Genomic DNA, 57,061 nt, shown 5'->3' with positions numbered 1-57,061 from the left:
CCGGGCGGTCGGGGTGCGCGACCGGGACGAGTACTGGCTGCTCACCGCCCGGGTGGCCGGCGAGGTCACCGGGATGGTGACGTACCGGATCGACGACCACGGCGGCACGCTGGCCGGCAACGAGCTGTTGTACGCGGATCCGCTCACCCGAGCGCTGCTGTTGCAGTTCTTCGCCCGGCACGTCGACCAGGTCGAGCGGGTCACCCTCCAGGTCACCCCGGACGAGTTGCCGGAGCTGTGGCTGACCGATCTGGACGTCCACGTCGAGGCGCGGATCGCCCGGCCTGGCTCCTCCGCCCCGATGGCCCGGCTGCTGTCGCTGGACGCGCTGAACGGGCTGCCCGCGGGGCCGGGCCGGGTCCGGATCGAGCTGACCGGTGACCGGTGGCTGGCCGGCAGCCACCTGCTGGACGGCACGAGCGGGTCGCTGGAGCTGTCCGCCGGCGCGAGCGGCCGGGCCCCGACCGCCACGCTCACCGCCGCCGGTCTCTCCGCCCTGGCGTACGGGGTGCTGGATCCGGCCGAGCTGCCGTTGCGCGGGCTGGGCGAGGTGCCGGCGGACGCCGCCGCCGAGCTGCGCGGGATCTTCCCGCGGCAGGTGCCGTACCTCCTCGCCGACTTCTGACCGCCGACCCAGCCTTAGGCGCGGGTTAAACCGGCATGGCAGATTCGCTCCGGCGCCTACGCGGCTCCTAGCATCACGGGGTGCGCATGACGTCGCTTGTCGCCCTGCTCGTCCTCGGTGTCGCCACCGCGACCCTGCCCGCCTGCGCGCCCGACGACCCGGCCCCGGCCGCCTCGCAGCCCGGCCCGCCGGCCGAGCCGGAGGCGCTGGCGACCGGCGACCAGGGCGTGGCGCCGGCGGCCCGGGACGGCCTCGGCGGCCCGGGGGCCAGCGCGAGCCCGAAGCCGGCCGGCAAGGCGCTCGCGGCCGGCAACCCGAACGGCAACGCCACCGTGCCGGCCGAGGCGCGGGCGGTGGACACCTCCAGGCCGACCCGCACCATCGGCACCGGCACCCCGGCGAGCTGCACGTCGGCGGCGGTGGTGAAGGCCGTCGCCGCCGGGGGCGTCATCACCTTCAACTGCGGGCCGGCTCCGGTGACGATCAAGATGACCGCCACGGCGAAGGTCCGCAACGCCAACGGGCCGAAGGTGGTGCTGGACGGCGGCGGCAAGGTGACGCTCAGCGGCCAGGGGCAGCGCCGCATCCTCTACATGAACACCTGCGACGAGGCCCAGGGCTGGACCACCTCGCACTGCCAGAACCAGGACCACCCGCAGCTCACCGTGCAGAACCTGACCTTCGCCGACGGCAACTCGACCGGCGACAAGGCCGAGGGCGGCGGCGGTGGGGCGATCTTCGTGCGCGGCGGCCGGTTCAAGGTGTTCAACTCGCGGTTCGTCCGCAACCGCTGCGACCGGACCGGCCCCGACCTGGGCGGCGCGGCCATCCGGGTGCTCAGCCAGTACGAGAACAAGCCGGTGTACGTGGTGGGCAGCACCTTCGGCGGCGCCGCCGGCCAGGGCGGCTCCTGCTCGAACGGGGGCGCGCTGAGCAGCATCGGCGTCTCCTGGGTGGTGCTGAACAGCGTGCTCAGCCACAACGAGGCGATCGGCAGCGGCGCCAACCCGGCCAAGTCCGGCACGCCCGGCGGCGGCAGCGGCGGCGCCATCTACTGCGACGGCAACGAGTTCACCGTACGGATCGCCGGCACCATCATCGAGAACAACAAGGCCAACGAGGGCGGCGGCGCGATCTTCTTCGTCAGCAACAACCGCACCGGCACGATGACGATCGAGAAGTCCACCCTGCGCCGCAACCCGAGTGCCAAGTTCGAGACCCGGGGCTTCCCCGGCATCTTCTTCCTCGGCGCCCGCAACCCCACCGTCAGCGGCTCCAAACTGAGCTGACCAGCGCGTACCTCAGTAGGGGTTGCCCTGGCCGGCGGCGCGGGCGCGGAGCAGGCCGCCCGGCCGGCCGGGCAGGTCCGACGCGGCGGACAGCGGCGGGCTGTCGGTGTGGCCGCTGTCGGCCATCCCGGCGAAGAGTTCCTTGAGCGCGGTGAGCGCGGTGATCTTCGGCTGCCAGTCGAGCTCGGTCTCCGCCCGCTCGCTGGACATCAGCGGCGCGTTCAGGGCCAGCTCGACCCAGCCCCTGTCGACCGGTTGCAGCCGCGCCCACCAGGTCAGCGCCGCCGCCACCCGCAGCACCGGCCCGGCGACGGGCACCGTCCAGCCGTGGAAGTGCCGGGCCACCAGCTCCGGCGTCAGCACCGGGTCCGCGGCGACGTTGAAGGCGCCCCGCGCGTCACCCAACACCGCCCGGGCGTACGCGTCGGCCACGTCGTCGGCGTGCACCGCCTGCATCCGCAGCCGGCGGTTGGTGGGCACCAGCGGGATCCGGCCGAAGCGCAGCAGCCGCACCGGCGCCAGCGGGCCGAGGAAGTACCGGGTGATCTCCACGCCGGCATCGCGCTGGAAGATCAGCCCGGGTCGCAGCCGCACCACCCGGAGCGCCGGGTGGTCCCGCTCGAACCCGTCCAGCAGCGCCTCGACCTCGGCCTTGTTCTCGCTGTACGACGAGCCGGGCACCCCGGTCGCCGGCCAGCGCTCGCTCACCGGATGGTCCTTCGGCCCGGGCGCGTACGCCCCGACCGAGGAGGCGTACACCAGCGCCGGCACGCCCGCCCGCACCAGCGCGTCGAACACGGCCCGGCTGCCGTCGACGTTGGTCCGGCGCAGCACCCGCTGGTCGTGGCTGGGCTGGATCTGCCAGGCCAGGTGCACCACCGCGTCCGCGCCGGAGAACACCCCGGCGAGCTTCCCGGCCGCATCCGGCGCGCCGATGTCGCACGAGTGCCACTCCACCTGGTCGTACGGCTCGCCAGCCTCCGGGCCGGGCAACCGCCGGGCCACCCCGACCAGCTCCACGCCCCGTTCCCGGCGCAGCCGCCGCAGCAGCGCCGTACCGACGTTGCCGCTCGCCCCCACCACCACGATCCGCATGTCCGACCCCGTACCCGCCCAGTCGCCCGCCAACCGCCACTGTCAGCCTGGCACCCGACCCGGCGCTTGGCCCGGCGCTTGGCCCGGCGCTTGGCCCGGCGCTTGGCCCGGCGCTTGGCCCGGCGCTTGGCCCGGCGCTTGATCGACTCGGTTTCCTGGAAGTCTGGCTGTCACGGCCGTCCGGACAGCGCGACTTCCCCGATGTCGAGTGGGTCAGGGGCGGGGCGACTGCCGGACCCAGCCGTGCTTCTCCTTCCCCCGCCGCCCGGCCGTGGCGGCCAGGCAACGCGGGCAGATCCAGCCGACCGGGTCGGCCTCGGTGAGCACGTCGGTGCCCGAGTAGTCGAAGCGCACGTGCGGAAAGCGGCGCAGCCGGGTCCGGCTGAGCGCCAGGCCGCACACCGTCTGGTTCTGGCCGGGCAGCCAGGCGTGCACCTCCCCGCCCGGCTCGCGTACGCCGTCCGGCCCGATCTCCTCCCCGGACGCCGCCACCGCCGGGGTGCTGCTCGGCTTCATGCCCGCTCTGGTTCCCCACCCGCCCGAACCCATGCACGGCACCGAAACCCCACGTGATCCACTCCCCATCGCCGACATGGGTGTAACCAGCGCGTCAGACACCGCCAGCTCGCCGATCTGGTGTTGATCAGGGGCGGTGGGTGCCGGTGGGCCCAGGCATCGACGGTCGGCCGGAAGCCGAGAGTCGTCGGCGGGCACCGTCCGGTAACCTGAGCGCGCGGGCCGCTAGCTCAATGGCAGAGCTGTGGACTTTTAATTCTCACCAGCGCTTTTTGTCTCCGCTACTTACCGTAGCCTCTTTCAGTCCGAACTCTTGCGCCTGTTTCCAGGAAAGTGCCGCCGGATATCAGCAGGTCAGCGTGGTCGTTACCCATTGTGTTCGCCAGGGGCGCGATTGCTCGTGGTCGAAATCCAGATTTTAGGCTTGTAATCCCTCCCGGCCGCTGGCATCCGATCACCCATGGAACACCCACGGCCCCCAGCCACCATGCTTGATTGCTGTGCGCGCCAGCTACGTCAAACGTGGCCGATCTTTCGTCGGGTCGGATTTCTCCGTAACCGCAAGCAAGCTTCTGTAGCCGAGACGCGACTGCGGGCTGCGCGGTGGGTCGGCTTCACACCGGACGAGGCCAAAGGGGCCCGTCACTGTTCGGCGCGACCAATCAACCGTACATCGGATTGAATCCCTTGATCCACTTCTGTTGAGCGTGGTCGTATGCGTACATCTCGTCAGCGCTTGGCTCAGGAGAACCACCATCCCCGATCCAGCGGTATGGCACTTGTGTTCGCTACGGATCACGATCAGCGAAGGCAAGCCTCGGTTCCCCGTCCACGCTCAACCACCGCAAACCACGCGACGGAGGGCCACCAACGCGGGACGCACCACCTCAACGCGGTGTTGTCGACGATCAGCAAACCGGCCGGGTCTCCGAGGTGGTCGACCACGTAGTCCCGCACGTCGTCACGGACCGCACCGACGTCCCAGTCCGCCCAACGCAGCAGCCGCTGCATACCGTCCGGCGACACATCCCCGGCCTGCTCAGCCAGGGTCCACCCGCTCTTCCGGCTCAGGCCCGAGATCAGCCCGCAAAGGTGTTGTCGCCCACGTCGCCGCGGCTCAGAGCGACGAAACCGAGGCCCGATACGGGCATGCAGCCGGTCCAACTCTCCATGCCAACGATCGACATCAACATCCGTCACATTCGGACCAACGAACGCGAACCGAACTCCATTCGCCTACTGGCGTTGCAGCACTAGCCCTTCGACAATCCAGGAGCCGGGGCAACGCCCAGAGTCACCCCGGGCCCACTAGCCCACCGGCGGGCACGGGCGCGCCCCGGCTCCCCTTCCAACACCAGTTCAGTCGCCCAGATAGGCGATCGCTGCCCAAAGCAACTGACCGAGGGCGCCGCTAACCGCGGATCGGTGCGTCCGTCGTCGGTCGTCAACCCGCCTGCTGAGCGCGGCCGCAGCATTTATGAACGTCGCCGACGCGGGCGCCGCAGCCTGGGGGCGTGGACGACGGTGCTTGGGATGGTGGCGCGCCGGTTGGGTTGGACGGCTGGTTGCGGGGTTTGAACCTTGCCAAGCCTGCACCCTACAGCCACACAGATCTGGACCCGCTCGGCCGCAACGCCGACCTGACGGACGCACCCCGTTCGGAAAACGGCTATCCAAGTTCATCTCTCAATGCCGCGAGTTCCGCATGGTGAGGAAAGTCAGAGAGTACCGTGCCGAGCAGTGTCTGAACCTTAATGTCTTGCCCGCCTCCGCCAAGCCGAAGAGTACGCAGGGCAGCGAACCAGTTCGCCCTGCCAGTTCCGCTCAGCTTTAGGCGCGAAACGTCGCCGCCGGCGCGGGCCCAGATATCCTGATCGGTGGGGCCGGCCGGGTAGAGGTCTGACATGAGTTCCTCGATCTCGCGCCAACGCTCGGGGGCGGCTGGCTGGACGACGGACGCTGCCTTCGCTCCGCCGCGGTCGAGCGCGACTGGGAAGTTGTCTTCGAGGTCCGATGCCTTGAAGATTGGATGCTGTCGGCCAGGAACGGTGCGCCGGACCTGCTCGCTGACGTAGTTGAAGACGTCGAAGACGCGGATTAGTCCGTCGCCCGTCGTTCGGGCCTTCCCCTTGAACGCCTCGAGTAGTCGCTCCGTGAAAACGCTATTACGTGCGTCCCGAAGCACGAGTGACGTCTCGTTCGCCCGGGAGGAGGCAATGATCACGCGGCCGGCGCCTTGCGCAAGCCTTCCGAGGGACTTCTCGTCAAACCCGAGCCGGACTTCCTCATTCTCGTTTCTCTTCAAGGTGCCCGCCCCGCCGGCCTGGCAGGCGTCAATAAGCACGAGCAGTCGCCTCGCCTTTATGCCAGCGAGGGCGGCCGAAAATTCCGGCTCCCCGAGCACGGTGTCCCGCATGTTGGTAGTCTGGCAATCGACCGGGACTAGCGCGCTCGTTTCGGTAGGTCCCGAGCCGATCCGCGCGCCGTGTCCCGAGAAGAAGATGACGACGCTGTCGTCCGGATCGGCCGACGACGCCAACTCTGCCAGCTCGGCGCGAATGGCGTCCAGCGTAGCCTCCCCGTCGAGAAGCTGCCGAATGTTACCAGGCAGGAAACCACAATAGTCGGTCGATTGAAGAACTGACGCGATGTCGCGGGCATCGTTTAGCACGGCCTCAGGAAGGCCGCTGATCTCGTTATAGTTGGCAATGCCAATTACCAGCGCGCGACCTTTGGCAAATGTCACGGGTTCACATCTCACTCTCTAAGCGCGCCGTCGCACTCAATCTGGCGCTCACAGGCGGCCTCCGAATTCCTTGTCGTCAGCCATGAAACGCAGCGAGGCATTTGAGGGAAATTCCGTCAGCATCTCACGCAGGAGCTTGTCCACCCGAGGGCCTTTACCCCCGCGACGGATCCTGCTGAGCGCGTCCCGCCACCTCGCGCGGCCGTTTCCAAATTGTTGAAGGTCGGCGTTGTGGCCGCCGGCTCGTTCCCACAGATTGTCATGGTCTGGGCCGGTTTCGAAGAGTTCCGCTGCCAGACTCTCTAGCGATTCCCATTTCTCCGCAGGGCTGATCGGGGACAGCTTGTGCCACCAGCGGTCCAGCGGACCAAGCATCGACACGCAGGCGCGCAGGGCGGGCCGGATGTCTTCGCGCCTGTTCCGCAGCATTCGTAGGAGTTCGTCCGTAGCATGCCGCCACCGTCGCTCCTGCGTCAGACGCCCGATCGCCTCGGCGTCGGTAGGAGGGATGGGGCGGGAATGGTTTGCCACGAGGCGGAGCCAGGCGCAGAAACGGTGTTCGTCGAAGGCCGGCAGAGCCAGCATGATCTGGATGGCCGCACCGACTCGGCCGTCCGCGAACTGATCGAGTAGCGCGTCGAGCTTGTGATCGCTAAGGATCGCGGCTTGGATTTCTGGTTCCAGGCCGGGAGTGGCCCTATTGGCGGCGACGTTGTCGAGCCATCCTCGCGCCGTCGCACGGATCAAGGCGTCCCGGGTTGTGCCCGTCATCGTTGACCACAGCTCGGGGCGACGCGCGAAGCCCGTCAGATCGGCGAGCGGTGTGCGCGACAGGCGCTCGACGAGTTGGGGCGGGACTGGTCGACTGTCAAGCACGTCCACGAGGACGGCGTCGAAGGCTGAGCGCGGGTCTGCCGGGCCACGCCAGGCGTCCATGTTGAGGTCTAAGGCGGTTGACCAAACCAGTCGGGCCGCTTCCCGAGACAGGTCCTCGTCCGCGAGCAGTGTTGGTGTCTGCGCGACCTGCTCGGCGGCAAGCTGAATTACCCTCGGATCGACCACCTTGGCTGCACATACTAGAACCTCGCGTGGTGTCGCCTTGCTGAGCGCCAGCCGGACGCCGTCCGTAGCGGCCGGCGGTGGCTCGACTGCGACCTGCAGGCGAACCGCCTCGGCAGGGTTGTAGGCAGCTGACGCTGTCGCACCATGCAGTCGGTAGAGATGTTCCTGTCGGGCATGTTCAAGGATTGGCTGCGCGGCATCGCGCTTCAACCTTTGCGGCGCGACGCTGACGAGTCGGTCCTCTAGTCCCGTGTCTGCCTCGACTACCTTCCAGAGCAGCTTCACGATTGCAGGGTCTGCCTCGGCCCACCGCCAGAACGCGGTGACGAACGCTGCACCTTGGACGCTAGCGGAACGCGACAGGCCACCTAGCACCGCCGTTCGCCAGTCCTCCGTGCTCTCCGATGCCTCCATCGCGTCCGCGATGACCAGCATGAAGGCAGGGTCCTGAGCTGCTGGGAAGCTGTTCCTCGCGGCCCAGTTCTCCAGCTCAGCCCACACACGTTCGGCCTGATCAAAGCTTCGCAGAGCCAGGTTGCGAAGCGGCAGAACGTCGTCCGCCGTGGCATTTCGCAGATGTGACGTCAGACGGCCCATCAGGCCGGCCTTGTCGTCTGCACCGTGCGCAGTGGTTGGCGATAGACGTCCCACCAAGCGGACAGCAGCTACGGTGTTGGCGATCGTGTCCGGCTTCAAGACGGTAAGTCGGTACGCTTCCTCGAGTAGCGGGAGATCGCTGAAGCTGGTGAGCTCGGCACCGATTCGGTCGGTGAAGGAGCGCAGGGCCTCGCCTTCGCTGGAGCCGCTGAGCATGGCGGCGGCCAGGGTGGGCGCCTTGGGGTACTGCGCTTCGATCAGCCGATGGCCCCGCCATCGCCCGATTAGGCTGGGAGGCGTGCAGACCAGCGCGGGTTGTGGCGTCTCGACGAGGTCGCCGGGGCCGAAGCTCAGCCGGAAGGCGAAGCGTCGGCGCATTGCGGGCAAGAGCCTTCCCCAGAGGGATATCACCAGCTCGTCGAAGCCGTGGTTCCCGAGGCGAACCACGGGCCCGGCTTCGCGGGTCGAGAGCGCTGCCGCCGCCGTCGGCAGATCGGCCGATGGCGGTGGAACTTCCTGACCAAGGTCGAGATTTAGGGCCGGGAGGTCCGACGGCGCGCTTGCCTCAACGATCAGCTGATCGAAAAGGGGCCGGAGATCGGGTGCGTGGACGACGTCCTCGATTGGCACGATGAGTGCGTGGGACAGCACCATGCCGGCCCTCGCTGCGCGCACGTCCATAAAGGTGCGTGCCACCACGAAGTGGTGCCGATGTGCGAAGCCTGATACAAACGGCGACCAGTCCACGCCGGGCGGCACCGTGTCCGGCAGGTCGAGGCGCGGCGCGAGCTCAGCGGCCAGCATTGGGTCGCCGCTCGCCGCCTTGACTGCATGGCCGCCTTTGACCTCACCGAATATTGCCTGCTCCACGATCACGCTTGGCCCTATCCGCCCGTCGCTATCGCAGGCCGTCGAGAAGCATCTGGATCGGCAGGGTGAGATCCGACGAATGCAATCCGTCCGGCTTCACCACGTAACCGAAATGCTCCGGTCCACGGCTGACATAGTCGCTGTCTTTATCGTGTGGGCTGAGTGGCCGTCCCAAGGCTGAGAGCCCCATGATGGACGGCGCGTACCAGGTGGACCGCACAAACGCTGCAAGCATCGGCAAACGTTCTTCTAGAGCCGCCGCCGGCGTTCCATCAAAGTCGAGTTCGTCCCAGCACGTGAGCAACACACCAAGCCTTGGACGATCAGCTTGCCGCCCAGTCGCTGCGCCGCCCACAAAAATCAGCATCTGCAGGAGTTCGATGAGCCGAGCCTGATCAGAGATTTGCAGTTCCCGGTTCTCGATCGCCGCCCCGCGTAGGTCCCCGAGCGGGCGCGAGAAGATGTCTTCCCCGAACCGCGTCTGCTGAAGGCGGATCAGCAGTAGCCAGGCAGGCGCTTGTCGCACACGCGACTGCCATGCGTTCGGCACCCGGCGGGAGGAGATCATGCTCTTGATTTGCTCGCCGCCGTAGTCGGGCCAGACGAGCTCCGCTTGGTGTCCAGCTACATCGGCGACGGGCCAAACGCTGTCCATGTAGGTTGAGGTGGCGGTGTGTCCGGCTGCCTTTCCTTCGTTCAGACTTTCGAGGGCTGACTCGAAGGGCTCGAGGTTCGTTGCCTGTCCGCTCATGCGCAGGTGGCCGTCACCCTTCATCAACCGCCTGAGAAGCTGGGCGCCGAAATGTGTCTTTCCGACCCCGCTTTCACCGAGCAGCAGAATCGAGTCGCGCGACATGGTCACGATGTTCTCGCGCCAAACATGAAAAGTGGATCGTTGCTAGTCGCCGACGGGGAAGGCAACTCCACGTGCGGACGCCGTATCGCCAAGATCCAGTTCAAGAGCTCAACCAAGCCGACACCAACCTCGTGCTTACCAGGACCACTGGAGACAACGCTGACCGAGAACTCTTCAGCGTCGGGCATGGTACCTCGCACCGCCTCCCGAACTGACTGCTCTATCTGGTTGGTGATCTCGATGTCGGACTTTGTCCAGACCAACGCGACTGGGCGTCCCCGCCGCTCTGCAGCCACTCGGCGGGCCAGGAGCTGCAGTGCCCCGCGGGCCGACCCCATGTTCTCGCCGGACAACGCCTCTCGATCGGCAACGAGGAGCAGGACATCGGCGTGGGCCGAGACCCAGCGCGCTCCGGCGCCCTCGGCCGAATCGCGGTTGACCGACCATCTCTGAAACCATTCGCCGGGTGCGTCGGTCATTAGGTAGTCAGTGACCCGCGCCAGCCTCGCGTCCCAGAAGGACAGATGCAGCAGCCCCGGAGCACGCCCGCTCCGGCTCGTTGTGTGGGGCGGAAAACTCGGCGGCTGCCCTGGATTCCAGCGCAGTGATCCCGCGACCGCCTCCCATCCTGTGAGCGAGAAGGATCCGGCGAACTGACGATCTTCGAGACCAACGGCGCCGCGACCGAGTAGTAGGTACCAGGCACCTAATAGCGTGGTCTTGCCCGCGTTCTGCGGGCCGGCAATTCCGACGACCATCGGGCGCGCGCGGCCCGCGACGAAGCCGAGGTCCGCCAAACCCAGCGCACTTCCCGACCACGGCAGCAGCACCTCGTCGGTTAGCTCGACGTCAATCGAGTCCGGTGTCGTGCGTCCCGTCCATTCAGAACACTTCGACAAGTTCAGATAGCCGAGATCGCAGCCGGTGTCAGGTGCGAAGCAGGCTTGTCGCTTACATTTCTGCATGATGCCTAGCTCCTCCGCGTCCGGCGTTTGGCGTTCGAGCCTTCCTTCGCCGCCCTAGCCGCCTGTAGCTCACGGAAAACCCAACTAGCCCAAGCCGGCAGCGTGAGCTGCGCGTCTGGCGGCACTCCGGTCAATCGCCGGAACTCGGCCTCGGCGCGTGCCACGGGCACGTCGGGATAGGCGATCAAAGCCAGAAAAGGGCCTCGGCCCTCGGGCGGACCGATCAGGGCGGCTCCGGCGGTGCGAAGTACCGCCAGCCCAGCCTCCGTCTGCGCTTCCGCCACCAACTCGCGCATCGGATAGGTCTTGTCCTGATCGATCGAGGGAAGACCTACCACGGCCTCAGACAAGAACGCTGCCACGCTCGCCGGGGAGAACATCGGAACCTGCTGATGGAGGTCAAAGGCCATCAGAGTCGCTGCGGGGGCCGGCGGCAGATCCCGGTAACTGACCCGGGTGGTGGGCGAGAACAGGGTCTCCTTCCACCAAAGCAGGTTGGTCCGACGCTGCAAACCGGCCGTAGCGGCAGTCACGGTATTGAGGGCATTTCCGACATACCCGGAAACGGTGGCCGCTAACTCCCGGAACGGGTCCGAAAGATCCGCTTGTTCGATCCTGGTCTTGCCAACGACAGCATCGATGCTCTCAGCCACAGCCTCGGCCATGCGATCGCCGAACTCGGTTACCCAAATATGGTTATTCCCCGGCCAGTACGGATTTCCGTTCGTAGCCACGTTGCCCCGCTGGGGATCCTGAAATTGCGGTCCAGCGGCTGCCCGAAACTCCTTCTTGAGGTAATCGCGGCCAGCGCGAGACGTCGTTACCGTCGGCGCTTTCAACTCCGGCACGTCGAACACCATCGGCGGAACCGCGATCGAAGATGGTGTTGCCCACTCAGTCTCGGCGCGCGCGTCGACTCGTTCCTCGATCTCTGTGACCACGTCGGCCCAGATCTCCCGCTCGTCCCCGGCCTCCATGAACGGGAGAGCGTTGCGTGCCGAGGCGACCACGGCCACACCGATGCGATCGTCGTCCGCCGCGGCCTGCGCCAAGGCATCCAGGAGCATCGCCCGAACCACCGCGACCGGGGGGCCAGAGAAGGTGTTGACGTAGGTCGCCCACCGCTTCTTGAGGGCGTCGAGAGCGTCAACAACGACCGGATCGTCGACGGGCGCCTGAGGGTCGAAAGCTATCAGGGCGTAGGCCAACGCTTTAGACGACGACTTTTTCAAGGATCCGGCAAGATCACTTGCGGTCACCCTGAGTTTCTCGAGCTTGGTGTCGTCTCCGCCGACATCGATCAGTCCGCTGCCGAGAAAGCGGAGCAGGACGTCCTCACTCACTTTGCCCCCAATCACCCCGTCGGCGCTCCCTCTGCCCTCGCCAACTAATTCTTCGGCTAGCCCAGACGACGATCGAGTGCGACTGGGCTGGCTGAATCTACTTCCTCGATCTTGCCTCGCTTCAGCTAGAGGATCGAGGCCGTAGCATAGATGAAACATCAGGTGTCGCGGCGATTCGCTCCTCCGCCCGGCTGGCTCGGCCCACCCAGTCGACAGACCGGCCGAGCCGCAGGTGTAAGTCCTTGTAGATGACGAGACTTTCCGCCTGCCGAATCAGCGGACAGTCGATGGTCCGCCTCGGCCAACACCCATGCTCTCCGATGGGCACGCCGCCCTCGGCACGAGACGCGGAGACGTACTGCCTCGCGATTCGCCGGTACGGCGCGCGTTATTGGGTCCAAACGCACGGCCGCCAAGACGTCGGGACCAGTCAACGTCCGACCCAACAGCGTCCGCCACGACGGCCGCGCAAGGCCAAGCACCGGCTGCCGCCGCCCTCGGCTGAGCGCCACCTCGCCACCCTGGCCTAACTCCCTTCACCCGCCGCCATCCCGGAGGTGGCCGGGCACCGGTCACTGACGGGCAAAGAGGCGGCCCCCGAACACCTCGACCTCGCAGGTTGCCGGTGCGAGATCGACGTCGTCGGTCTCCAGGTGCAGGTTGATCACGTCGAAGCCGTCCCCCGACAGGGCGGCACGGGCGCCTTGAGCGACTCCGAGACATGCGGTGACGACGCCGACGAAGGCGGCGCCGACAGCGGTCCCGGCGAGTTGTACCGATCCGCAGGGATCGCGTCGCTCAAGGTCGGCGAGGGCTGCCGTGGGAGCACGTCGTTGCTGCGAAACGCCCTCCTTCCAGCTGCGGACCTCGCCGCTGGGTACCTCAGCGGGGAATCGGCGCAGGAGCAGGGCGTTGAAGTCGGCCGGTCCGGCGCCGAGTCCGGCGTCTATGGCGAGCTTCCAACCGACTCCGGAGATGAGCCTGCGAGGGTCGAGGCTGTCGACGCCGAGCAGCGCGACATGGTGGTCCTCGGCCTGGACGCGGCTGGTGTGATCGAGCCGCCGGTCGAGGATGACGACGTCGTAACCGGCCCGCTCGAGTACCGCCGCGGCCAGACGGGTCTTGCGGACCGGGTCCGGCTTCACCGGGGTGAGAAGCCCGGTGCTGTGGTTGGCGTCCACGACTCGCTGGGTGTCCTGCAGCACCACCTCGACCCGATCCGGGTCGGCGTAGGTGAGCCAGGACATCACTCAGGCGTAGGCCTGGCCAAGGTGACCGTGGAGGCGGGTGTTGGTGCGCGTCGGATACGGCGTCCACCTCAGCTTGGACGTGGGCGAGGGTGATCACCACGCGATCGGGTCGGCGTAGAGGGCAATCGGCTACATGACGCGCCGTTGCCGAACACCGAGGCCCGGCTGCGGCAGTTGTTCGACGAGCTGGCCCACCACGGTTGGATTTTGGTGGTGATCGACCAGCCCGCCTCGATCGGCGCCCTGCCGGTCGCGGTCGCCCTGGCCTGCGGGCATCAGGTGGCCTACCTGCCTTGCCTGGCCATGCGCCGCATCGCCGATCTGCTTCCCGGCACGACGAAGACCGACGTCCGTGACGCCTACCTCATCGCTGACGCCGCCCGCACCCTGCCGCATACGCTGCAGCCGTCGGCACCAGCGACGAGGCCCCGGCCGAGCGCGGCGAAGGTGGCCGACCTGCCTGGTCGGTCGACGCGGCACTCGCCCGGTGCGCCCAGTCCACCTCGGTCCAACCACAATCGCTTCCCGCGAACGACATCGCACATCGACGAACCGACATCGAAGACTGCCGAGTCATACGAGAGGTGAGAGACGTTAGCGATTGGTCACGGACGGTAGCATCGGATCGCGTTGCCGATCCCTGCCGACCGGTCACGCTTAACCGTCATGGGAGGGCATGTGAGGATGCAGCGGCTGATGCGTTGGTGGCGCGGCCACAGCCCGGCTGAGAAGGCGACCTGGGGCGCCGCGATACTAGGCGGCTGCATCGGTCTGATCGGCACCCTTGTTGCAGCGATCATCCAGGTTGCCGGCACGAACAGCGAGCCGACGGCGAGTGGTGCCACGGCGCCGGTCACGACGCCGCAGACGCCGACGATCGAGACTTGGACTACAACCCCAGCCCCGACCGGGTACCCGTCCGATACTGATTCGCCCTCCCCCGGACCAATCTCGGAGTCGCCCACTCCGGACGGGCCTACAGCAGAGCCGGACACGGCGTTGCTGGCCGACCTCGACCAAGTCTATGACGACAACAACTTCGCCGGGGTCAAGGCGACCCGGATCGGCAACACCCTGTATGACCGCTCGCCCGGCATGGGGTGCCTTACCACTCGATCAATGGCCGTCGAATGGAACACTGCCGGCTACGAAAGGTTCAGCGCTCTTCTCGGTATCGCCGACAGTGACGACGAGGGGTCACGCATCGCGATCCAGATCAAATTCAAGGACCAGGACGGCAAGACGCTCAAGAGTGGCGTTGTCGTCTCCTTGGGGCACCCGGCGCAGGTTTCGTTCCCGCTCGGCAACGCGACGCGACTACGGGTCGAATGTTTGGCGGATGACAAGAGCGGCTCCGAGCGCGGTCGTCATGTAACTCTCAGGCTCGGCGAAGCAACTGTCTCCCGCGGAACCGCCGTCTCCTGAAGCACAGCAGCTGGCTGCGGGACGGCAGACCCGACCGGCGGCCTCACCGCATTGCTCTACTTCAGTCCCACCCGGGGGCGGCGAGTCCCTTGAACATCCTGCTCCGAAACCCCAAGCCGGACACCAGCCTCCTGCACACGGAGGCACTCACTGCGCAGTTTCACCGCCACCGCCAGGCGTTGCTCGGCGGTCAGATTCGGCCATGGCACCTCGCCGGCGGCGGCCCGCTTTACCACCTCCAGGTCGAACGGCGCCCACCGGCGGCGCGAGCGGCCGACCGGGCAGCAGGACGTAGTGCAGCTCCGCGATCCGCTCCGCGGGCGGCCCCTGAATCGGCTCGGCGCGCACCACCGCCGACAGCCGCCTGGTCGACCAGCGCGCCTTCTTCCTCGCCGCGTTCGCCGCCCTGACCCAACTCCGACAGCAGGGCCCACTACGACCGCAAACGCGCCGAAGGTAAACGCCACAACGCGGCGGAGCACCGCCCAGAGGGAGCAACAAGCTCACCGGACTCCGCCGGTTACCGGCACATCGTTTAGGCACTCCTTCGAGCAGTCAGTACTGTTTCAGCTCCTCCTACTGTTGCTCGGTTCTAGTATGGCGGCGTGGTGGAATCGGGCGTTAGGTACGATCTGGGTGATGTTCTCGCCGAAAGTGAGCCGTGGAGACGATGCGCGACGAACGAGGGCGCGAACTCTACGTCCGCGCTGCAGCCGCTGCCTTCTTCGCAAGCAAGGCGACGAGTACTAGACCTTGACCAACGGATTCGAGACCCGTCCAAATGAGGTCAGCGACAGAGCACCGCCAGCGGACCCAATCGCAAGGCGTAGGCGCCTACCGGGAGTAACACATGTCACGGGGATCGCCGTTCAAGAGTTGCTCTTGTCGTGATAAGAACAAGAACAAGATCGGCACCGCATGTCCGAGGCTGCGCCGTGCCTGTGGTGCGTGGAGCGCCACCCACGGCACGTGGGCCTACCGGATCGAGCTACCGCTGCAGCCCGATGGCAAACGGTGGCAGCTGCGACGTTTCGGTTTCGCTACCCGTGAGGCGGCACTCGTTGACCGTGGCCGCGCACAGTCGCTACTCGCACTCGCGGGTGACGACACCACAGTCGGCAACGACATCGCGCGCATGCTGAAGGACACCAAAAGCGGTCGACCGTTTCCCGATCGGGATTCTGTGGTCCGCCGCGTCCGCGCCGGGATCGTGGCATCTGCGGCGATGACCTTGGGCGACTACCTCTGGCAGTGGCACGCCAGTCGTCGCAAGATCCAACCCACCACATTGGTCAATTACGAGACCCATATCCGTGTCTATCTCGTTCCACACCTTGGTCACATCCCGATCGATCGGCTCCGAGTCGGCCATCTCCAGTCGATGTTCGACAGCATCAGCGACCGCAATCTCCAGATCGACATCGCCCGCTGCAATGATGACGTCCAGATCCGGGCGTCGGTCAGAGGTGTCCGGAGGACGGGTCCGGCAACGTTGCAACGTATCCGCGCGACCCTGCGTAAGGCTCTCAACGATGCGATACGCACCCATCGACTCATCGAGTTCAACCCCGCCGCGTACGTCGAGTTGCCGTCAGTTCAAGCACCGAGGCCGCGGGTATGGACCTCCGCCGCCACGCAGCAGTGGAAGAAGACGGGACTTCGGCCCAGCAGCGTCATGGTGTGGACACCGGAGCAAGCCGGCGCGTTCCTCGATCATGTCGAAGACCATGACGTCTTTGTCTACCCCATCGTCGCTCTCATCCTGCACCGGGGCCTGCGTCGCGGCGAAGCACTCGGCCTGCGCGAAAGCGACGTCGACCTGACGGGGAGGACCGTGACGATCAATCAGCAGCTCACGACCGTCGGCTATCGACCGGTGATCAAGATCGTCAAGAGTTACGCCGGTGACCGCATCATCGCGCTCGACGCCTCCACGACCACGGCGCTACGCATCTACCAGGATCGGCGGGAACGCTGGCAGGCCGACGCCGCCTGGCCGAAGGCCGGGTTGTTCTTCGTGCGACCTGACGGTCGTCAGTGGCATCCTGAGCAGCTCAGCGATCGCTTCGAGCGACTCGTCGCAGGTTCCGGGCTGCCGCCGATCCGGCTGCACGACCTACGGCATTGCGCCGCGACGTTCCTCAAGGCGTCCGGATCCGACCTCAAGGACATCCAGGAGGTACTCGGGCTCTCGAGTATCACCGTCGCTGCGAACACCTACACCTCGGTCGTGCACGAACTCGAGTCCGAACGCGCCAAGGCCGAAGCCGCCGCTGCGCTGGTACCACGCCGATCAGGCGCCGTAGGCGGCACGTCTGGGAGACCTCCGCAGGAGAACGATTCAGGTGGGCCGCCGGGGACTCGAACCCCGAACCTGTGGATTAAAAGACTCCAAGGTCTTAATATTTCAGACTTGCAGCAACACTCTCACCTGCGCAAACGTGGTCCTAGAGCGTCCACTGTGCATCGTGGGTGTCCCAAAGGTGCCCCGTGGGTGCTCGCGTGTCGGCAGTATGCCACTACCCTGAGCAACAATGTCCCCGATTTCAGTTACGCAGAGCGACAGCGCAGTCGGGTCGGAACCCCCGAAAGTGCGGGCGGACAGGGAACGGCATCTCGCCGACCACCATCACGCGCCTACTCCATCGTTTGTGCAAAGATGAGGCTCGAGCTGCAGAAACAGTGCGTGCCCTACGCCGAGACGGCTAGGGTGCCCAGCGGATGGGTGACTCCGCTGAGGTCCGGTATCGTGTGTGATACGGGCCGCTAGCTCAATGGCAGAGCTGTGGACTTTTAATCCATAGGTTCAGGGTTCGAGTCCCTGGCGGCCCACTCTGTTGCAGCTCAGCGGCCCTTTGCAGGGCCGCTGTCTTTGTCAGGACGGCTCGTACAGCAGCGAAGTACAGCAGTAGCGCCTTACCGATCCAGTGCGCTGCCGAGTCGCTTGAGCGCGTCGCGGGTCGCCGCCGAGGAGACGACCGTGTAGATCTCCATGGTGATGGCGAACTGAGCGTGCCGGAGGATCTGCATCGCCACCCGAGGGTGGACGTCCAGGTCGGCCAGGAGCGAGGCGCAGGTACGCCGGGCGTCCCGCACGGTGATCCGCCGGACCCCGGCCGCGTCGCAGCGGCGGTCCCAGAAGCGGTTGAAGTTGCGTGGCTCGACCGGCCGGCCGTAGCGGGTGGTGAAGATCAGGGCCGAGGGCTGCCAGGTGGGGCCGGCAGTGTCACGGGCGGCGGTCTGGGCGGCATGGCGGCGGTCGAGCGCCACAGTGCAGATGTCCGGCAGCGGCAGGGTGGCGTCCGAGGCGGCCGTCTTCGTTTCCCGGTGCAGCAGCTCGGCACCGACCCGCTGGAGCTGCCGATCGATGGTCAACTCCCCCGCGTCGAGGTCGACGTCGGCCCAGGTGAGTCCCAACATCTCGCCCTTGCGCAGACCGAGCACCAGGACCAGGACGTACGCGGCATAGAGCGGATCATCGTCGGCGCGGGCCGACTCCAGGAAGCGCCGAGCCTCGTCACTCGTCCACGCCTTCCGCTTGCGCTTCCGTACCGGTGGCAGCTTCACCAGAGACGCCACGTTGCGGGTGATCAGCCCTTCGGCGATCGCCTGGGACAGCAGCGTCCGGAGCACGGTCCGCAAGTGGGTGACGCTGGTTGCCGAGGGCAGATCCTGGCAGCAGCGGCCGAGGGCACAGCAGCGACGCTGGTCTGGCTTCCGCCGCTCGTCCTTGCCCTGGGCGCAGCACTGGCAGGTCCGCCCCACCCCGTTGATCCAGGTCTGGACGTCGCTGACCCGGAGCTTGTCGAGGCGCTTTCGGCCAAGCCCTGGCACGAGGTAGAGCCGGACCACGACCTCGTACGTGACGTAGCTGCCCGGAGCGAGGTTCGGCTTGACAATCTCGCGCAGCCAGTAGCCGGCGTACTCCCCCACCGTCGGCGAGCGCGTCGCCACCGGACCGGCCTTGGCCTGTCCGTGCAGCTTGATCCACTTGTCATGGACCTCCTCGCGGGTCTTGCCGTAGACCCACTTCCGGCCTCGCTTGCCGTCGGGCTTCTCGACCCAGACGTACGCGGCGAAGCCGTTGCGGTACGCGAAGATTGAGCCTTCACCGTTGGCGCGTGCCCGTCCCGGCATCAGGCTGCCTCCTGACGTTCGACCTGGTCGCGGATGTAGTCGTCGACCCATTCGGGGAGGATGCGGCGGTACTTGCCGTCCTTGATGGAGCGCAGCTCGCCGGTGGCGATCTTCATCTTGACCTTGGACAGGCCGAAGCCGAGCAGGACGGCGACCTCGGCGGGCGAGTACCAGCGCGGGGTGAGATCTCTGCTCATGCGGCGGCCCCGCTGAGCCAGGCAGCGTGGGCGAGTTCTTCCCGGCCGACACGTCGGCTCTCTCGTCGCTGTCTGGCGGCGGTGTTGGCGAGCAGGGCGTCACCGTCGCTGAGCCAGCCGGCCCCGATGTAGGTGAGGATGCCGACGGTGACGGTGTCGGTGGTGTCGTCGCCCTCGGCACGGCGATAGGTAGCGCGGGTGTCCCGGAGAAGGCCGAAGGTGACGGAGTAGCGGCGGGCCTTGGTGAGGAAGTGACCGCCAAAACCGAGCATGTGTGCCCAGCGGCCCAGCCCGGCGTAGAAGTTTGGTTTGGTGTCAAGGCTGCCTTGACGGTCGCCGGGCGTTGCGGCGCCGTTGGCGGTGTCGGTGCCGGTGGGCCGTCCGAGGTGCCAGCAGGCGTCGATGAGGCGGGCGAGGTGGTCGCCTTCCGGGTCGGCGTAGTCGTCGACGGTGGCGGGAGTGAGTCGGGTGGATTGGTGGCCGGTGGCTTCGGTGGCCTTGGTGGCGTACTTGGCGAGGTAGGCGGCCACCTTGCCGTCGGTCAGCTCACCGCCCGTGGTGTTGATCCGCCGGACGTCGACCTGCTCACCCCAGCCGACCAGCCAGCCCTGCGGCCGGTCGGGGTGCGGGGGGGGTGGTGACGGTAATTCGCGAGGCGGCGACGCGGACCGCGTCTTCCAGGTCGTCGACAGTGATACCGGTGGGCGGCGGCACGAGAGCGTCCGGGTCGTCGGGGTCGACGCCATCAAGGCGCAGCAGGACGTGGAAGTGCACGGCTGCCCGGCGCTGCATCTCGGCGACCTTGCCGTGCGACACCCTCACCGGCGGCACCCGTCGCACCTTGCCGGAGTCGGTGACGACCTGGACGAAGGGGATGCCGCGTCGGCGGCAGAGAGCGGCGAGGTGCCGTTCGATGGCCTGTTTCGTGCGCCTCCACAGCTCGCCCGAGAAGTAGTTCCAGACGGCCTGGTGGCCGTGGTCGTAGCAGTCCAGGCACAACGGCTGACCAAGCCGCGGATCGTCGGTGTCGTGACGGGCGAAGCACGCCGCGGGCTGCCCGTGCGGGCAGGTGCCGGCGACACTTCGGGCGCGGCAGGGAGCCGGGCGGCAGTCGCAGCGCTGCCGGGTAGCGCAGGTGTGGCGCGGAACGTGGCGGTGGTGAACCGCACCAAAAGACGGGGCGGTGAAGGTGGCGAACACGACCGGGTGCCGGCCGACCGAGGCGGGGACACCCTTGCCGCCGGTCAGGCCGCAGCGGACGACCTGGTAGGCGTCGCCTTGGTAGACCCAGGCGCAGTCCGGACACTGCGATTGGCGGCTTGCCGCACGCCTTGTACAGCGCCCGGTCAGGCAGTTCGTCGGTGTGCTGGTCGATCAGAACCCGGCCGGTGTCTCGCTCTACGGCGGCGATGGTGCCGGATAGGCGGATCGGGCGAGAGCAACCGCCGGCGGAAGCGGTGTGCTCCAACCAGCCGGAGAACTCCGGCGTGGCGGCGCGGCGCAGGGCTTGGGCGTCACGGCCGCTGGCGACGTCGGGACGATACAGGGTGAGCGGGGTGGACACGGTCTTCTCCTTAGGGGGTGGCAGGGACGGGAGACGAAGCACCACCAGCCGTGGACGTTGGTCCGCTGGTGGTGTTCGTCGTGTCTCCTGGCACCGCCGGGAGGGCGGCTGACGCCGGAGGGCGGGTTCGTGGTGATGCCACGTACCGCCGATGGGGCAGGTCCTTTCGCGCTGCTCATGGACTCAGTGATCGGGGCCGGCGCGGGCGGGGAAGCCTGGGATATCGGCATCCGGCGGGGTGCCGCAGGCTGCCTCCCACCCGTGGACTGTGCGAATCCGGGCCATCGTGGACGGCAAAGCAGGCCGTGCTGGGCCGCTCAGCGGATTCGGGAGACCGGCGCAGCGGCCGGTGCGATCGAGAGCCGGCGGGACGTGGCCCGCATCAGCGGCAGGAAGGCCGCTCGGAACCTCTAACGTCGAGTCCAGCAATCCGGCAGGAAGGCGGCGCTGGCGTGCTCGACGAGGGCCAGAGTAGCAGCGGGTACCGACACGTCAACCCGTCGTGATCCCTTGGCCCTGGGTGGGACGGCCGAATGCCCGTCGTGCAGAGCTCCAATTGATCCGTTACCGATCAGCGTCGGATGATCCATTACATGTCCGCCTAAATGATCATCATGCGTCTTACCAGTCCGGCTCGTGGATGTCCTCTTCGAGGGCTTTGATCGTGCTGTAGAAGGTGGTGTAAGGCCAAGGTGGCCTCTCGGCCGCGCGTTTCCAGGTGAGGTGGACGAGGGCCCAGCCCCCAGAGGCCAGTTCCACAACGATGTCGTCTGAGGCCCCGGACCTGCCGATGACCTCGACGGGTTGGTTGTGTAGGGGGTGCCCGGCTGCCACCTCGGTCAGAAGTTGGGCGTGCAGTGCTTCACGTTGTTGGTGTTCGGTTGGGCCACCTCGGCGTAGGTCCCGCCACGGGTCGGTAAAGACGGGCTGTTCGTCCACCGGGTCATCGTCGCGTAGCTCGCGCAGGTTCGGACTCGCGGGCTCGAACCATCGCTTGGCGGAGCGTCACGCATCATCTGAAGCCACCATCTAACAGATCGAGCGGAGTACGACAGCCGGCTACCGGCCGGCTACCGGCCGATGTGGGAGGACTTTCTGTACGTCTATCAAGGCGGCCCGCAACGGGCCGCACGCGCCGCCGCCTGGGCGCGCGCCGGCCGCTTAGCTGTCGCACGCGGCCGACACGCCTACGCCCGGCGGCTGGCGCGGAAGCGGGAAGCCCAAGGGGCCGCCGCAGAACGACAGGGGCGTTGACCGGTGAGGGGTGGGCCGGCAGCCGGCCGGGCCGCGCGGCCACGAGCCCGCGCGGCTTAGGGGAGCGCACGCCGGCCGCGTCGGCGAGCTGGCGGCGGTCGCGAGGTTGCGGTTAGGGCGCCTCCGGCGGGGGCGCTCCGGCTCCAGGATGGCCGGGGCTCCGTCGGCGGGTCGCGGTTCGTGGGTGGTTGCGGTAGCCATCCCGTGTGCCGCCGACCCGGGCGAACCGAGCAGACCACCACCCGACCCGCCAGCGTCCGTACGAGCCGTCAAGGTCCGCTTGACATGGCGGGCCGGGCGCCGGCCCGCTCCCCGGAGGGCGGGTCGACGGCACACGGGATGGCGCGGCTCCCATATCCTGCTCAGGGTGACTGGACCAGAGATTGCAGCCGTAGGTAAGGCCGTTGAGGTGATCGGTCAGAAGGCACTTGGCCAGGATGAGAAGACACGGGATGAGTTGCTTCAGGCCGCCCAAGACACCCCGGAATTCAAGGCAGCTGCCCGTACCGCCGCAGCACGCATGGCGGTCAAGGAGCGAATCAAGCTCAAGCTCTATCAACCATTTGCGCGCATGATTGGCGTCAGTCAGGAGTACTTTGCAGACGTCTTTCCGGAAGAAATGGCGGCCAAGACGGCCAGCATACCCGATGAGCATATGGTCACGCCGCCTGCGAGCATTGCTGTACCGGCAATGCATGGATTAAGTTACAGCTTCGATGATCCCGACCTCAAAGAAATGTATCTGAATCTGCTTACGGCGGCCGCAGACGATCGCCGATCTGAAGATGCGCACCCTGCCTTCGTCGAGGTGATCAAGCAGTTGAGCGCTCGTGAGACAAACCTACTCAACACCGTGCTCCTCGCGAGAGAGACCCCACTGGTCCGTCTCGATGACCGGTTGGAGACAGGCGGCTACGACATTCTGCTGATGCACGTTATGAACCTCCGCGACCTGAACGGGGAACCTATAGAGGACCCCGCAGTTCCCGCATGGGTCGACAACTGGGGGCGACTAGGCCTTGTTAGAGTCGGCTATGAGGTTTCCTTGCACGGCGGTAATCTTTACGACTGGGCCCGTAAGCGGCCGGAATACATTCGCTTCAGCGAAGGTACGATGGTTCGGATCACAAAGGGATACATAGCGCGGACCGCATTTGGCGAGCGGTTCCTGCGGGCGGTTTCTCCGCCGCCGGCCACGGCCGCGACAGTAGCAACAATTTCAGTCAGCCCGCAGGTTGCCGGAGATTGACATCATAAGGCAGCGCGGTGAGGGCGATGCCCATGAGGCGGTAGGGACGTTCTACCAGCCCGAGCCCGCTCCTCGCCCAGCTAACCGACCTGCAATCTCTCCTTCGGCAGGAATCGGTCGGGACGAAGAGGTCGTCGGTTCAAATCCGGCCACCCAGACCAGAGGCAAAGGCCAGGTGAGACAGCCTCTCACCTGGCTCTTTGTCTTACGCGGTGACCTGACGACCGTCGACCTCGAGGTGCACCTTATGAGGGTAGAAGCAGAGGTGTTCGGCGGCGGCCAAGCCCTCGGGGAGCGGGTGTGGCAGGCTCCACGCTGCATCGGATACCCGTTGTCCCTCGGCGTGCAGGTGCCAGTGCTGCCCGTCGCCCTTGTAGGGGCATTCCGAGACGGTGTCGCTGCGTTCGAGGACGCCAAGATCTACGTCGGCGAAGGGCAGGTAGTAGCGGATCGGGGTGCTCGTCTCGAACAGCAGCTTCGGCCGGGTGGACTCGGCGATTACCCGTCCGGCGTGGCGGACCACTACGTGGCGTGATGCGGTGCGTACGTCGACGCGGTGGTATGGATCGCGGACGTGGCCGTAGAGCGGTTCGTCTTCCTCGAACCAGCGATCCATGGCGGCGAAGTCCACCGAGACGTACCCGTGCAGCGGCGGGATCGCGTCGTCGCTGTCCGGGAAGGCGGTGACCGCGCCAGGTGCGGTGCGCTGGCCGGCCCGCACACTGAACTGTGCCCGGCCTTGCTCGTCGGGTTCGGCGGCTGACAGCAGGTTCTGGTCCAGGTCGTCCAAGGGGTAGAAGTGTTGGGGCAGGCGCCCGGTCTCGTGCAGCACGATTCCGCGTTCACTGTCCAGCACGGTCCGCCCGGCGAACACCGCCCGCATCCGGCGGGGCCAGGGTTCCCAGTAGCGCACGTGCTCGGGAGCGGGGAAGTCGAACCCGCCGCGCTGCCTGGCGAATGGGGCGTGCCCGATTGTCAAGGACATCGCTTCTTCCTCTCGCGGTATCGCCGGGTCACGAGTACGCCCGCCGCATCAACCGCCGCAAGGCACACCACGACTACGGCCAGCCGTGCAGGAACAGCACCCATCGGCGCCCTGTCTGCCAGGCTACGGTCCTGACTCCGCTCCCGCGGACGGAACCCAGTACGCGGTCAACGCGCTGCCACAGCCAAGCGCCTCCGATAGCGCGACATGATCGGCTCGCCGACCAGCGGGATGCCCACCGCGACGACCGCGACAAGCCAACCCGGCAGATCGGGTGTGTTCCAGCAGGCGCTCATGACCGGCCCGGTGGCGAGCAGGAGCCGTGCGGTGTGTCGGCCGGGTGCTTGGGGACGGACTCGTCGACTATGTGGTCCGCAGCGCCGAACTCGGCGATGGCGGCGTGCGCGGCCTGGTCAGAGGTGAGGCCGCCCCCAAGCGACAGACGCAACATGGGCTGCCCATGACGACAGCATGACGACAAGCGGGAGCGGACGCGCAGCACCTGGCCCGGCATCGGGCGGTTGGCCGCCCGTCATCGGAGTGTCTGCGACCCCTGCCGCCCGGACTGAAAATCGGAAGGTCGGCGGTGGAAACACCGCGACGCGCCGTCGGCCCCAATACCCCACGAGTCAGCAGGAAGTCAGCGAACGCCATGGTGCGCGATCGACGCCGACGGTCGCGGCCGGCAGACACCGAGGGCAGGACCACAGGGAACGACACCCGCTGACACTGGCCGACAACGCCGACCAGGCTCCCCCCGACGGGGTTCGTCGACGGTTACGACAGCGTCAGCGGCCGACGCGGATGCGGTCGGCGGCGTAGACCTCGCGCGAGCCGTCGGCGCGAAAGATCACGATGACCGGGATGCCCTCACCGATCTCCAGCTCGCGCCGTTCGGCGGGGGTGGGCATCCGAGCGGTGGCGGTGTCGCCCTTGAGGAGGGTCACCGTTTCGGTCGGCTCTTCGGCGCGGACGAACGTGCCGCGCGGTGGTTCCACGATCACGAGCCCTTCCGACCGGAGTAGCGCTACCGCTTGTCGGACGCTCGTGCGGCTCAGCCCGTACTCCTGAGCCAACCGCAGCTCGCTGGGAAGCGAGGCCCCGGGCGCGAGGTCGCCAGACGCGATCCGGTCTCGCAGAAGGTCTGCGAGCTGCCGGAACACGGCGCGATCCGCGCTGGGGTCGATCACGAATGTGACGCTACGTGTCCAACAGTTCTACATCTTATTGTATCTACAGTCCTACGTCGTTACGGTGACATGAGCTGGGACAACAGCCAACGGCCGGCTCCACCTGCCCGTGAGATCGAAGAATGCCCGAGGGGAGACCTGGTGCCTCGCGTGTCGTACGAGGAGTACTTGGTGGCTGTCGCGCTAACCCTGGCGAGGCGGCACCGGCCGGTCTGGTCATGGCAGCGATGGCGGAAGGTCTGCCGATGCGGGGGCCAGTTGCCCTGCCATGCAAGGCATCGAATCCCGATCAACCGGGGTCACTGGCCCTCAGAGGACGGCCGGCCATCCGCTCCGTCATCGGAACCGCCGGTCGAGCAGAGGGAGCCGAAGTGACCAACCACCTCCCGATCACGCCGGCCTGGACCTGCGGTGGCTGTGGTGCCGACTGGCCCTGCCACACCCGCCGTGGAGAACTGCGAGCGGAGTACGAACGAGCCCCGGTGTCGCTCACCCTCTACCTGGCAGCCCAACTCGTCGAAGCCGCCCACGACCTGACCCACGTCCCCGCAGGCCACCTGCACCACCGCTTCCTCGGCTGGACCCGATGAGCATCCTGCGACCCGGCGACGAGAAGTTCCACTACAGCGACGGCTCCCACAAGTGGATCCCGCCGAACCCGGACTACGACCAGGAGGTCTGGGACGAGCAGGTCCGCCAGCACAAGCACGGCCACCTCAGGAACGAGCGCCCGAAGGTCCGCATCCAGCGCCTCGTCTGATGCCAGCAGTACAGCAACGAAGTACAGCAACCGTGCCAGCCGAACCAGGCCGAGAAGCGCGTCAGCAGCCCGGATGACCTCGAACAAGACCCCAGAAGGTCGCCTCGCCGGCAATCCATAGATTCATGTCAGCCACCTGCCTCGGGCCCGGTGCACCCTCGGCTGAGGCGGTAGGGGGATTCAGCCTCTACCCTCGTACCACCGGGGTTAAGGCGAACGATAGGAGCTGATCATGGCAGAGGCGTCCGAGAACGGCCGATACGTGAAGCTCACCGTTCAGGTCTGGTACGACCCAAGCACGAAGCGCGTCCATCTGACGTCCAACGACCCCGATTTGCCCAAGGCCGGTATCCATACCAACCTGAAGCCCGGAACGCAGGCGGACACAAGCGCTCGGGCCCTGCTGGCCAAGTTCGGAAAGCTTCCGGAGGGCGTCGAGTAGAGGCATAGGCCGCTGAAGCAGCCAATCGAGCAGCCAAGCTGGCGAACATCAACGGACGATCAGACGCAGCCCGGATCGTCCACGACACCAGCACTGAGCTGCTGCTCAACCAACAAGCCCGCACCGGCGACCTACAGCCGCTGAACCTCGCCACCGAGCCCGCACTCGCCGAACTCCTCAGCGCCGTCGACCTCGCCGAGCGAACGAGCGGTGTTTTGCCGTCTCACTGGATCTGATTCTCGTCAGACGGCTGACGGAGTAGATGCGGACTGCGCACAGGGGCTCGCGCCCTGTGCGATAGCCCACCAGCGTCGTTCAACGTCGCGGCCGGTCTGTCGTCTGACAATGGATAGGCCGTTATCAAGGGGAGGCACAAGACATGACCGACGAGACTCCGCAGCCCGCCTACTACGGGAACAACATGGCGGACGGCTATGGCGGCTACGGCTACGTGATGTGCTCGCACGGTGTCTGCACCAAGAAGGCTTGGAGGCGCATGGAGGACGGCTACGACCACAACTGTTGCGGCAACTCCAAGCACTCGACCGCGCACGCATACCGAGAGCGGGAACGGAACAGCCAGTAGGTGCGCGCACACGGTGCACGCGGCCTGACAGCCGGTGCCGGCGACAGGCGAAGTCAGCAGGGAGTCAGCAAACAGTTCGCCACCCGGCGATCATGGATGGAACGAGCAGCACGCCGACCGAGCCTGCACGCACACAACGGCGTCTGTCGGCACTATCCGACAAGGACGACCAGGTTCCCCCGGCGGCGGGGGTCGTCCCATTCCGCGATTCGTGCTCGCTGCAGCTCCTACCCCCACTCCCGGCGCACCGGAGGCTGCGGCGGCTCCTCGTGCGGGGGGTCTGTGTCTACGGTCTCGACCTGGTCCTTCTCCGCCGCACGGGCGGGCAGCTCGCCGAACCTGTCGTGCCGTAGGCGGGCGAACTCCTCGTCTGTTGAACGATCGGTGTGCCCTCGATCCTTATCCATCGCCCGACCTCCCTCGTCGGGTCCATTGTCCCCGCTCAGGCACCTTCGCGTTGATCTGGTCTTCCCCTCACACACGCGCCGTGCAGCGCCGGATGCAGCAGAGAGGCAGCGAACGCGTCGGTACGGCAGAGCAACGGACGCGACAGGACTGCCAGCGACCTGCACAAAGGCGCAGCCGACAGCGACAGACGACAGCGGTTGCTAGACCGTCACGGCGTTCGGGACGAAGTGGTCGAGTGCGGCTGCAGATGGTGTGCCACCATCGGCCCGTGCCTACCTGGGATGGCCTGAGCCATGAGGAGCAGTGCCTCATGACCAACGCTCAAGAGCATGACCTACTGCCGAGCGTGCTCTGGAACTGGCGGACCGATCTCGACCAGGACGACAAGTTGCTCCTGCTGCCGGTGCTTGCCGCTGCCCTGGTCGCACTGGTCAATGATGGGCTCATCGAGGTACGCCGGCTGTTCGTCGACGTCGACGGCAGCGGCAGCTACGAGGTGGTTCCCTGCGGACAGCTTCCTGACGTGCTCGCCGACCAGGCTGTGTGGGAGTACACAGACCACAGCTGGATCCATCGCGACGAGGGCCTGGCGATTGTCGAGACCCATGCGGGGCGAGAGTTGTCGCTCACCGATCGCTCGGGTGTGCCAAATCCCCAGAGCTCGAACCCGTACCTGAAGTAGCCGGCCTGTTGAGGGCGTGGGCGGTGAGCCAGCGGTCCGGGAAGCTGAGCGGCGTGAGGATGATCATCGGGCACAGATCCGGCACAACTGACACCGGCAAGGACTGTCAACCGCTGTAAGGCAGCGAAAGTATCCGCCCTGGTCACGGGGCCGATTCGTCCAGTCTGGGGTGATCAACCGAGTGCCGGAGGGGTTCAGGGTTCGAGTCCCTGGCGGCCCACGCACTTCTCTAACCTGCGGTTCTTGGCCTTGCCGCAGTCGTCATGCGAGCCGGTTGATCGGGGGATCGAGTCTTTCCTGGAGACTGAGCGATGCTGCATGCATAATGAATGCATGGTTGCTCTCCAAATTCGGGACGTGCCGGAAGAAGTGCGAGACGCCCTGGCAGCCCAGGCCAAGGCGCGCGGGCAGTCACTCCAGGCGTACCTGCTGGAGTTGGTGGAGACGCAGGCTCGACGGTTGCGCAACACGGCGGCCCTTGATCGCTTCGCCGGCCGATCGGACGGTGCTCGCTCCCTGCCGGGGGAGAGTGCCGCCGAGTTGGACGACCAGCGGGAGCGGCGCGGACCGTGGGGCAGCGCCGCGTGATCGTCGTGGATGCGTCGGTTCTGGCCGATGCCCTGGTCGACGACGGACCGGTCGGCGACGCGGCGCGGGCGGAACTGACCGGAGATCCGCACTGGGCTGCGCCGAGCCATCTTCTGGTCGAGGTCATGTCCGTGATCAGAGGCAAGGTCCTCGGGGGGAAGCTCGCCCTTGCTCGGGCGCAGGAGGCGATTGACACTCTGCCTTCGTTGGTCATCGATGAGGTTGGCGTCGCTATGCTGCTTGACCGGATGTGGCAGTTGCGGGGCAATGTTACGGCGTACGACGCGGCTTACGTCGCGGCGGCGGAGTTGATGGCCTGCCCACTCGTGACCGGTGATGGTCGGCTCGCCAAGGCCAGCGGCGTCCGCTGCGAGATCCGACTGCTCGCGGCGTCCTGACAGTGCCCGCCCGAGGATCATTGGCCTGACCCCCTTGCGCCGCCGAACCTGAGTGGAAGCGGCTTACCGACGATCATCGCGCTGCGGGGCGGCGGTCGAGCGCGACGGTGCAGATGTCCGGGAGCGGCAGGGTCGGCATTCGAGGCGGCCGCCGGCTAAGCGAGCTGGCTGCGCTGTCGAACATGGGGCTGTCCGTGTGGGCGAAGGCACCCAACGGGACGACGGAAACGGCCGGTCCTGGTGCCGCTGGGCTTGTCGAAGCGCCTAGGACCCACAAGCGAGGGATCCCAGGTCGAACCTGCCACGCCGGTAGGTGGAGGGGCCCGGCCGGCAGATCGCCGGCCGGGCCTCCGATCAGGACTGGTGTGTTCGGCGACGCCAGGCGAGGAAGAACATGACTCCGCCCAGGGCAACCATGGCGCTTCCTGTGCCCGTCAGGGCCGGGACCAGGCCACTACCGGTTACCGGCAGCATTCCGGAGTCCTTGCTTGGCGTACGGGGAGCGCCGGGGCTACCGGGAGCGCCGGGGCTACCGGGAGCGCCGGGGCTACCGGGAGCGCCTGGGGCACCAGGACTGCCCGGAGCACCGGGACTACCGGGAGCGCCTGGGGCACCAGGACTGCCCGGAGCACCGGGGCTACCGGGAGCACCAGGACTGCCGGGAGCACCAGGACTGCCGGGAGCACCAGGACTACCGGGAGCACCAGGACTACCGGGAGCACCAGGACTGCCGGGCGCACCAGGACTGCCGGGCGGGCCAGACGGTCCGGGTGGGCCAGACGGTCCGGGTGGGCCAGACGGTCCGGCGCACACCGGGGCGGTGATGAAGTTGGTGTCGAGGGTGACGGCGGCGGTTCGAGCCAGCGCGCGGCCCTGGAGGTTTGCGCCCGTGGCCATCGTGATAGACGCCTGAGCCATGATGGTGCCCACGAAGGTGGTGCCTGTGCCGATCGTCGCCGAGCTGCCGATCTTCCAGAACACGTTGCAGGGCGAAGCGCCGTTGATCAGGACGACGCTGCTGTTCGACGCTGTCGTCAGCGCGGAGTCGACCTGGAAGATGAACACGGCCTGGGGGTTGCCCTGGGCGTTGAGCGTCAGAGCCCCGGTTAGTTGCGCTGCCCCGATCCGATAGACGCCGGCGTTGAGGGTGTTGTTGCCGAGTTCTGGGGGCAAATTGGTGAACGGGACCCGGCCGGCGGCGTCGTTGAAGGCCGTGGTCAGGTCGCTCTGGGCCTGTAGGGCGACCCCGTCGCCGAGGTGGACCTCGCCACCGATAGTTGCCGTTTCGAAGCCCATCTGGGTGGTCCCTGGGTGCCTTCCGAGGTTCTGAGCCAGGAAGCTTGGGCCGGTGTTGGTGGGCTGGGCCCCGGCCAGCACGGAGAAGTTGCCAGCCGTGCCGAGGCCCACTGGCGCCTCCTGCGCGTTGGCCGCAGTCGAGTTGAAGACCAGCAAGGTGACAGCCATGGCGATAGCCGCGAACCCCGCGAGCGCCGGCGGGAGTGCCCGTCTTAGATGAATCGGTTTAACTTTCACAGAACAACCCTCCGTGGGTACTACTTGCAGGAGGCGTCCCGGAAAGGCGCACCCTGCCTTAAGCGGTAGATTTGGCGCAAGCAGCGCAGTGACTACCAAACCACCCCAGAGTGAGGTAAGTGGTCGAAATCAGGCAATACGCAAGTTTCACAATAGGGACTGGACCGTAGAGCACCGCCACTGTGCTGGAAGAACTGGAGCACCTGCATGAGCGGGTAACAGCCGAGTTGACCCTCCGCACGCCAACCGCCGCAAGACTGCCGAGGCGGGGCGGCTGGCCCCGAGCCGGCCGGCCGGGATGAGCAGCGGGTGACGTACGGACGCGAGCCAGATTGGGCGCACCTGGCCGACGACGGCCAGGGCCGCCAGGCTGTCACCAGGCCGTCAGAGGCCGACTGTGAGCGAGCAACGACGACCACCGGTGACGACGTCTGTCCAGGTAACAAGGCGTAGCCGGCCCGGTTACCAGGCCGGCTGTGGCCGCCTTACCTGTCGTTGGTGAACCGGCGAGACGCGTCGTGGTTGTACAGGGCAGCGCTCAAGGCGAGGCAGCGTACAGCTCCGCCAGCTTCCCAGCTCACAGCGCGATTGGCTCGTAGGCCAATGCCTTTTCGATCACTTCCTCATCGGTGAGATGCGGAGTGTGGTGAAACATGTAGTCGGTGATATGCGGGCATCCGAGGATGCGTACGAGTTCCTCGACCTTGCTGCCTACCTCCTTTCCTCGCAGCAGCCGTTCGGGCCCGCTCACCATCAGCGCTCCTCCCGGTGGCACGCCAGGCGTCCGTCGTACCATCCGGACCGGTCGCCGGCGGCGAAAGCCGGCAGCCGGTGGGTCAGCGGAGGATGCCGACCCCGGCGTAACCGTGTGAGTCCACGGCCTCCGCCTCGCCGTCCGGCCGCCACCGGGTGGTCTCCACCAGACCCGGGTCCACCAGGTCGTACCCGGCGAAGAAGCGCAGCGTCTCGGCGTGGGTGCGGGGCACCAGCGGGGCGCTGCTGTTGCGGTAGACGGCCTGCCCGCGCTCGGCCAGCTCGGGCGGGATGCCGTCCAGCGTCAGGTGGGACAGCACCAGCTGGCTGCCGGGCACGGTGGCGTCGCGCAGCCGGGTGATCGCCGCCCACGGGTCGTCGTCGTTCGACACGAAATGCAGGACCGCGAGGAGCAGCACCGCCACCGGGCGGGCGAGGTCGAGGGTGGCCCGCACGGCCGGGTGGGCCAGCAGGTCGTCCGGCCGACGCAGGTCGCCCTGGACGACCGCGGTCCCGGGTACGCCGGTCAGCAGCTGCCCGGCGTACGCGACGGCCACCTCGTCGTAGTCCACGTAGACCACCCGCGCGTCGGGCGCCACCTCCCGCACCACCTCGTGCACGGTGCCCTGGGTGGGCAACCCGGCGCCGATGTCCAGGAACTGGCGGACGCCGCGCTCGGCGGCGTACCGGACGGCCCGGCGCAGGAAGTGCCGGTTGGTCTGTGCGGCGATCCCGGTCTCCGGGAAGATCTCCAGCACCCGTTCGGCGGCGGCGCGGTCGGCCGCGAAGTTGTGGGAGCCACCCAGGAAGTAGTCGTACATCCGGGCGACGTTGGGCCGGGCGGTGGCGTCGGTCGGAGCGGGTGGCGGATGGTCGGTCACGACAGGGATCCCTTCGACGGCCGCACCGAACGTACCAACCCACCCCGCCCATTGACAGACCGCTCAGCCGGGCACCGGTGGGGAGGAAAAGGTCGCCGGTTCGCCACCTGTCGCGTGCTCCGGACGGCTGGTCTGCTGGTGGGTGCTTGTCAGGTCCACCAGAGAAAGCAGGGCTCCATGTCGGTTCTCCGCCGTACCCTCGCCGTCACCGCCACGCTCGCCGCGGCCGCCGCCACCTCGGTGTTCACCGCGTCGCCGGCGATGGCCAGCACGCCGGCCAGCTGCTCCAGCGTCCGCCAGATCGGTACGACCCGGGTGCTGACCGTCGGCGGCGTGGAGGCGGCCTCGGTCAAGCAGTACTACGGCTGCGGCTACAACTACGCCTACATCTACGTCTGGGAGCAGTACCGCAACACCCACTCCAACTGGGACCTGTACGTGCACGTGATCGACCACAGCGACAGCGGCTCCGACTACGGCGTCGGCGAGCTGAACAACACGACCCGCGCGGAGCTGTGGGGCGCGCCCGCCAACACGGCCGCCCACTGCACGCACGTCACCGGTTACCTGAACTCGACGGGCGGCTCGACCAGCACGGTCTGCTGACACCACGGTTCACCCGCGCGGCCCGACGGACGGTGGAAAGGGGGACCGTCCGCCGGGTCGCCGGGCCCGATGGCCGTCGATCGGCCCGAGCCGCCGTCGGCCATAATCAGCCCCCATGGTCCACAAAGCTCAGCCGACGGCCCCCCGCCCCGGGGAGGCCGTTCCCGTACCGGGGCTGGATCTCGGTGTGGTCGGGTGCGCGGACGCGGTGGAGATCGGGCGGGGCGGCTTCGGGGTGGTCTACCGCGCCTGGCAGCCCGACTTCTCCCGCTGGGTGGCCGTCAAGGTGCTCGCCGCGGACTGGCACGGCCCGTCCCGGTCCCGCTTCGAGCGGGAGCTGAAGGTCCTGGGGGGACTCTCCGACCATCCGCACATCGTGACCCTGCACCAGGCGGGGCGGACCGCGGCCGGCAACCCGTATCTGCTGATGGCGTACGAGGAGGGCGGCTCGCTGGCCGCCCGGCTGGCAGCCGATCCGGACGAACCGGCGCGGCGCTGGGTCGCCGCGGTGGCCGGCGGGATCGCGGTGGCGGGGGCGTTGGAGACCGCGCACCGGGCCGGCGTGCTGCACCGCGACGTGAAGCCGGAGAACATCCTGATCTCCCGGTACGGCGAGCCCAAGCTCGCCGACTTCGGGCTGGCCCGGCCCCGGTCGGTGCAGCCCGACCCGGCCCGGTGCCGGGTCACCACCAGCGTGCTGCACGCGGCACCGGAGATCCTGCGCGGCGAGCCGGCCGCGGTGACCGCGGACGTCTACGCCCTCGCCTCGACCGTGCTGCACTGGATCCGCGGCCGGCCCGCCTTCGACGCGGGCACGTCGGACGCGGGCACGTCGGACGCGCACACGTCGGACGCGGGCACGTCGAACGCGCAGCCGGCGACGGGCGCGCAGGCCGGCAGCCAGCGCAACGGCCGCGCCGCGCCCGAACTCACGCGGCTGCTCGCACGGATCGCCACCGAGCCGGTTCCGGACCTGCGGCCGTCCGTCGTGCCCGACGCGGTCTGCGCCGTGCTGGAGCGCGCGCTGGCCAAGGATCCGGCACGGCGGCACCCGAGCGCCGCCGCGTTCGCCGAGGACCTCCAAGAGGCGCAGCGAGCCACCGGCCAGCCGGTCACCCCGTTCGTCCTCGGCGGTGGGGACGCGAGCCACGCCGGCGGGTGGCCGGACGGCGCAGCGGTCGGTGGCGCTCCCCGGCGTGGTTTCTCCCTCAGCGCCCGCCGCCGCGCGGCCCTCGCCCTGGACCTCACCGCCACCGCACGGCCGGCGACCGGGGTACGCCGACGCGCACCGGCGCGGACGGTGGGAGCACTGGTGGTGCTGGCGTCGGTGCTGGCCACCGGCGCGTCGGCGGTCCGGCCGACGCCGGGCCCGGTCGACGTGCCGGCGCGACTCGCCTTCGGTAACCAGGAGGTGAGCGCGGAGTCGGCCGAGCGGGCGGTCACCGTGCGCAACGGCAGTGACCGGGAGGTGCGGCTGACCGGGGTGACGACCACCGGCCCGCACGCCTCCGACCTGCGGGTGACCGCCGAGACCTGCACGTCGCGCCGACTGGGGCCCGGCCAGCGGTGCGAGCTGCGGGTCATCTTCACACCGGGCGCGGCCGGGCCGCGTCGGCCGGAACTCGCGTTGCGCCTCGCCGGACGGTCCGCCCCGGTCACCGTCCGCGCCGTCGGCACCGGTCAGCCGCGCCGGGCCAGCCGGGACGACGCGCCCCCCGGCCCCTGCTACCAGGACGCCTATCAGGTCGGTTCGTCCGCCTACGGTTACGCCGGCGGCATGCGTGCCATCTCCGTGAAGCAGTACTGGTCGCCGACCTGCCAGGCCGTGATGGGGTACATCTGGGTGTGGAAGCAGTACCGCGACAACGCGGCCGTCGACGGCGGCACCTGGGACGTCGACCTGGCCGTCCGGCCCGACGCGGGTCCGGCCGGGGCCCGGCAGCGGGCTGAGGGGCAGCCGTTCGAGCTGTGGACCGAGCCGTTCCGGTTGACCGGCGGCTGTGCCGTCGCGACCGCCACCGTGCAGGGCCTGCGGACGGGGCAGCCGGCCGGGGCGACGACCGCGCCGTACTGTGGCCGCTGAGCCCGGGGAGGCGTTGTGGCGGACGGCTACTTCGAGGTCCACGGCGTGGGTGCCGTCCGGCTGGTGCCGTTGACCGCCGACGCGCTGACCATCGGCCGGGCACCCACCAACGAACTGCCCATCCACAGCAATCTGGTCTCCCGGCTGCACGCCCTCGTCGAGCGGTTCCCGTCCGGCTGGTCGATCCGCGACCTGGGCAGCACCAACGGCACCACGGTCAACGGCAGCCCGCTGCGACCGGCGCAGATCCTGCGGGACCGCGACCGGGTGGAGATCGGCCCCGCCCGGCTGGTCTTCCACGCCCCGGCGGAACACCCCGGCACCCGGACCCTGAACGTCGAGCCGGCGCCCGCGCCACCCGCCCTGACCCGCCGGGAGCAGGAGGTGTTGACCCTGCTCTGCCGCCCGTTCGTCGAGGGCGGTGTGCCCTTTCCCGAGCCACCTGCGGTGCGGGCGATCGCGGCCGCCCTGCACGTCACCGAGAGCGCCGTGAAGAAACACCTGTCCCGGCTGTACGACAAGTTCGGCCTGACCACGAACGACGAGCGCCGCCGGTCGCGGCTGGCCGGCGAGGCCGTCCGCCGGGGTGCGGCCGGCCCGTTCCCGTCCGCACCCTGACCCACGGCAGGGGGCTGGGCCCGCCGCCGTGTCGTTGATCCGGTTGAAGCCTCCCCACCGGCCGGACGACGGTGGGGTACCGACCGTCGAGGGGGACACCGATGACCAGTCAGCGGGAGACCGTGCAGGTCGACAACGACCTGTTCCGCGCCGTGTACGACTCGCCCGCGTCCCTGCCGGGCCGGCACCGGTGGACCACCCCCGAATCGGACGTGCGGCGGCTGGAGAAGCTGCTCGGGATGCCGGCGCGCACCATCGGCGCCCCACTCTGGGTCAGCGGCGACGAGCCGGACTGCCCGAAGTGCGGCCGGCGGGTCACCTGGTACGACATCGTCTCGTCGGCCGTCTCCGGCCTGCACGACAAGGCGATGATCGCCACGGTCATCCTCGGCGAGCGCAAGTACGTCAACACCGAGATCCCGGACGCCATCCCCGGCGTGCGCTGCGCCGACTGCCACACCGCGATCGACGGCCTGCGCAGCTTCAAGTGCCACAACTGGGCGTACGCCTTCGAGGCGCTGGAGGCCGTCCGCGAGCGGATGGCCGGCGGCCTCGGGCCGACCTGAGCCGGGCGGTCAGCGGATCGGCAGAGTCGGCTGCGCGTTTGCTGACGAAGGTCAGGAACCCGCCCAGACCTTCGACTCCTGCCCTGCCCCCCGCCGCATTCCTAACCTTTCTCCCAGGTGAACGAGGTATGAACATCTGGTGAGGTGATGCATGGTCGACACCGGCAACATGGACGTTCCGGAGATCAGCGCCGAGTGGTACCGCGACGTGGTCGACGTCGCCGCCGACAGCCCGCACCCGGTGCAGTGGTTCGTCGGGCACGCCACCGAGGGGGTGATCCTGCTGCTCGGCGCGCTGTTGCTGATGGCCGTGCTGAGCCGCCTGTCCGGCGGCCCGCACGACCGGGCACTCGCCCTGGTCGCGCCGGTGCCGACCCTCCTGTCGTACGCGGGCAGCGAGTGGTTCAAGACCGTGGTGGACGAGGATCGCCCGTGCCGGACGGTGGGCCGGGCCATCATCGCGGGCAGTTGCCCACCACCGGGCGACTGGTCGTTCCCCAGCAATCACGCCACCCTGGCCGGCGCGCTGGCGGTCACCACGCTGCTGCTCTCCCGCCGGCTCGGACTCGTCGCGCTGCCGCTGGCCGTGCTGGCCGCGTTCTCCCGGGTCTTCGTGGGCGTGCACTACCCGCACGACGTGGCCGCTGGCCTGCTGCTCGGCGCCCTGGTCGCCGTGCTGGCCACCCCGCTGCTGGCCCGCGCGACCGCGGAGGCGCTACGCCGCCGGGCCGACCGCACCCGCTCCCCGGTCCCCGACCTGGCCGGCCGCCCCCGCCCCTGACCCGTCCCACCGCGCCGGCCATGCCCTGCCCGGGGCGCAACGCCGCGCGAACGTCGGTCCCGAGCGCGACGGGCGTCCGCGCGACGGCCCTTGGCCGTCCAAGATCGTGCTAGATCCAGGATCTAGTTGCCTCGCCCGCGCCTGAGGCCACTACAACCAGGATCGAGCACGATCTTGGGCGGCGGTTGGCAGGCTGCGGGCCGCACGCGACCGGCGGCGGGTGGCGGGCGGCGCGGGCCGGCGGCGGGTGCGGGTGGTCAGGTGGTCAGTAGGAGGGCGCCGACGGTCCCGAGCAGCAGGAACGGGCCGAACGGCAGGTGGCTGGTCCAGCGGACCCGGCGGGCGGCCAGCAGGCCGAGGCTGACCAGCGCGGACAGCCCGAACGCCAGCAGCAGCCCGAGCATCAGGACCGGCCAGCCGTACCAGCCGAGCAGTGCGCCCACGCCGAGCGCCAGCTTGGCGTCGCCCAGGCCGAAGCCTCGGTGACCGAGCAACAGGGTGCTGCCGGCGAAGAGCAATGCCAGCCCCGCGCCGGCGGTGACGGCGCGCAGCCAGGGCCCCGGCTCCGGGTCGCCGAGCGCGGCCGCGCCGAGCAGCAGCCAGGTGCCGGCGGCCGCGGGCAGGGTGAGCCGGTCCGGCAGCCGGTGCACGGCCAGATCCACGAAGACCGCCGGGATCGTCCAGCCGAGCCACCAGGCCAGCGCCGGCAGCGCCCCGGCCGGGACGCCGGACAGCGCGAGCAGCACCACCGTGGCGAGCCCGGCGAGCGCGACCAGCTCGACCGTGCCCGGCGGTGGGCCGACCCGGGCGCGGCAGCGCCGGCACCGGCCGGCCGGGCCCAGCGCGGGCCAGGGCCGGGTCAGGCTGATCGGCGCACCGCAGGCGTCGCAGCCGTTCCGGCTGGCGCTGCCCGACGGTACGGCGTAGCGCAGGGCGGCCCACCGCAGCAGCGGGCTGACCGCCAGGATCGCCAGCACGGCCGAGAGCTGGCCGCTCCTGCGGAACTGGATCACCCGGCTTCGGCCGGCGGCTCCGACGGAGGGCCCGGTCGTGCCGTCCGGTGGCGGGGATACGAGGGCCCGGTCGGGCGGGGTTTCCCGACCCGGGACGGCCGCCGAGGGCCCGGTCAGTGCCACGTCGCCCCCCTTTCGAAGCCGGAGTCGCCCGGGAAGGCGAACACGCATCGTGACTGAACGATCGCTTTGGTGTAGCGGATGGCGCAGAAAGAGACCTGCGACGCCGGCCGCCCGAGGGCCTCCTCGGCCGGATCCGGTCCGGCCGAGCCGCCGACCGGAGCGGTTCGTCGGTCGGCCGCCGACGTCGAACGGATGCCGGGATGACGCCGCGATGTCCCACTCTCGGGACCGGCGGCGGGGCCCGGGCGGACCCGTTCCGTCCGACGCGGGCGGGTCGTCGTCGGCCCCTCGGTCGGCCATCGCTCGGAGCGCAGCGCGGACACCCCTCACCACCACCTGTCATCACGCAGAGTGTTCACTTGAATTGCCTCTGTTGCATCGGCGAGCGTCAGCCTATGCTCGCCCCTTGGGTGTGACGCAAGCCTCACTGCAACAACCGGAAGACACAGGACCATCCATTTGTAAAAGATCCGTAACGGTGAATGCAGAAGCGCAATGAACGGCTCCGGATGTGCTGATCCGGGCGCGCTTCCGCATGCCCGGCGGCGGTGATCCGTCGCCGCACCGGGCGACCACGAGGAGGCTCGACGGTGCGCGGACGGCAGCTCAGGCGAGCGGCAATCTGCCTGGTAGCGGTCGTGGCGGCGGTGCCGGTCACCGCCTGCGGCAGCGGGCGGGAGGCCGTCGAACGGCCGGCACCGGCCCGGAACGACGGACAACAGGCGGACCCGGCCGTCGAAGGGCGGGCTGCGGAAAAGGCGGCACTCGACGCGTACTCCGGTTATCTGGCGGCCTCGCGTACGGCGAGTCGGCGCAGTGATCCGCACGCGTCGGAACTGTCCCGGTTCCTCGCCGATCCACTGCTCACTCGGGTGCGAGCGTCCATTCGCGAGGCAAAGGAGCACGGCGCGATGCGTACCGGGACGCTGAAGTCGGACCCGACGGTGACCGCGGTGAGCCTGGACTCGACCCCGGCCACGGTGGAGATCCAGGACTGCGTGGACGCGAGCGGCTACCGGCTGGTCTACGCCAAGGATCAGCGGGTGGTCCCGGGCAGCGGCGGCGGCAGGTACCTGGCCACCGCCACCGCGACCCGCTATCCCGACGGTCGTTGGTTGATCAACGCCAGCGCCGCGCACCGGGACCAGCCGTGCTGACCTGGGGAGGAAGGGGCGTCCCGGCCCGTACCGCCCGAGCCGGGACGCCCCGCCGGGCACTCACCGGGATCGTCCTCGCGGTGCTGCTGGTGGTCGGTGCGACCCTGCCGGCCGCCGCCGCTCGCCGCGCCGACCCGGGGGCGGGCTGTCCGCCCGACCAGCCGGACTGCAGCGTCTGGGACGACGAGCCCGGCACGCCGGGCGGCCCGGGTGGCGGCGGGGACCCCGGCGACGGCGACTCCGGCGGGGGCGGAGGCGGCGGCGTCTGCCAGTGGGACGGCCGGACCATCCCCTGCTACGACGACCTGCTCGGCTGGTTCAACAACAGCGACGGGTGCTACTACAAGCTGACCGAGGGGCCGGTCGAGCCGCCCGAGGGTCAGCAGTGGTATCTGCAAACCTGCAACGGTGGCGACCTGGGTGCCCAGCACCCGGTGCTGCTGGATGAGCCACCGCCCGGCTTCGGGGCACCGCCCGATCCCGAGGAGCTGGCCCGCCGCGCCCTGGCGTCGATCAAACTGCTGCCGGCGCGGCTCCGAGTGGCACCCCGCAAGGACGTCGGTCCGGGCCTGGTCGGTCTGCCGGTGTGGATGTGGGCGACCCCGAGCCCCAGCTATTTCGGCCCGCTGACCGCGTCCGCGTCCGACCGGGGGCTGACCGTCTCCATCGAGGCGAAGGTCGACCGCATCGTGTGGGACATGGGCAACGGCGACAAGGTCACCTGCGAAGGCCCCGGCACCCCGTACGACGCGAAGGACAAGGCTCTCGCCGGCCGCGCCTCCCCGGACTGCGGCTACGACGAGGGCTACCCGAAGGCCGGCACCTACCGCGTCGGCGCCACCACGCACTGGACGGTGACCTGGCGCGGGGGTGGCGAGAGCGGGGAGATCCCGCAGACCCGGACCAGCGGCACCGTGCCGATCCAGATCAACGAACTCCAGGTGGTGACGCGATGAGCGCCAGGAACGAGTGGCTTCGGACGGCGGTGGTCCGGTGAGTCTCGCGACCCGCAACGGGAGCCCGGTGGACGCGCCGGTCAGCCCACCCAAGGTGGTCCGGCAGCGCCGGGTCCGCCCCGGGCTGCTGGGTCTGGCCGTACTCCTGATCGCCCTTGGTGGGCTGGGCGCGGCGTTCGCGGTCACCTCGGTTCGGGCCACCGGCAGCTACCTCGCGGTCGCCCGGCCGGTGGAGGTGGGCCGGGAGATCAGCGCCGCCGACCTGATCACCGTGCAGGTCGCCGGCGGCCAGGGGCTGCGCCCGGTGCCCGCCGGTCGGCTGGACGAGGTGATCGGCAAGCGCGCCGCCGTGGCGCTGGTCCCGGGCACCCTGCTCACGCTGGGGCAGGTCACCGACGACCCGCTGCTCGGCCCGGGCCAGCAACAGATCGCGCTCGGTCTGAAGACCGCACAGGTGCCGGCGCGCGACCTGCACCCCGGCGACAAGGTTCTGCTGGTCAGCACCCCGGACGACAACGCCACCGGGGCGGCTGCCGCCGCCGGCACCCGCTTCCCGGCCACCGTGATCGACACGGCCAGCCCGGCGAACGACGACAAGGTGCTGTACCTGGCGCTCACCATCCGGGACGTGCCCGCGGTGGTCGCGCTGGCCGCGCAGGAGCGGATCGCCGTCGTGCTGACCGAGGCGGCCTGAGCATGGCGATCATCGCGCTGGTGTCCGCGAAGGGTTCGCCCGGCGTGACCACCTCGGCGCTGGCCTGCGCGCTGGCCTGGCACCGACGGCTGGTGCTCGCCGAGTGCGACCCGGCCGGCGGGTCGATCCTCGCCGGCTACCTGGGCGGTCAGCTGGACGGGCCGCGGGGCATCGGCGAGCTGGCCGTCGGGGAGCTGCGCGACGGCAACCTGGAGACCGCCTTCTGGTCCCAGCTGGTCGACCTCGACGCGCCCCGTCGGGAGCGGCTGCTGCTGCCCGGGTTGGTCGACCCGATGCAGGCCGGCAGCGTCACCCCGCTCTGGCAGCGCTTCGCCGACTACTTCAACGCCCTGGACCGCGGCACTCCCGGCTACGACGTGCTGGTCGACTGCGGCCGGCTGCACGTCAACGGCCCGCCGTGGCCGGTGCTGCGGGCCGCCTCGGTGGTGCTGCTGGTGACCCGGGCCGAGCTGCCGGACCTCTCCGGCACCCGGGCGGCGGTCACCGCGATCGAACGGGACTTCGCCGAGCACCGGGTGCCGCCGGGCACCCTGCGACTACTGCTGGTTGGCGACGGGCACGGGCGGGCGGACATCAGCCGCGCGCTGAAACAGCCGGTGATCGCGCGGCTCCCGCACGACCCGCGTACCGCCGGGGTGCTCAGCCTGGGCGGGACGGTACGCGCCGGACGGCCGCTGATGCGCGCGGCGGCCGCGCTCGAGGTACCGGTCGGCGCGCTGCTGGAGCGTCGGAGGGCCCGGCTGGCCTGGCCGGTGCAGCAGGGGGTGCCGGATGCGGTTTGAACCGGTCTCCGCCGATCCCCGCCAGCAGCCGCCGGGCGCCACCTCCACGGCGCCGCCGCTGGCCGCACCGAACGCCCGACACCACCACTCGGTGCCGATGCCGATACCGACGCCGGCACCCGCGGCCAGCCCGCCGTCGGAACCACCGCCCCGCCCCCGGATGGACTTCCAGGTGGTCCGGGAGCTGCGCCGGGAGTTGACCGAGCGGCTCACCCAGTGGCAGCGCGGCCGTGAGTTCACCGTCGACGAGGAGGACACCGAACGCGCCCGACTGGCGGTCGCGGTGGTCGCCGAGTACGCGGACGCGGTACGCCGGGCCGGCACGCCGATGGCCGCCGGTGAGGAACGTCTGCTGCTCGACCAGGTGACCGCCGAGCTGGTCGGGTTGGGCCGGCTACAGACCCTGCTGGTCGACGACACCATCGAGGAGGTGCACATCCTCGGCTGCGACCAGGTACGCATCACCCGGCACGGCGGCGGCGTGGACTGGGCCGAACCGATCGCCGACAGCGACGCCGAACTGGTGGAGATCCTCCAGGCGGCGGCCCGCCGCGCGGGGGCGACCGAGCGGTCACTGTCCACCGTGAAGCCGACGCTCGACCTGCAACTGCCCGACGGCAGCCGGCTGGCCGCGGTGTTCCTGGTCAGCCACCGCCCGTACGCGGTGATCCGCAAGCACAACACCCTGGACGTGAGCCTCGACGACGTGACCGGCGCCCGGGGTGACCTGGACGAGATGATCGACCCACTGCTGCGCGACTTCCTCCGCGCGGCGATGCGCGCCGGGCTGAACATCATGGTCGCCGGGCTGGCCGGCGCCGGGAAGACCACGATCATCCGGGCGCTGATGAACGAGATCCCGCCCGACGAGCCGTACGTGCTGCTGGAGGAGAGCCGGGAGTTGCTGCCGGCCCGCCGCCGGGAGCGGCACCGGGCCGTGATGAGTTTCGAGGCCCGCGAGGGGCACGGCGAACGAGGTTTCGACGGTCGACCGGCCGGCGAGGTGACAATCGCCGACCTGATCCCGCTCTCGCTCCGGATGGGCGTACTGCGGATCATCGTGGGTGAGGTGCGGTCCCGGGAGATCGTGCCGATGCTCCAGGCGATGACGACCAGCCGGGGCTCGATGTGCACCATCCACGCCCGCACGTCCGCCGGCGTCGGTGAACGGATCGTCGAGCTGGCGCTGGCGCACGGCCGCGAGATGACCGTCGACCAGGCCCGCCGGATGGCGGGCAACGCCCTGGACCTGATCGTCTACGTCACCATCGAGGACGAGACCGCGATCGGTGGACGCAAGCACCGGTTCGTCTCTCATGTGGAGGAGGTGATCGGGGCTGGCGAAGCCGGCCGGATCACCACCACCACGGTCTTCGGGCCCGGCCCGGACGATCGGGCGGTCCCCCGGCACCTGCCGGAACGGATCCGCGACCAACTGCTGCGGGTGGGCTACGACGCCCGGCTGCTGACCCGGTGGATCGAGGCCGGCACCGGCGCCTGGCGTCGCCCCCGGCAGACCCGACTGGCCCGGCGGTGAGCGGGTGCGGACCAACCTGGAACTGATCGCGGTCGTCTCCGGCGCCGCCTGTGTCGCCGGACTGCTGCTGGCGGTGGTCGCGCTGGTCGGCACCCGGCGGCCCTCGGGGCCTGGCCCGGGCGCCGGCCCGGGTCTGAGTCGGCTCTGGCGCGGCTCCGGCGCCACCCCCGGCGAGCGGCGGGCCTACCAGGCGCTGCTGCTCACGGCGCTGGCCGCCGGCGCGCTGGCCTTCCTGCTGACCGGGCTGCCGGTGGTGGGTCTGCTGGTGGCGGTGGCGGTGCCCGGCACCCCGTGGCTGTTCGCGGTGGGCAAGGCCGAGCAGCGGGCGATCGCCCGGATCGAGGCGGTCGGCGAGTGGACCCGCCGACTCAAGGACGTCTCCGGCACCGGGCAGGGCCTCCAGCAGGCGATCATCGGCACGATCGGCAGCGTGCCACCGGGCATCGAGGAGGAGGTACGGCTGCTCGCCGCCCGGTTGCAGGCCGGCTGGATGGCCCGCTCCGCCCTGCTGGCGTTCGCCGACGAGATCGGCGACCCGGTCTGCGACCAGGTGGTGGCGGCGCTGATCCTGCACCTCACCGACCGGGGTGAGCGGCTGGGTGACGTGCTCGGCTCGATCGCCGGCGCGGCGGCGGCGGAGGTCGCCACCCGCCGGGAGATCGAGGCCAAGCGCACCCAGCCCCGGTTCGCGGTCCGCTTCCTGACCGGCATGACCCTGGCGACCCTGGCGTACGGGCTGGTCAACACCGAGTACATCGAGCCGTACAGCACGCCGGTGGGTCAACTGGTGATGGCCGCCCTCGGTGCCGCCTTCATCGGCCTGCTGGCCTGGGTGCGGTCGATGAGCCAGCCGCAGCGGCCGGCCCGGTTCCTGCCTGCGCCGGACCCGCAGGAGGTGATCGCGTGATCATCAACTGGCAGCTGACCATCGCGGTGTGCGGTGGAGCCGCGGTGGGCCTGGGCCTGTTCCTGGTGGTTCGCGAGCTGGTGCCGGCGAGCCCGGCGCTCGGGCCGGCGCTCCGCCGGTTGCACCAGCCGGCCGGCACCGGCCGGGTCGCCGCTTCCGCGTCCCGGCAGCTGGACTGGCTGACCGGGCTGTCCCGCTGGCTGCGCCCGCCGCACCGTCAGCTCGCGCTGATCGGCCAGACGCCCGAGCAGTACGCGCTGTCGGTGCTGCTCTCGGCGCTGGTCGGGCTGGCCACGCCGACCCTGCTCGGGGTGGCCCTGTTCGTGCTCGGCATCCCGTTCCCGTTGGCGATTCCGGTGCTCGGCAGCCTCGGCCTGGCGCTGATCGCCGGGTTGCTGGCGCACCGGTCGGTGCTCGCCAAGGCCAGCGCCGCCCGGGACGAGTTCCGTCAGGCCGTCTGCACGTACCTGGACCTGGTGGCGTTGCAGCTCTCCGCCGCGCACGGGCCGGTGCAGTCGCTGGAGCGGGCCGCGGCGGTCTGCGACGGCTGGGTCTTCGACCGGCTCCAGGAGTCGCTGCGGATGGCCCAGATGCAGATGCACGCGCCCTGGGACGAGCTGCGCGACCTCGCCGACAAGATCGGCATCCCAGAGCTGGGTGACGTCGGCGCGATCATGCGCTCCTCCGGCAGCGAGGGAGCGCAGGTGCACGAGACGCTGCGCAGCCGGGCCGACTCGCTGCGCGACCAGATCCGCACCGACAACCTCGCTCGCGCCGAGGGGGTGACCAGCAAACTTGACATTCCGGGCGCACTGCTCGTCTTCGTGCTGCTCGGCTTCGTCGTCTATCCGTTCATCGCCCGTGTCTGATCCCACCCCGAGAAGGAGTACGACATGTCCATCATCAGCTACCTGCACGTCGTCGTGACGACGCGCCTGGCCGAGCTGCGCCGCGACGGTGAACGGGGCGACAGCCCGGTGCCGACCGCAGTGATCATCTTCGGGCTGGTCTTCGTGGCGACCATCGTCACCGGCCTGGCCCTGGCCAAGGCCAACAACTGGATGAACGCCATCCCGAACAACAAGAACCCTCAGTAGCAGCCAGCATGTGCCGAGCCGCGTTTCCACTGTCGCGCCGGGCGGTCACCGCCGCCCGGCGCCGGCTCGCGGCCGGGGACCGGGAGCGCGGCGCCAACCCGGTGGAACTGGCCGTGGTGATGCCGCTGATCCTGGTGCTGCTCTTCGCGTCACTCCAGGTCGCGGCCGTCTTCCTGGCCCGCTCCACCGCGCTGAACGCCGCCCAGAGCGGGGTCAACGCCGAGCGGCTGTACGACGCGGCGGACGGCGCCGGGTCGGCCAGCGCCACCCGGTTCCTCAACGCCGCCGGCGGCTGGCTGGTGGGTTGGGACAGGACCGGCCCGAGCTGCGTGGCCACCGACACCGAGGTGACGTGCACGGTGCAGGGCCGGTCCCTGTCCGTGGTGCCCGGCGTTGACTTCCCGGTGCGCCAGACCGCGCACGGCACGGTGGAACGGGTGACCCAGCCGTGAGCCGCAGCGGCGAGCGGGGCTCGGTCTCCATCGAGGTGGCGGTGCTCGCACCCGCGTTCATCGCGTTGATGGTGCTGGCGGGTGTGGCCGGGCGCAGCGCGGTGGCGGCGGAGGCGATCGACGCCGCCGCCCACGACGCGGCCCGCGCCGCCTCGATCTCCCGGGATTCCGACACCGCCCGGACCGCAGCGCGGGAGGCCGCCCGCAAACAGCTGGACTGGCACGGGCTGGCCTGCACCAACGCCCTGGACCCGACGTTCTCCGGGTCGGTGGCCGGCGAGCCCGCCAGTTTCGACGACGCGTTCAGCAGCCCGGTCGGTACGGACGCCACGGTGACGGTGAGGATCAGTTGCCTGGTGTCCTTCCGGGACATCTCGCTGAACGTCGTGCCCGGGATGCCGACCGACAACCGGATCACGGCGGACTTCACCTCACCGCTGGACCGGTACCGGAGCCGGCGATGACCGCCACCTCCCCGGCCCCCCGGCGTCCGGATGACCGCGGCCGGATCAGCATCTTCCTGGCGGTGGCGATGACCGGCGTGCTGGCCATCGTGGGTCTCTCGTTCGACGGGGCGGGGCAACTGCGCACCCTGCAACGCGCCGACAACCTGGCCGCCGAGGCGGCCCGGGCGGGCGGTCAGGCCATCGACCGGGCCACCGCCATCGAGGGCGGACCGAAGCGGATCGACCAGCCGCAGGCCCGCGTCGCGGTCGCCAACTACCTGGCCGCCGCCGGCACCACCGGCCACACCGTGAGCTTCCCGGTCGTCGCCGGGGAGACCCTCGTCCGGGTACGCCTCACGATCACCTACCGCCGATCGATGCTCGGGCTGTTCGGCTTCGCCGGCACGGTCACCGTCACGGGCGAGGCGACCGCGCGGGCCATCACCACAGGACCGTAGGAAGGAAGGCAGCCATGCCCGCATCGGGTCGGTCCGTCGTACGGCGGACCGGACGGATCCTCACCGGCCTCGGCGCGCTGGTCGTGCTCTGCACGCTGCTGACCGGGGCGCCGGTCGCACTGCTCGCCTTCGCCGGCAACCCACTGCCCGACCATCTGCCCACCATCGCCGAGGTGGGCGCCCTGTTGACCAGCCGGGACGACGGCCAGCTCTTCCTACGGGCGTTGGCGTTGGCCGGCTGGTTCGGCTGGGCCACGTTCGCCTTCTCGGTCGTCGTCGAGCTGGGCGCCCAGAGCCTGCGCCGGCCCGCGCCGAAGCTGCCCGGGATGAGCCGCCAGCAGAAGGCCGCCGCCGCGCTGGTCGGCTCGGTAGCGCTGATCCTCGCGGCCAGCCCGGCCGCCGCCAGCGCCGCCGCGATCTACGCCGGCCCGGGGTACGCCCACCCGGGCGCGCCGGCCGTCGCCACCCTGGCCGGGCCGACGTCGGGTACGGCTCACGCGGTCGCCGCACCCCGCGTCGCGGGCAGCGAGGCGTGGGGCCTGGCCGCGCCGGCCCGGGCAGGCGCCCTGCCGGACACGGCGGCCCCGCTCGCCGGGACCGGGCCGCTCGAACGGGCCGGGACCGGGCCGCTCGGGCTGGTCGCGCCCGGCGGGCCGGCCGGAAGTGACGAGCCAGCATCGGTGTACCGGGTGGCGCGGGGCGACTACCTCGGCGAGGTCGCCGAGCGTTACCTGGACGAGTTCGCCGACTACCGCCGGCTGGCCGAGTTGAACCGACTCGACGACCCGGACCGGATCCGCCCCGGCCAGCTGCTCCGGCTGCCCGCCGAGGCCACCGACCAGGGCAAGCGGCCGCACGCCACCGGCCGGCTGGTGGGCCGACCCGCCGCGCCCAGGCCACCGGCGCCCCGGCCGGCACCCGAGCAGGCCGCACCCGAACGGGTGACCCCCGCCCCGCCCACCGGTACGGAGTCGGCGGGTCAACCACCCGCCATGACCGTCGGGGCAGCCCGGGCCGGCACCACCGACCGGGTCAACCGGCCGCTGGCGGTCTCCGCCGTGCTGGCCGTGGCGAGCATCGTCGGCGCCCAGATCGGCGCGGTGCTCGGGCTGCGCCGCCGTCCGGCCACCGCCGGGACGGGCCCCCGGTTGGCCGCATCCACCCGCACTCTCCCGGGCGGCGTGGCCCGGAGCATCGGCGGGACACCTGCGGGAGGCGCTGCCGAACCACCGGCTGGTCGGCACCGCCGCGGCTGACCCGACGCTCACGCGTCCCGTAGGCGGTCGCCGCCGTCGGGGTGGCGAGGTGATGGGTCAGGAGAGCGCCGAGAGTGACACCGTCCCCAACGGCACGGACGCGGTTGTCAGGGCAGGCGGGTCTGGAGTACGCCGTTCTGGACCCGGGTGGGCAGGATCTGCTGGTCGTTGCCGGACGGCCCCTGCACGACCTCGCCACCGTTCAGGCGGAAGGCGCTGCCGTGCCACGGGCAGACCACGCAGGCGTGGCCGTCGATCTCCTGCACCTCGCCCTCGCCGAGCGGCCCGCTCTGGTGCGGGCAGCGCTCCAGCATCACCGTGACCTCGTCACCGTGCCGGTAGAGGATCACCGAGACGTCGTCCACCTCGCGGGTCATCAGGGTGCGCTGCGGCAGCGCCGTCATGTCGACCAACGAGTGCCAGCCGTCGCTCATCCGGTGCAGCTCGGAGATGCTCTGGTTGACCTGCGCCCCCTGCTTGTAGGCCAGGTGACCGCCGATGTACGCCCCGAGGCTCGCGGCGGAGAGCCCGAGCATGCCGAGGGTACGGCCGACGCCGTGCCGCCCGGCGAGCCGCGCGGCCAGCGAACCGGCGTAGAGCGTCAGCCCCACGCCGTTCGCGGCGGCGTGCACCAGGCCGACCCGGCGCTGGTCCCGGGAGAGCGCCGCCCAGTCGTTCAGCCCGGTGACCGCTGCCGGCAGGGCGCTGACGGTGCCCAGGCCGACCAGCATGGTGGCGGCCCGGCGCTGCCCGGGCATCAGGTCCAGCACCGCGGCGCTGATCCAGGAGCCCACCGGCACCTGCACCATCGCCGGATGCAGCGGATGCCCCAGCGTCACCCCGTGCAGCAGGTCCCGCAGCCGCCGCGGACGCAACGTGCCGAGGACCGCCCGCTGGAGCCGGTCACCCACCCGATCCAGCCGGGAATCCTGCTCAACTCTCGTCAATAGTGCTCTCACGAGTACCGACTTCCCGGCAAAGGCGGTCGCAAACCGGTCGGCGGTGACAAAGCCGTAGCGAAACGTGATCGCACCCCACGCCCGCCGATCTTGTAGTTGTTGCCCCGCCATTCCGGTCACAGCCGACAGGAACGGCGACCAGAAGTGCAAGATCGACGAGGATTGTGGCGGCCGGACGCGGCGGGCATGCTGGGCCGATGGGTGTACGGGTGGAGCGCGCCGGGCCGGTGACGACAGTGGTGCTGGACCGGCCGACGGCCCGGAACGCCGTCGACGGGCCGACCGCGCGGGCGTTGGCCGACGCCTTCCGGGCCTTCGACGCCGACCCGGACGCGGCGGTGGCCGTGCTCTGGGGAGCCGGCGGCACGTTCTGCGCCGGCGCCGACCTCAAGGCGATCGGCACGCCGAGCGGCAACCGGGTCGAGCCGGAGGGGGACGGCCCGATGGGTCCGACCCGGATGGCGCTGAGCAAGCCGGTGATCGCGGCGATCTCCGGGTACGCGGTGGCCGGCGGGCTCGAGTTGGCGCTCTGGTGCGACCTGCGGGTCGCCGAGTCCGACGCGACGCTCGGGGTGTTCTGCCGCCGCTGGGGGGTGCCCCTGATCGACGGCGGCACGGTTCGGCTGCCCCGGCTGATCGGTGAGAGTCGGGCGATGGACCTGATCCTCACCGGCCGGCCGGTGCCCGCCGACGAGGCGTACGCGATGGGGTTGGTCAACCGGCTGGTGCCGCCCGGCCAGGCACGGGCCGCGGCCGAGGAGCTGGCGGCGGCGATCGCCCGGCACCCGCAGACCTGCCTGCGCAACGACCGGGCGGCCGTGCTGGCCGGAGCCGGTCGACCCGAGACGGAGGCGCTGGCGACGGAACTCGCGTACGGGATGGACTCGCTGGCCACCGACGCGGCCGCCGGCGCGGCCCGGTTCGCCGCCGGCGAGGGCCGGCACGGCGCGATGCCGCCGGGAGGGGTGAGCCTCCCGGCGGCATCGGCTACCGGTCAGATCAGTTGCGGTTGATGGTGAAGGTCGACGTCGTGTTGCGGATGTCCTGGTAGTTGTTGGTCAGTCGCAGGTTGTTGAAGGTGACCGAGCCGACCGCCGGGCCCTGACCGGGTTCCGGCATCTCGTTGGCCCAGATCGCGTAGCCCGACTTGGCGTCGAACGCATCACCGCTCTTGCGGACACCGCTGATCGAGACATTGGTGAAGACCGTGTCGGTGATCGGGTTCTCCGGCTGCGACCCGGTGTACTTGGTCTGGAACATGATCCCGGTGTACGTCGGATCGACGATGTCGACGTCGGACACCCGGATCCCGCGGAACTCCTTGGACGCGGAGAAGACCCAGATCGCGGGGAACGTCTGCGAGCCCCAGAAGTGCCCGCCGGCCCGGATCAGTGAGATGTTCTGGAACTGGGTCGGCGGGCTCGCCCCGAACCCGATGAACGGGTAGCCGAAGTCCAGCGAGCTGATGGTGATGCCCGAGTACGTCAGCATGTCTGCGATGTACAGGTTGCGGAAGATGTTGTTGTACCCGCCGTAGACCGCCAGCCCGGCCGCCCGCCAGGTCAGCGTGGCCGAGAGGTTCTCGAACACGTTGCCGTTGTTGCCTGTCGACGCACCCTGGTCGGTGGCCGAGAAGAGGGCGAACGCGTCGTCGCCGTTGGACCGCCCCTCGGTGTTGGTGACCAGGTTGTTGGTGCTGCCGTTGGTCATGTTCACGCCATCGGCGAAGGTGTTGCGGAAGCGGCTGTTGCGGATGGTCAGCCCGCTGACGCTCACACCCCAGTACGCGCAGACGGTGTGCTCGACCCAGACGCTGTCCAGCGTCATGTTGTCGACGTCCTTCAGCTCACCCCAGACCTTGCCCGGCCCGTCCTGCCGGACGGTGTAGTTGCCGAAGAAGGCGATGTGCGAGAAGGACGAGCCGCTGGCCGAGGACTCCACCCGGAAGCCCGCGTCGGTGTTCTGCTGCGACGGTGGCGTCTGGAAGCGGGTGTACCACATGCCCGCGCCGACCACCGACACCGCCTTGCCGTACACCTGGAGCTTCTGCGCGGTCTCGTACGTGCCGGCCGGCAGGTAGACACCGATCAGGTTGCCGGTGGTGTCCATCCGGACCGCGTCCAGCGCGTTCTGCACGTCCTGGTGGCTGAAGCCGGCCGGCACCCGGTACCGGGCCGGGTCCGGGTTGGGCCGCGGCGCGACCAGCTCCAGGTTGATGAAGTCGATCGCGTACGTGGTGGTGTTGGCCGGGTCCTTCTGCAGGCGGATCGTGCTGCCGGCCGGGATGGTCGAGTTCAGCATGACGTTCGCCTCGTCGTACAGGTGCCGGGGCGGGCCCGCGCTGGGCGAGTCACTCGGGCTGGCCTCCGCACCGTAGAGCCAGATGTGCTTGGAGGTCAGGTTGATCGGCTTGTGCAGGGTGCCGTTGACGTAGATGTTCAGCGTCGAGTTGATGCCTCCGCCGCCGGGGGCGTCCGGGATGGAGAAGCGCGTGACCAGCGTGTTGGTCGCCGCCCGGGTGGTCCACTCGACGTACGAGCCGGTGCTGTTGAGGGTCACCGCCCGACGGCCGGACGCCTCGCCGCCGAGGTTGCCGATGTCCCGGTTGGGCCCGACCTGCCCGGCGCCGCCGCCGGTCGTGCCGTCCTCGGCCTCGTACATGTCGTAGCCGAGGTTGGCGCCACGGCCCACGAAGAGCGGGCGGTCAGTGGTGTTGTTGGTCTGCTTGACCGGCAGCTCGTTGCCGTCGACGGCGAGCACCACCCGGACGGTGTACTTGCCGTTCGCGGCGGTCCAGGTGCCCAGGTTGATCGGGCCGACGGTCGCACCGGCGTTGATCACGCCGGAGTACGAGCCGGTCAGGGTGCGAACCACCGTGCCGGATTCGTTGAGCACGGTCAGGGTGATGCCGTGCGCGCCGGACGCGGACGCCTGGTTGCCGGCGTTGCGGATCGACACGGAGAAGGTGACCGTGCTGCCCGGCGGCGGGTTGCCCGGTGACCAGTCGACCGCGGAGGCGACCAGGTCGGAGCTGGCGACCGCGCCGACCACCAGCGGGCTGGGGTTGGTGTAGCTGTTGTTGGTGTCGTCCTGTTCGACGACGGTGTTCGACTCGTCGACCTTGGCGCTGAGCGGGTAGCTGCCCGAGTCACGGGTGCCGATGCTGGCGCTGACCGTGGTGGAGGCGCCGGCCGCGAGGCCGCCTACCGACGCGGTGCCGACCCGGGTCGAGCCCAGGTAGAAGTTGACGTTGGTCGCACCGGAGGCCGCCGAGCCCGCGTTCCGCACGGTCGCGGAGAGCGTGATGGCGCTGGTCTCCACCGGAGCGGACGGGCTGAACGACATGCCGGTCACGGTCAGGTCCGGGTTCGGCGCCGGGGTGCCGATGACCTGGAACTCGGCCACCTGACCGGCGGGGGCACCGGTGTTCGAGGCGATCGAGAGCCGTACGTCGGCCGCCGCACCGGAGACCGGGATGGTCACGGTGTTGCCGCTGCCCGGGTTGAAGGTGTAGTTCGCCGCACCGACCAGGGTGGTGAACGTCGAGGAGTTCTGGTCGCGGCCGAGCACTGTGATGTTCTGGGTACGCGTACCCCAGGCGGAGTCCGGGTTCAGCTTCAGCACGATCTGGCTGAGGCTGGCGTTCGCGCCGAGCTGCACGGTCAGGGTGCTCGGGTTGCCGTTGCCCTCCCAGTAGGTCGCCACGTTGTTGTCGTTGGCGTTGGTGGCCACGAACGTGTGCACGAACCCGGAGGCGGTGATCGGCTTGCCGACCGCCAGGTTGCTGCCGACCGGCGGGTTGCCGGTGCCGGTCCGGGTCACGGTGTTGCTGTTCGCCGACTGGTTGCCGGCCGCGTCCCTGGCCCGGACGTAGTACGAGACCGTGGCGCTGTCGGGCTGGCTGTCGGTGTACGTCAGGGTCGAGCCGTTGACGCTGCCGCGCAGGGCGCCGTTGGCGTAGACGTCGTAGCCGGTCACCCCGACGTTGTCCGTGGACGCGGACCAGGCGAGCCGGATCTGCCCGCTGGCGGGCTGGGTGTACGACAGGTTGCCGGGGACGCTGGGAGCCTGGGTGTCGGGGCTGCCGACGGCGCCGTACACCTCGACCTCGGAGAACTGCGCCGCCGGCCAGCCGGTGTTGCCGGTGACCTGCACCCGGACGTAGCGGGTGCTGGCCGCGGTGAAGCTGACGGTCGTGGTGTTGCCGGTGGCGGGGTTGAAGGTGTAGCCGGCGGACGCCTTCAGGGTGGTGAACGACGAGCCGTTGGTGCTGCCGAGCACCGAGAGGGTCTGGGTGCGGGTCTGCCACGCCGACGACGGCGGCAGCTTGAACACCACCCGGTCCACGCTGACCGTGGCACCGAGGTCGGCCTGGATCCACTGCGGGAACGCGTTGTTGGCGCTCTCCCAGTAGGTGTCCGCGTTGCCGTCGTTGGCGTTGCCGGCCACGTAGTTCTGGTTGTAGCTGCTGGCGGTCATGGTCGCGGAGAGCCCGGCGAGCATGGCCACGCGGGCGGCGGCTGCGGACGGATCGGCCGCCGGTGCCGCACTCGCCAGCGGGGTGACGACCGGGGCGGTGGCGAGGAGCATCCCGGCGAGCGCGCCGGCGAGCATCCGACGACGGCCCGTACGGGCGGTGCGGGGGACGGTGGTGGGCGCGCCGGTTGGCGGCGTGCCTCGTCTGGTGCCGGTCCTGGACATGGGGTCGCTACACCTCTTTCGGGGGTGGGTGTGGGTGCGTTGCCCGGCGACGGGTGCAGGGGTACGCCCGTCGTGCCGCGACAGGTGGGGGACGGTGCGGTGGGACGGGAATCAGGCCGGCCCGGAGCTGCGCTGCGCCGGGCCACCCGGCCGGGTGGCCCCCGCCCCGGCTGGGCGGGGGCCGCCGGCCTAGCTGGAGTAGACCTCGAACTCGCTGAGCTGACCGGCGGGCCAGCCGCTGTTGCCGGTGACGGTCAGCCGCAGGTGCCGCTGGCTGGTCGCCGCGAAGGTCACGGTGACGGTGTTGCCGCTGGCCGGATTGAAGGTGTAGCCGGCGGACGGCTTCACCGTGGTCCAGGTGGAGCCGTCGGTGGAGCCGAGCACGGTGAGCGTCTGGGTGCGGGTCTGCCAGGCCGACGACGGCGGCAGCTTCAGCATGACCCGGGACACCGACCGGGCGGTGCCGAGGTCCACCGTCACCGACTGGGGAAACGCGTTGTTGGCGCTCTCCCAGTAGGTGTTCGGGTTGCCGTCCACCGCGTTGGGCGCGGCGTACACGTCGGAGTGGCTGGTCTCGGTGATCGGCCGCCCGGCCGCCAGGTTCCCGGTGGGTGGCGGCGTGGTCGGGGGTGGAGTGGTGGGCGGCGGCGTCGTCGGTGTGCCGCCGTACACCTCGACCTCGGAGAGCTGGGCGGCCGGCCAGCCCGTGTTGCCGGTGACGGTGACCCGGATGTAGCGGCGGTCGCCGGCGGGCAGGCCGATCGACACGCTGTTGCCGGTGCCGGGGTCGAAGACCCGGCCGGCGGAGGCCGCCAGGGTGGCGTACGACGACCCGTCGGTGGAGCCGAGCACCGACAGGGTCTGGGTACGGCGCTCCCAGCCGGCGGGCAGTTTGAGCACCACGCGGTCGACCGACCGGGCCGCGCCCAGGTCGACGGTGAGCGTCTGTGGGAAGGCGTTGTTGGCGCTCTCCCAGTAGGTGGCCGCGTTGCCGTCCACCGCGTTGGCCGCGGTGTAGCTCTGGTTGGTGCTGGTCGCGGTCGCCGGCCGGTTCAGTGCCAGGTTTCCGCCGGCGGGCGGGGGCGTGGTCGGTGGCGGGGTGGTGGGCGGCGGGGTGGTCGGCGGGGTGCTGGGTCCACCGCCCCACTGCGGTTCCGGCCATGGCCCGCAGTACGGGGTGGGCGTGTACCAGCCGGAGTTGCCGGCGCCCTGGGTGATTTGGAAGCCGCCACCCACGCAGTTGTGGATCGGGTTGCTCTGCGCGATGTTGGTGGCCCGCACGTTGGTGAAGGACACCTGGCTGGGCGCCTGCACCTGGAGGGCGTACGTGCCGGCGCCGTCGATCCGTACGTTGTTGAGGTTGATCCCGTTGGTCTGGCCCTCGATCCAGTGCAGCGCCGCGTACGAGCTGTCCAGGATGTCGGTGTCGGTGATGTTGATGGTGGGGTTCTGGAACGCCTCGTTGAGGGCGGAGAACCAGATCGCCCCGACGCCGAAGTTCCAGTTGTAGTCCGAGTTGCCGTTGCGGATCAGCGTGTTCCGGGCGATCGTCCAGGTGCCCTGGACGCCGGTGGCGCCCTGCACGCCGGGGTACCGGTTGGCCACGTGGATGCCGCCACCGTTGGTCAGCGAGTCGGCCGTCACGTTGTCGGTGATCTTGATGTCCCGGCCGCCGTAGCTGACCAGGTGGTTCGCCAGCAGCGTCACGCCGATGGTGTTGTGCGTGAAGGAGTTGTTGACGTTCGGCACGTTCTGCGCCCACATCGCGAGCGCGTCGTCGCCGGTGTTCCGGACGAACGTGTTGGTCACCGTCGAGTTGGTCACGCCGGTGTGGAAGTTCACCCCGTCGGCGGTCTGGTCGAGGATCCGGCTGTTGCGGATGACGAAGTTGTCCATCGGGCCGTCCATCCAGGCCCCGACCTTGGTGTTCTCCAGCCAGAGGTTGTCCACCACCGAGTTGGTCATCGCCCCGCCGAGCGCGTTGACCTGGTCCTCGTCCACCCGTTCCCGGATGTCACCGATGATGGCGAAGTCCCGCAGCGTGACGTTGCGGCTCGGGCCGTTCGCCTCGTGCGGGCGGACCCCGCCGGTGTAGCCGCCACCGGGTACGTACTTGCCGTAGATGCCGGCGGCCCGCTTGCGGTCGGTGGGGTGCCGGCCGCCGAGCACCGAATACCACGGGCCGGCGCCGCGCAGGGTCACCCCGTCGACCACCACGTGGTCCCAGAGGGTGAACGTGCCGGTCGGGATCCAGACCACCCGGCCCTGGGCCTTACCGGCGTCGACCGCCGCCTGGAACTTCGCGGTCGAGTCGGTCGCGCCGCTCGGGTCGGCGCCGAAGTCGGTCACCACGTCGAGCGCACCGGTGGGCTTCGTGATCGCCGGGCCGACCAGCTCGAAGTCGGCCAGGTCGATGGTGAAGGTTGGCGACTGGGCGGTCGAGGAGACCTGCAACCGGATCTTCGTGCCGGTGGGGTAGGTGCTGCCGAACATCGCCCGGGTCTCGTCGTAGAAGTGGTGCGGGTTGGTGTCGCCCGGGTTGTTGTTGAACGGGTAGCCGCCGTAGTACCAGCCGTACCGGGAGGTCACCGGGACCGACTTCAGCAGGCTCCCGTTGGCCCGCAGGTCGATGGCGGCGTCCCGGCCGGTGCCGGCCGGGCTGTCCGGCAGGCTGATCCGGAAGGTGACCGCGTTGGCCGGGGCGGTGAGGGTGAACTCGACGTACTCGCCGGCGGAGTCGAGGGTGACCGCCTCCCGGCCGGACGCCTCGGACGGCAGCGTGCCGTAACGCCGGTCCGGGCCGATCTTCGTGCCGTTGTGGGCGGCCTTCTCCGCCTCCTGCTCCACGAACGGGACGGTGGCGCCCCGGCCGGGGATGTCGAAGGGGGACAGGCCGGCCGCCGAGGCCGGGGTCGCGGTGCCGGTGACCGCGAGGGCGGTCACCGATGTCGCGGCGAGCAGGGCGGCGGCGATGGCGGCCAACCCTGCCCGGGTCGGGTGTCGGAGGTGGTGCGGGGTGCCGGTGGTGTGGTTGGCCATGAGCTGCGCTCTCCCTTTCGTCAGGCAGGCCAGATCCCCCCGTGTCCGTGCGGCGTGGCGCTCTCCCCTTGTTCCTCCTTCCTCCCGACGGTCCCTGCGGAGCCGGGCCGGGTGGTGTGGTGCCGGCGGCCGGGACGGGCCGCCGGCACCAGAGCGGTCAGGTCAGGCCGGGTCCGTCCGCCGCGCGCGGCGCGTCCGCCGGTTCGGCGGTACGCAGCCAGACGGCGGTGTCCGACGGCAGCAGACCGTCGTCGAGTGGCCCGCTGGCCAGCAGCAGGTCCCCGTCGGCGGGCAGCGGCACCGGTGCGTCGGTGAGGTTGACCAGGCAGCGGAAACCGCCGCCACGGTTGAAGGCGAGCACGCCGGCCGGGGCGGGCAGCCAGCTCATCTCCCCGTCGCCGAGCGCCGGCTCGGCCCGCCGGATCTGGATCGCCGCCCGGTACAGCTCCAGCATCGAGGCCGGGTCGCCGGTCTGCGCCCGGACCGTCCGGTCCTTCCAGTCGGCCGGCTGCGGCAGCCAGGGCGCTGCCGCACCCTCGGGGCTGAACTCGAACGGCGGCTCG

General features: G+C 69.6%; 50 protein-coding genes, 1 tRNA gene and 5 pseudogenes (2 of these 56 only partly in view). 33 read left to right on the top strand and 23 right to left on the bottom strand.

The window, feature by feature from the left end; translation table 11 throughout:
* Positions 1-625, top strand: partial view of a GNAT family N-acetyltransferase gene (locus AB0K07_RS02370; RefSeq protein ID WP_363750348.1) — the 3' portion only. It extends 566 nt beyond the left edge of the window; only the last 625 of its 1,191 coding nucleotides appear in the window; the start codon falls outside the window, past its left edge; its stop codon occupies positions 623-625.
* A gap of 86 nt (positions 626-711) precedes the next feature.
* On the top strand, positions 712-1,914 hold the full coding sequence (locus tag AB0K07_RS02365) for a hypothetical protein (RefSeq protein ID WP_363751393.1): 1,203 nt from the start codon (positions 712-714) through the stop codon (positions 1,912-1,914).
* A 12-nt stretch (positions 1,915-1,926) separates the two neighbouring features.
* Here the strand turns inward: AB0K07_RS02365 and AB0K07_RS02360 are convergent, their stop codons facing one another.
* The 9 genes and pseudogenes from AB0K07_RS02360 to AB0K07_RS02320 form a co-directional block, all read right to left on the bottom strand.
* On the bottom strand, positions 1,927-3,009 hold the full coding sequence (locus AB0K07_RS02360) for an NAD-dependent epimerase/dehydratase family protein (RefSeq protein WP_363750346.1): 1,083 nt from the start codon (positions 3,007-3,009) through the stop codon (positions 1,927-1,929).
* A gap of 213 nt (positions 3,010-3,222) precedes the next feature.
* The gene (locus tag AB0K07_RS02355) at positions 3,223-3,525 is read right to left on the bottom strand and encodes a hypothetical protein (RefSeq protein WP_363750344.1); all 303 of its coding nucleotides are present in this window, start codon (positions 3,523-3,525) and stop codon (positions 3,223-3,225) included.
* 894 nt (positions 3,526-4,419) lie between these two features.
* Positions 4,420-4,725 (bottom strand): annotated as a pseudogene (locus tag AB0K07_RS02350) (transposase); the annotation flags it as partial.
* A gap of 469 nt (positions 4,726-5,194) precedes the next feature.
* Positions 5,195-6,271 (bottom strand): caspase family protein, encoded by a 1,077-nt coding sequence (locus AB0K07_RS02345; protein WP_363750342.1) that lies wholly within the window; start codon positions 6,269-6,271, stop codon positions 5,195-5,197.
* 48 nt (positions 6,272-6,319) lie between these two features.
* Positions 6,320-8,806, bottom strand: a complete 2,487-nt coding sequence (locus AB0K07_RS02340; RefSeq protein ID WP_363750340.1) for an effector-associated domain EAD1-containing protein — start codon at positions 8,804-8,806, stop codon at positions 6,320-6,322.
* A 22-nt stretch (positions 8,807-8,828) separates the two neighbouring features.
* Complete coding sequence (locus AB0K07_RS02335) at positions 8,829-9,656, bottom strand: hypothetical protein (RefSeq protein WP_363750338.1); 828 nt, start codon at positions 9,654-9,656, stop codon at positions 8,829-8,831.
* A gap of 2 nt (positions 9,657-9,658) precedes the next feature.
* Complete coding sequence (locus AB0K07_RS02330) at positions 9,659-10,621, bottom strand: hypothetical protein (protein ID WP_363750336.1); 963 nt, start codon at positions 10,619-10,621, stop codon at positions 9,659-9,661.
* A gap of 5 nt (positions 10,622-10,626) precedes the next feature.
* Complete coding sequence (locus AB0K07_RS02325; protein WP_363750334.1) at positions 10,627-11,964, bottom strand: GTPase-associated system all-helical protein GASH; 1,338 nt, start codon at positions 11,962-11,964, stop codon at positions 10,627-10,629.
* A gap of 572 nt (positions 11,965-12,536) precedes the next feature.
* Positions 12,537-13,211 carry a hypothetical protein gene (locus tag AB0K07_RS02320; protein WP_363750332.1) on the bottom strand — a complete coding sequence of 225 codons (675 nt, stop codon included), beginning with the start codon at positions 13,209-13,211 and terminating at the stop codon, positions 12,537-12,539.
* A 46-nt stretch (positions 13,212-13,257) separates the two neighbouring features.
* On the opposite strand from AB0K07_RS02320, the pseudogene AB0K07_RS02315 reads away from it, so the two are divergent.
* The 4 genes and pseudogenes from AB0K07_RS02315 to AB0K07_RS02300 all read left to right on the top strand — a co-directional run.
* Positions 13,258-13,619 (top strand): annotated as a pseudogene (locus AB0K07_RS02315) (IS110 family transposase); the annotation flags it as partial.
* 279 nt (positions 13,620-13,898) lie between these two features.
* A complete protein-coding gene (locus AB0K07_RS02310) occupies positions 13,899-14,639 on the top strand; it encodes a hypothetical protein (protein WP_363750330.1) in 741 nt (246 codons plus the stop codon).
* 850 nt (positions 14,640-15,489) lie between these two features.
* Positions 15,490-17,409, top strand: coding sequence for a tyrosine-type recombinase/integrase (locus AB0K07_RS02305; RefSeq protein ID WP_363750328.1), 1,920 nt, complete (start codon positions 15,490-15,492; stop codon positions 17,407-17,409).
* Positions 17,400-17,471, top strand: a tRNA-Lys gene (locus tag AB0K07_RS02300). Before AB0K07_RS02305 ends, AB0K07_RS02300 begins: the two co-directional genes overlap by 10 nt.
* Before the next feature lie 84 nt (positions 17,472-17,555).
* On the opposite strand, the gene AB0K07_RS02295 is transcribed toward AB0K07_RS02300, so the two are convergent.
* The 4 genes and pseudogenes from AB0K07_RS02295 to AB0K07_RS02280 form a co-directional block, all read right to left on the bottom strand.
* Positions 17,556-18,776, bottom strand: a complete 1,221-nt coding sequence (locus AB0K07_RS02295; RefSeq protein ID WP_363750326.1) for a tyrosine-type recombinase/integrase — start codon at positions 18,774-18,776, stop codon at positions 17,556-17,558.
* Positions 18,776-18,973 (bottom strand): excisionase family DNA-binding protein, encoded by a 198-nt coding sequence (locus AB0K07_RS02290; RefSeq protein WP_363750324.1) that lies wholly within the window; start codon positions 18,971-18,973, stop codon positions 18,776-18,778. The genes AB0K07_RS02295 and AB0K07_RS02290 overlap by 1 nt, the downstream gene beginning before the upstream one ends.
* On the bottom strand, positions 18,970-19,575 hold the full coding sequence (locus AB0K07_RS02285) for a replication initiator (RefSeq protein ID WP_363751391.1): 606 nt from the start codon (positions 19,573-19,575) through the stop codon (positions 18,970-18,972). The genes AB0K07_RS02290 and AB0K07_RS02285 overlap by 4 nt, the downstream gene beginning before the upstream one ends.
* Positions 19,559-20,537 (bottom strand): annotated as a pseudogene (locus AB0K07_RS02280) (replication initiator). The gene AB0K07_RS02285 and the pseudogene AB0K07_RS02280 overlap by 17 nt, the downstream one beginning before the upstream one ends.
* A gap of 1,621 nt (positions 20,538-22,158) precedes the next feature.
* On the opposite strand from AB0K07_RS02280, the gene AB0K07_RS02275 reads away from it, so the two are divergent.
* Positions 22,159-23,040, top strand: a complete 882-nt coding sequence (locus AB0K07_RS02275) for a DUF4393 domain-containing protein (protein ID WP_363750323.1) — start codon at positions 22,159-22,161, stop codon at positions 23,038-23,040.
* A 205-nt stretch (positions 23,041-23,245) separates the two neighbouring features.
* Here the strand turns inward: AB0K07_RS02275 and AB0K07_RS02270 are convergent, their stop codons facing one another.
* Positions 23,246-23,923, bottom strand: a complete 678-nt coding sequence (locus AB0K07_RS02270; RefSeq protein WP_363750322.1) for a DUF427 domain-containing protein — start codon at positions 23,921-23,923, stop codon at positions 23,246-23,248.
* An 890-nt stretch (positions 23,924-24,813) separates the two neighbouring features.
* Positions 24,814-25,215: a winged helix-turn-helix domain-containing protein gene (locus AB0K07_RS02265; RefSeq protein WP_363750320.1), complete on the bottom strand. Its 402-nt coding sequence runs from the start codon at positions 25,213-25,215 to the stop codon at positions 24,814-24,816.
* Positions 25,216-25,586: 371 nt separating this feature from the next.
* On the opposite strand from AB0K07_RS02265, the gene AB0K07_RS02260 reads away from it, so the two are divergent.
* The 8 genes from AB0K07_RS02260 (at position 25,587) to AB0K07_RS02225 (ending at position 29,903) form a co-directional block, all read left to right on the top strand.
* Positions 25,587-25,805: a flavin reductase gene (locus AB0K07_RS02260; protein WP_363750318.1), complete on the top strand. Its 219-nt coding sequence runs from the start codon at positions 25,587-25,589 to the stop codon at positions 25,803-25,805.
* A complete protein-coding gene (locus tag AB0K07_RS02255) occupies positions 25,802-25,975 on the top strand; it encodes a hypothetical protein (protein WP_252416291.1) in 174 nt (57 codons plus the stop codon). The genes AB0K07_RS02260 and AB0K07_RS02255 overlap by 4 nt, the downstream gene beginning before the upstream one ends.
* A gap of 232 nt (positions 25,976-26,207) precedes the next feature.
* Positions 26,208-26,417, top strand: coding sequence for a hypothetical protein (locus AB0K07_RS02250; RefSeq protein ID WP_363750316.1), 210 nt, complete (start codon positions 26,208-26,210; stop codon positions 26,415-26,417).
* Between the two features lie 379 nt (positions 26,418-26,796).
* Entirely contained in the window at positions 26,797-27,003 is a 207-nt protein-coding gene (locus AB0K07_RS02245) for a hypothetical protein (RefSeq protein WP_363750314.1), read from the top strand.
* A gap of 718 nt (positions 27,004-27,721) precedes the next feature.
* Positions 27,722-28,093 carry a hypothetical protein gene (locus tag AB0K07_RS02240; protein WP_363750313.1) on the top strand — a complete coding sequence of 124 codons (372 nt, stop codon included), beginning with the start codon at positions 27,722-27,724 and terminating at the stop codon, positions 28,091-28,093.
* A 333-nt stretch (positions 28,094-28,426) separates the two neighbouring features.
* Positions 28,427-28,681 (top strand): hypothetical protein, encoded by a 255-nt coding sequence (locus tag AB0K07_RS02235; RefSeq protein WP_363750312.1) that lies wholly within the window; start codon positions 28,427-28,429, stop codon positions 28,679-28,681.
* Positions 28,663-29,079, top strand: a complete 417-nt coding sequence (locus tag AB0K07_RS02230; protein ID WP_363750310.1) for a type II toxin-antitoxin system VapC family toxin — start codon at positions 28,663-28,665, stop codon at positions 29,077-29,079. The genes AB0K07_RS02235 and AB0K07_RS02230 overlap by 19 nt, the downstream gene beginning before the upstream one ends.
* A gap of 488 nt (positions 29,080-29,567) precedes the next feature.
* Positions 29,568-29,903 (top strand): hypothetical protein, encoded by a 336-nt coding sequence (locus AB0K07_RS02225; protein WP_363751442.1) that lies wholly within the window; start codon positions 29,568-29,570, stop codon positions 29,901-29,903.
* Between the two features lie 55 nt (positions 29,904-29,958).
* Here AB0K07_RS02225 and AB0K07_RS02220 read toward each other — a convergent pair.
* The 3 genes and pseudogenes from AB0K07_RS02220 to AB0K07_RS02210 form a co-directional block, all read right to left on the bottom strand.
* Positions 29,959-30,543, bottom strand: a pseudogene (locus tag AB0K07_RS02220) (ice-binding family protein); the annotation flags it as partial.
* Positions 30,544-31,189: 646 nt separating this feature from the next.
* A complete protein-coding gene (locus AB0K07_RS02215) occupies positions 31,190-31,366 on the bottom strand; it encodes a hypothetical protein (protein ID WP_363750309.1) in 177 nt (58 codons plus the stop codon).
* A gap of 82 nt (positions 31,367-31,448) precedes the next feature.
* Positions 31,449-32,246 (bottom strand): SAM-dependent methyltransferase, encoded by a 798-nt coding sequence (locus AB0K07_RS02210; protein ID WP_363750308.1) that lies wholly within the window; start codon positions 32,244-32,246, stop codon positions 31,449-31,451.
* A 177-nt stretch (positions 32,247-32,423) separates the two neighbouring features.
* Between AB0K07_RS02210 and AB0K07_RS02205 the strand changes: the two genes are divergently transcribed.
* From AB0K07_RS02205 to AB0K07_RS02185, 5 genes are all read left to right on the top strand, one after another.
* Positions 32,424-32,852, top strand: coding sequence for a hypothetical protein (locus tag AB0K07_RS02205; RefSeq protein ID WP_363750306.1), 429 nt, complete (start codon positions 32,424-32,426; stop codon positions 32,850-32,852).
* Between the two features lie 115 nt (positions 32,853-32,967).
* Positions 32,968-34,935 carry a protein kinase gene (locus AB0K07_RS02200; RefSeq protein WP_363750305.1) on the top strand — a complete coding sequence of 656 codons (1,968 nt, stop codon included), beginning with the start codon at positions 32,968-32,970 and terminating at the stop codon, positions 34,933-34,935.
* A gap of 15 nt (positions 34,936-34,950) precedes the next feature.
* The gene (locus AB0K07_RS02195; protein WP_363750304.1) at positions 34,951-35,553 is read left to right on the top strand and encodes an FHA domain-containing protein; all 603 of its coding nucleotides are present in this window, start codon (positions 34,951-34,953) and stop codon (positions 35,551-35,553) included.
* A gap of 101 nt (positions 35,554-35,654) precedes the next feature.
* Entirely contained in the window at positions 35,655-36,119 is a 465-nt protein-coding gene (locus AB0K07_RS02190) for a hypothetical protein (RefSeq protein ID WP_363750303.1), read from the top strand.
* A gap of 151 nt (positions 36,120-36,270) precedes the next feature.
* Positions 36,271-36,900: a phosphatase PAP2 family protein gene (locus AB0K07_RS02185; RefSeq protein ID WP_363750301.1), complete on the top strand. Its 630-nt coding sequence runs from the start codon at positions 36,271-36,273 to the stop codon at positions 36,898-36,900.
* 257 nt (positions 36,901-37,157) lie between these two features.
* Here the strand turns inward: AB0K07_RS02185 and AB0K07_RS02180 are convergent, their stop codons facing one another.
* On the bottom strand, positions 37,158-37,913 hold the full coding sequence (locus AB0K07_RS02180; protein WP_363751389.1) for an A24 family peptidase: 756 nt from the start codon (positions 37,911-37,913) through the stop codon (positions 37,158-37,160).
* A gap of 749 nt (positions 37,914-38,662) precedes the next feature.
* Between AB0K07_RS02180 and AB0K07_RS02175 the strand changes: the two genes are divergently transcribed.
* From AB0K07_RS02175 to AB0K07_RS02120, 12 genes and pseudogenes are all read left to right on the top strand, one after another.
* Positions 38,663-39,193 (top strand): hypothetical protein, encoded by a 531-nt coding sequence (locus AB0K07_RS02175; protein WP_363751388.1) that lies wholly within the window; start codon positions 38,663-38,665, stop codon positions 39,191-39,193.
* On the top strand, positions 39,187-40,149 hold the full coding sequence (locus AB0K07_RS02170; protein ID WP_363750300.1) for a hypothetical protein: 963 nt from the start codon (positions 39,187-39,189) through the stop codon (positions 40,147-40,149). Before AB0K07_RS02175 ends, AB0K07_RS02170 begins: the two co-directional genes overlap by 7 nt.
* Before the next feature lie 37 nt (positions 40,150-40,186).
* Positions 40,187-40,843, top strand: coding sequence for an SAF domain-containing protein (locus AB0K07_RS02165; RefSeq protein WP_363750299.1), 657 nt, complete (start codon positions 40,187-40,189; stop codon positions 40,841-40,843).
* Positions 40,844-40,845: 2 nt separating this feature from the next.
* Positions 40,846-41,646 carry a ParA family protein gene (locus AB0K07_RS02160; protein ID WP_363750297.1) on the top strand — a complete coding sequence of 267 codons (801 nt, stop codon included), beginning with the start codon at positions 40,846-40,848 and terminating at the stop codon, positions 41,644-41,646.
* Positions 41,636-43,183, top strand: coding sequence for a CpaF/VirB11 family protein (locus AB0K07_RS02155; RefSeq protein ID WP_363750295.1), 1,548 nt, complete (start codon positions 41,636-41,638; stop codon positions 43,181-43,183). Before AB0K07_RS02160 ends, AB0K07_RS02155 begins: the two co-directional genes overlap by 11 nt.
* Positions 43,144-44,090, top strand: a pseudogene (locus tag AB0K07_RS02150) (type II secretion system F family protein). Before AB0K07_RS02155 ends, AB0K07_RS02150 begins: the two are co-directional and overlap by 40 nt.
* A complete protein-coding gene (locus AB0K07_RS02145; RefSeq protein ID WP_363751386.1) occupies positions 44,090-44,959 on the top strand; it encodes a type II secretion system F family protein in 870 nt (289 codons plus the stop codon). The pseudogene AB0K07_RS02150 and the gene AB0K07_RS02145 overlap by 1 nt, the downstream one beginning before the upstream one ends.
* Before the next feature lie 24 nt (positions 44,960-44,983).
* On the top strand, positions 44,984-45,187 hold the full coding sequence (locus AB0K07_RS02140; RefSeq protein WP_363750293.1) for a hypothetical protein: 204 nt from the start codon (positions 44,984-44,986) through the stop codon (positions 45,185-45,187).
* An 8-nt stretch (positions 45,188-45,195) separates the two neighbouring features.
* Positions 45,196-45,639: a TadE family protein gene (locus AB0K07_RS02135; RefSeq protein WP_363750291.1), complete on the top strand. Its 444-nt coding sequence runs from the start codon at positions 45,196-45,198 to the stop codon at positions 45,637-45,639.
* Entirely contained in the window at positions 45,636-46,103 is a 468-nt protein-coding gene (locus tag AB0K07_RS02130; RefSeq protein WP_363750290.1) for a TadE/TadG family type IV pilus assembly protein, read from the top strand. Before AB0K07_RS02135 ends, AB0K07_RS02130 begins: the two co-directional genes overlap by 4 nt.
* Positions 46,100-46,543, top strand: coding sequence for a pilus assembly protein TadG-related protein (locus tag AB0K07_RS02125; protein WP_363750288.1), 444 nt, complete (start codon positions 46,100-46,102; stop codon positions 46,541-46,543). The genes AB0K07_RS02130 and AB0K07_RS02125 overlap by 4 nt, the downstream gene beginning before the upstream one ends.
* A 14-nt stretch (positions 46,544-46,557) precedes the next feature.
* Complete coding sequence (locus AB0K07_RS02120) at positions 46,558-47,799, top strand: LysM peptidoglycan-binding domain-containing protein (RefSeq protein ID WP_363750286.1); 1,242 nt, start codon at positions 46,558-46,560, stop codon at positions 47,797-47,799.
* Positions 47,800-47,906: 107 nt separating this feature from the next.
* Here the strand turns inward: AB0K07_RS02120 and AB0K07_RS02115 are convergent, their stop codons facing one another.
* Complete coding sequence (locus AB0K07_RS02115) at positions 47,907-48,758, bottom strand: Rieske 2Fe-2S domain-containing protein (protein ID WP_363750284.1); 852 nt, start codon at positions 48,756-48,758, stop codon at positions 47,907-47,909.
* Between the two features lie 197 nt (positions 48,759-48,955).
* Between AB0K07_RS02115 and AB0K07_RS02110 the strand changes: the two genes are divergently transcribed.
* A complete protein-coding gene (locus tag AB0K07_RS02110) occupies positions 48,956-49,771 on the top strand; it encodes a crotonase/enoyl-CoA hydratase family protein (protein WP_363750282.1) in 816 nt (271 codons plus the stop codon).
* Here the strand turns inward: AB0K07_RS02110 and AB0K07_RS02105 are convergent.
* From AB0K07_RS02105 to AB0K07_RS02095, 3 genes are all read right to left on the bottom strand, one after another.
* Complete coding sequence (locus tag AB0K07_RS02105) at positions 49,758-53,459, bottom strand: discoidin domain-containing protein (RefSeq protein WP_363750280.1); 3,702 nt, start codon at positions 53,457-53,459, stop codon at positions 49,758-49,760. The two genes, AB0K07_RS02110 and AB0K07_RS02105, sit on opposite strands and share 14 nt — an antisense overlap.
* Before the next feature lie 189 nt (positions 53,460-53,648).
* The gene (locus AB0K07_RS02100; RefSeq protein ID WP_363750278.1) at positions 53,649-56,498 is read right to left on the bottom strand and encodes a discoidin domain-containing protein; all 2,850 of its coding nucleotides are present in this window, start codon (positions 56,496-56,498) and stop codon (positions 53,649-53,651) included.
* A gap of 157 nt (positions 56,499-56,655) precedes the next feature.
* Positions 56,656-57,061: the 3' portion of a glycoside hydrolase family 13 protein gene (locus AB0K07_RS02095; protein WP_363750276.1), read on the bottom strand. It continues 1,259 nt past the right edge of the window; only the last 406 of its 1,665 coding nucleotides appear in the window; its start codon lies beyond the right edge, outside the window; the stop codon is at positions 56,656-56,658.

Origin of the sequence: Micromonospora sp. NPDC049301 (assembly GCF_040678715.1) — a bacterium.
Lineage (GTDB): Bacteria > Actinomycetota > Actinomycetes > Mycobacteriales > Micromonosporaceae > Micromonospora.
Note: the sequence above shows the minus strand (reverse complement) of the source record. Positions and strands in the feature narration are given on the sequence as shown.

Coding starts and splice junctions, on each gene's coding strand:
- AB0K07_RS02270 (WP_363750322.1), bottom strand. CDS start 23,923: ATGCGGGCGGTGTTCGCCGGGCGGACCGTGCTGGACAGTGAACGCGGA.
- AB0K07_RS02205 (WP_363750306.1), top strand. CDS start 32,424: ATGTCGGTTCTCCGCCGTACCCTCGCCGTCACCGCCACGCTCGCCGCG.
- AB0K07_RS02135 (WP_363750291.1), top strand. CDS start 45,196: ATGTGCCGAGCCGCGTTTCCACTGTCGCGCCGGGCGGTCACCGCCGCC.
- AB0K07_RS02155 (WP_363750295.1), top strand. CDS start 41,636: ATGCGGTTTGAACCGGTCTCCGCCGATCCCCGCCAGCAGCCGCCGGGC.
- AB0K07_RS02290 (WP_363750324.1), bottom strand. CDS start 18,973: ATGAGCAGAGATCTCACCCCGCGCTGGTACTCGCCCGCCGAGGTCGCC.
- AB0K07_RS02200 (WP_363750305.1), top strand. CDS start 32,968: ATGGTCCACAAAGCTCAGCCGACGGCCCCCCGCCCCGGGGAGGCCGTT.
- AB0K07_RS02235 (WP_363750312.1), top strand. CDS start 28,427: ATGGTTGCTCTCCAAATTCGGGACGTGCCGGAAGAAGTGCGAGACGCC.
- AB0K07_RS02125 (WP_363750288.1), top strand. CDS start 46,100: ATGACCGCCACCTCCCCGGCCCCCCGGCGTCCGGATGACCGCGGCCGG.
- AB0K07_RS02255 (WP_252416291.1), top strand. CDS start 25,802: ATGAGCATCCTGCGACCCGGCGACGAGAAGTTCCACTACAGCGACGGC.
- AB0K07_RS02355 (WP_363750344.1), bottom strand. CDS start 3,525: ATGAAGCCGAGCAGCACCCCGGCGGTGGCGGCGTCCGGGGAGGAGATC.
- AB0K07_RS02320 (WP_363750332.1), bottom strand. CDS start 13,211: ATGTCCTGGCTCACCTACGCCGACCCGGATCGGGTCGAGGTGGTGCTG.
- AB0K07_RS02245 (WP_363750314.1), top strand. CDS start 26,797: ATGACCGACGAGACTCCGCAGCCCGCCTACTACGGGAACAACATGGCG.
- AB0K07_RS02120 (WP_363750286.1), top strand. CDS start 46,558: ATGCCCGCATCGGGTCGGTCCGTCGTACGGCGGACCGGACGGATCCTC.
- AB0K07_RS02190 (WP_363750303.1), top strand. CDS start 35,655: ATGACCAGTCAGCGGGAGACCGTGCAGGTCGACAACGACCTGTTCCGC.
- AB0K07_RS02110 (WP_363750282.1), top strand. CDS start 48,956: ATGGGTGTACGGGTGGAGCGCGCCGGGCCGGTGACGACAGTGGTGCTG.
- AB0K07_RS02305 (WP_363750328.1), top strand. CDS start 15,490: ATGTCACGGGGATCGCCGTTCAAGAGTTGCTCTTGTCGTGATAAGAAC.
- AB0K07_RS02295 (WP_363750326.1), bottom strand. CDS start 18,776: ATGCCGGGACGGGCACGCGCCAACGGTGAAGGCTCAATCTTCGCGTAC.
- AB0K07_RS02365 (WP_363751393.1), top strand. CDS start 712: ATGACGTCGCTTGTCGCCCTGCTCGTCCTCGGTGTCGCCACCGCGACC.
- AB0K07_RS02360 (WP_363750346.1), bottom strand. CDS start 3,009: ATGCGGATCGTGGTGGTGGGGGCGAGCGGCAACGTCGGTACGGCGCTG.
- AB0K07_RS02250 (WP_363750316.1), top strand. CDS start 26,208: ATGGCAGAGGCGTCCGAGAACGGCCGATACGTGAAGCTCACCGTTCAG.
- AB0K07_RS02215 (WP_363750309.1), bottom strand. CDS start 31,366: ATGGTGAGCGGGCCCGAACGGCTGCTGCGAGGAAAGGAGGTAGGCAGC.
- AB0K07_RS02105 (WP_363750280.1), bottom strand. CDS start 53,459: ATGTCCAGGACCGGCACCAGACGAGGCACGCCGCCAACCGGCGCGCCC.
- AB0K07_RS02140 (WP_363750293.1), top strand. CDS start 44,984: ATGTCCATCATCAGCTACCTGCACGTCGTCGTGACGACGCGCCTGGCC.
- AB0K07_RS02310 (WP_363750330.1), top strand. CDS start 13,899: ATGCAGCGGCTGATGCGTTGGTGGCGCGGCCACAGCCCGGCTGAGAAG.
- AB0K07_RS02330 (WP_363750336.1), bottom strand. CDS start 10,621: ATGCAGAAATGTAAGCGACAAGCCTGCTTCGCACCTGACACCGGCTGC.
- AB0K07_RS02240 (WP_363750313.1), top strand. CDS start 27,722: ATGACCAACGCTCAAGAGCATGACCTACTGCCGAGCGTGCTCTGGAAC.
- AB0K07_RS02160 (WP_363750297.1), top strand. CDS start 40,846: ATGGCGATCATCGCGCTGGTGTCCGCGAAGGGTTCGCCCGGCGTGACC.
- AB0K07_RS02335 (WP_363750338.1), bottom strand. CDS start 9,656: ATGTCGCGCGACTCGATTCTGCTGCTCGGTGAAAGCGGGGTCGGAAAG.
- AB0K07_RS02185 (WP_363750301.1), top strand. CDS start 36,271: ATGGTCGACACCGGCAACATGGACGTTCCGGAGATCAGCGCCGAGTGG.
- AB0K07_RS02100 (WP_363750278.1), bottom strand. CDS start 56,498: ATGGCCAACCACACCACCGGCACCCCGCACCACCTCCGACACCCGACC.